Annotated in this window: 57 protein-coding genes, 3 tRNA genes and 2 pseudogenes (1 of these 62 cut by a window edge); 27 read left to right on the top strand and 35 right to left on the bottom strand. The window is 70.1% G+C overall.

Annotated features, from left to right (window positions below; genetic code table 11):
• Positions 1-50: 50 nt before the first annotated feature.
• The 7 genes from ABT186_RS15330 to ABT186_RS15360 form a co-directional block, all read right to left on the bottom strand.
• Entirely contained in the window at positions 51-1490 is a 1440-nt protein-coding gene (locus ABT186_RS15330; protein WP_351226771.1) for a DHA2 family efflux MFS transporter permease subunit, read from the bottom strand.
• Positions 1491-1590: 100 nt separating this feature from the next.
• Complete coding sequence (locus ABT186_RS15335; protein WP_351226769.1) at positions 1591-2160, bottom strand: TetR/AcrR family transcriptional regulator; 570 nt, start codon at positions 2158-2160, stop codon at positions 1591-1593.
• Between the two features lie 103 nt (positions 2161-2263).
• Positions 2264-2692, bottom strand: a complete 429-nt coding sequence (locus ABT186_RS15340; RefSeq protein WP_351226781.1) for a MaoC family dehydratase — start codon at positions 2690-2692, stop codon at positions 2264-2266.
• Positions 2693-2697: 5 nt separating this feature from the next.
• Positions 2698-3153 (bottom strand): FAS1-like dehydratase domain-containing protein, encoded by a 456-nt coding sequence (locus ABT186_RS15345; RefSeq protein WP_351226767.1) that lies wholly within the window; start codon positions 3151-3153, stop codon positions 2698-2700.
• Positions 3154-3596: 443 nt separating this feature from the next.
• Entirely contained in the window at positions 3597-3761 is a 165-nt protein-coding gene (gene rpmG / locus ABT186_RS15350) for a 50S ribosomal protein L33 (RefSeq protein WP_003948671.1), read from the bottom strand.
• A gap of 90 nt (positions 3762-3851) precedes the next feature.
• Positions 3852-3924 (bottom strand) — tRNA-Met (locus tag ABT186_RS15355).
• A 45-nt stretch (positions 3925-3969) separates the two neighbouring features.
• Positions 3970-4042, bottom strand: a tRNA-Thr gene (locus ABT186_RS15360).
• Positions 4043-4339: 297 nt separating this feature from the next.
• Between ABT186_RS15360 and ABT186_RS15365 the strand changes: the two genes are divergently transcribed.
• The 3 genes from ABT186_RS15365 to ABT186_RS15375 all read left to right on the top strand — a co-directional run bounded on the left by ABT186_RS15365 (position 4340) and on the right by ABT186_RS15375 (position 6773).
• Positions 4340-5587 (top strand): amidohydrolase family protein, encoded by a 1248-nt coding sequence (locus tag ABT186_RS15365; protein WP_351925386.1) that lies wholly within the window; start codon positions 4340-4342, stop codon positions 5585-5587.
• 143 nt (positions 5588-5730) lie between these two features.
• Positions 5731-6387 (top strand): SDR family oxidoreductase, encoded by a 657-nt coding sequence (locus ABT186_RS15370; RefSeq protein ID WP_351226763.1) that lies wholly within the window; start codon positions 5731-5733, stop codon positions 6385-6387.
• A 5-nt stretch (positions 6388-6392) separates the two neighbouring features.
• A complete protein-coding gene (locus ABT186_RS15375) occupies positions 6393-6773 on the top strand; it encodes a nuclear transport factor 2 family protein (protein WP_351226761.1) in 381 nt (126 codons plus the stop codon).
• 25 nt (positions 6774-6798) lie between these two features.
• On the opposite strand, the gene ABT186_RS15380 is transcribed toward ABT186_RS15375, so the two are convergent.
• Positions 6799-7011: a hypothetical protein gene (locus tag ABT186_RS15380; RefSeq protein ID WP_351226759.1), complete on the bottom strand. Its 213-nt coding sequence runs from the start codon at positions 7009-7011 to the stop codon at positions 6799-6801.
• Between the two features lie 182 nt (positions 7012-7193).
• On the opposite strand from ABT186_RS15380, the gene ABT186_RS15385 reads away from it, so the two are divergent.
• Positions 7194-7574, top strand: coding sequence for a DUF4328 domain-containing protein (locus ABT186_RS15385; RefSeq protein ID WP_351226757.1), 381 nt, complete (start codon positions 7194-7196; stop codon positions 7572-7574).
• A 210-nt stretch (positions 7575-7784) separates the two neighbouring features.
• On the opposite strand, the gene ABT186_RS15390 is transcribed toward ABT186_RS15385, so the two are convergent.
• The 3 genes from ABT186_RS15390 to ABT186_RS15400 all read right to left on the bottom strand — a co-directional run bounded on the left by ABT186_RS15390 (position 7785) and on the right by ABT186_RS15400 (position 9862).
• Positions 7785-7877 (bottom strand): LPXTG cell wall anchor domain-containing protein, encoded by a 93-nt coding sequence (locus ABT186_RS15390; RefSeq protein ID WP_351226779.1) that lies wholly within the window; start codon positions 7875-7877, stop codon positions 7785-7787.
• Positions 7878-7978: 101 nt separating this feature from the next.
• Complete coding sequence (locus tag ABT186_RS15395) at positions 7979-8749, bottom strand: hypothetical protein (protein WP_351925387.1); 771 nt, start codon at positions 8747-8749, stop codon at positions 7979-7981.
• Between the two features lie 27 nt (positions 8750-8776).
• The gene (locus ABT186_RS15400) at positions 8777-9862 is read right to left on the bottom strand and encodes an FAD-dependent oxidoreductase (protein WP_351226754.1); all 1086 of its coding nucleotides are present in this window, start codon (positions 9860-9862) and stop codon (positions 8777-8779) included.
• A 168-nt stretch (positions 9863-10030) separates the two neighbouring features.
• Here ABT186_RS15400 and ABT186_RS15405 point away from each other — a divergent pair, with 168 nt between their 5' ends.
• From ABT186_RS15405 to ABT186_RS15420, 4 genes and pseudogenes are all read left to right on the top strand, one after another.
• On the top strand, positions 10031-10273 hold the full coding sequence (locus ABT186_RS15405; RefSeq protein ID WP_351226752.1) for a helix-turn-helix domain-containing protein: 243 nt from the start codon (positions 10031-10033) through the stop codon (positions 10271-10273).
• Between the two features lie 15 nt (positions 10274-10288).
• Positions 10289-10486 (top strand): helix-turn-helix domain-containing protein, encoded by a 198-nt coding sequence (locus ABT186_RS15410; RefSeq protein ID WP_351925389.1) that lies wholly within the window; start codon positions 10289-10291, stop codon positions 10484-10486.
• A 133-nt stretch (positions 10487-10619) separates the two neighbouring features.
• Positions 10620-11012: pseudogene (locus tag ABT186_RS15415) on the top strand (sterol carrier protein domain-containing protein); the annotation flags it as partial.
• Between the two features lie 95 nt (positions 11013-11107).
• A pseudogene (locus tag ABT186_RS15420) lies at positions 11108-11747 on the top strand (IS5 family transposase); the annotation flags it as partial.
• A gap of 342 nt (positions 11748-12089) precedes the next feature.
• Here ABT186_RS15420 and ABT186_RS15425 read toward each other — a convergent pair.
• Positions 12090-12171: transfer RNA gene (locus tag ABT186_RS15425), tRNA-Tyr, on the bottom strand.
• Between the two features lie 225 nt (positions 12172-12396).
• On the opposite strand from ABT186_RS15425, the gene ABT186_RS15430 reads away from it, so the two are divergent.
• Positions 12397-12885, top strand: a complete 489-nt coding sequence (locus ABT186_RS15430; RefSeq protein ID WP_351226748.1) for a YajQ family cyclic di-GMP-binding protein — start codon at positions 12397-12399, stop codon at positions 12883-12885.
• A 110-nt stretch (positions 12886-12995) separates the two neighbouring features.
• Here the strand turns inward: ABT186_RS15430 and ABT186_RS15435 are convergent, their stop codons facing one another.
• From ABT186_RS15435 to ABT186_RS15505, 15 genes are all read right to left on the bottom strand, one after another.
• Positions 12996-13262 (bottom strand): GlsB/YeaQ/YmgE family stress response membrane protein, encoded by a 267-nt coding sequence (locus ABT186_RS15435; protein WP_351226746.1) that lies wholly within the window; start codon positions 13260-13262, stop codon positions 12996-12998.
• Positions 13263-13530: 268 nt separating this feature from the next.
• Positions 13531-14097, bottom strand: coding sequence for an SMI1/KNR4 family protein (locus ABT186_RS15440; RefSeq protein WP_351226744.1), 567 nt, complete (start codon positions 14095-14097; stop codon positions 13531-13533).
• A gap of 60 nt (positions 14098-14157) precedes the next feature.
• Entirely contained in the window at positions 14158-15315 is a 1158-nt protein-coding gene (locus tag ABT186_RS15445; RefSeq protein ID WP_351925391.1) for a barstar family protein, read from the bottom strand.
• Between the two features lie 19 nt (positions 15316-15334).
• Positions 15335-15727: a YccF domain-containing protein gene (locus ABT186_RS15450; protein ID WP_351226740.1), complete on the bottom strand. Its 393-nt coding sequence runs from the start codon at positions 15725-15727 to the stop codon at positions 15335-15337.
• Positions 15724-16587, bottom strand: coding sequence for a zinc metalloprotease HtpX (gene htpX / locus ABT186_RS15455; protein WP_351226738.1), 864 nt, complete (start codon positions 16585-16587; stop codon positions 15724-15726). Before htpX ends, ABT186_RS15450 begins: the two co-directional genes overlap by 4 nt.
• A gap of 211 nt (positions 16588-16798) precedes the next feature.
• The gene (locus tag ABT186_RS15460; RefSeq protein ID WP_351226736.1) at positions 16799-18298 is read right to left on the bottom strand and encodes an NADH-quinone oxidoreductase subunit N; all 1500 of its coding nucleotides are present in this window, start codon (positions 18296-18298) and stop codon (positions 16799-16801) included.
• Positions 18295-19869, bottom strand: coding sequence for an NADH-quinone oxidoreductase subunit M (locus tag ABT186_RS15465; RefSeq protein WP_351226734.1), 1575 nt, complete (start codon positions 19867-19869; stop codon positions 18295-18297). Before ABT186_RS15465 ends, ABT186_RS15460 begins: the two co-directional genes overlap by 4 nt.
• 6 nt (positions 19870-19875) lie before the next feature.
• On the bottom strand, positions 19876-21903 hold the full coding sequence (locus ABT186_RS15470; RefSeq protein ID WP_351925394.1) for an NADH-quinone oxidoreductase subunit 5 family protein: 2028 nt from the start codon (positions 21901-21903) through the stop codon (positions 19876-19878).
• Positions 21900-22265 carry an NADH-quinone oxidoreductase subunit NuoK gene (nuoK, locus tag ABT186_RS15475; protein WP_351226730.1) on the bottom strand — a complete coding sequence of 122 codons (366 nt, stop codon included), beginning with the start codon at positions 22263-22265 and terminating at the stop codon, positions 21900-21902. The genes ABT186_RS15470 and nuoK overlap by 4 nt, the downstream gene beginning before the upstream one ends.
• Positions 22265-22897, bottom strand: a complete 633-nt coding sequence (locus ABT186_RS15480) for an NADH-quinone oxidoreductase subunit J family protein (RefSeq protein WP_351226728.1) — start codon at positions 22895-22897, stop codon at positions 22265-22267. Before ABT186_RS15480 ends, nuoK begins: the two co-directional genes overlap by 1 nt.
• Positions 22894-23454, bottom strand: coding sequence for a NuoI/complex I 23 kDa subunit family protein (locus ABT186_RS15485; protein ID WP_351226726.1), 561 nt, complete (start codon positions 23452-23454; stop codon positions 22894-22896). Before ABT186_RS15485 ends, ABT186_RS15480 begins: the two co-directional genes overlap by 4 nt.
• 2 nt (positions 23455-23456) lie before the next feature.
• On the bottom strand, positions 23457-24425 hold the full coding sequence (locus ABT186_RS15490) for a complex I subunit 1/NuoH family protein (RefSeq protein WP_351226724.1): 969 nt from the start codon (positions 24423-24425) through the stop codon (positions 23457-23459).
• Positions 24422-25675 (bottom strand): NADH-quinone oxidoreductase subunit C, encoded by a 1254-nt coding sequence (locus ABT186_RS15495; protein WP_351925396.1) that lies wholly within the window; start codon positions 25673-25675, stop codon positions 24422-24424. The genes ABT186_RS15490 and ABT186_RS15495 overlap by 4 nt, the downstream gene beginning before the upstream one ends.
• Positions 25672-26337: an NADH-quinone oxidoreductase subunit B gene (locus ABT186_RS15500; RefSeq protein ID WP_351925398.1), complete on the bottom strand. Its 666-nt coding sequence runs from the start codon at positions 26335-26337 to the stop codon at positions 25672-25674. Before ABT186_RS15500 ends, ABT186_RS15495 begins: the two co-directional genes overlap by 4 nt.
• Positions 26328-26768, bottom strand: coding sequence for an NADH-quinone oxidoreductase subunit A (locus ABT186_RS15505; RefSeq protein ID WP_502973209.1), 441 nt, complete (start codon positions 26766-26768; stop codon positions 26328-26330). Before ABT186_RS15505 ends, ABT186_RS15500 begins: the two co-directional genes overlap by 10 nt.
• 262 nt (positions 26769-27030) lie before the next feature.
• Here ABT186_RS15505 and ABT186_RS15510 point away from each other — a divergent pair, with 262 nt between their 5' ends.
• The 5 genes from ABT186_RS15510 (at position 27031) to ABT186_RS15530 (ending at position 34338) form a co-directional block, all read left to right on the top strand.
• On the top strand, positions 27031-28260 hold the full coding sequence (locus ABT186_RS15510) for a sensor histidine kinase (RefSeq protein ID WP_351925400.1): 1230 nt from the start codon (positions 27031-27033) through the stop codon (positions 28258-28260).
• A gap of 266 nt (positions 28261-28526) precedes the next feature.
• Positions 28527-29876 carry a sensor histidine kinase gene (locus ABT186_RS15515; RefSeq protein WP_351925402.1) on the top strand — a complete coding sequence of 450 codons (1350 nt, stop codon included), beginning with the start codon at positions 28527-28529 and terminating at the stop codon, positions 29874-29876.
• A gap of 481 nt (positions 29877-30357) precedes the next feature.
• Entirely contained in the window at positions 30358-31017 is a 660-nt protein-coding gene (locus tag ABT186_RS15520) for a LuxR C-terminal-related transcriptional regulator (RefSeq protein WP_351925486.1), read from the top strand.
• A gap of 320 nt (positions 31018-31337) precedes the next feature.
• Entirely contained in the window at positions 31338-33266 is a 1929-nt protein-coding gene (locus ABT186_RS15525) for a 2-oxoacid:acceptor oxidoreductase subunit alpha (protein ID WP_351226714.1), read from the top strand.
• Complete coding sequence (locus ABT186_RS15530) at positions 33259-34338, top strand: 2-oxoacid:ferredoxin oxidoreductase subunit beta (RefSeq protein ID WP_351226713.1); 1080 nt, start codon at positions 33259-33261, stop codon at positions 34336-34338. Before ABT186_RS15525 ends, ABT186_RS15530 begins: the two co-directional genes overlap by 8 nt.
• Positions 34339-34354: 16 nt before the next feature.
• Here the strand turns inward: ABT186_RS15530 and ABT186_RS15535 are convergent, their stop codons facing one another.
• Entirely contained in the window at positions 34355-34756 is a 402-nt protein-coding gene (locus tag ABT186_RS15535; protein ID WP_351925404.1) for a winged helix-turn-helix transcriptional regulator, read from the bottom strand.
• A 90-nt stretch (positions 34757-34846) separates the two neighbouring features.
• Here ABT186_RS15535 and ABT186_RS15540 point away from each other — a divergent pair, with 90 nt between their 5' ends.
• The gene (locus ABT186_RS15540; protein ID WP_351925406.1) at positions 34847-35701 is read left to right on the top strand and encodes an SDR family oxidoreductase; all 855 of its coding nucleotides are present in this window, start codon (positions 34847-34849) and stop codon (positions 35699-35701) included.
• A gap of 199 nt (positions 35702-35900) precedes the next feature.
• The gene (gene rarD, locus ABT186_RS15545; protein WP_502973216.1) at positions 35901-36848 is read left to right on the top strand and encodes an EamA family transporter RarD; all 948 of its coding nucleotides are present in this window, start codon (positions 35901-35903) and stop codon (positions 36846-36848) included.
• A gap of 136 nt (positions 36849-36984) precedes the next feature.
• On the opposite strand, the gene ABT186_RS15550 is transcribed toward rarD, so the two are convergent.
• The 7 genes from ABT186_RS15550 to ABT186_RS15580 all read right to left on the bottom strand — a co-directional run bounded on the left by ABT186_RS15550 (position 36985) and on the right by ABT186_RS15580 (position 45705).
• The gene (locus ABT186_RS15550) at positions 36985-39120 is read right to left on the bottom strand and encodes a hypothetical protein (protein WP_351925410.1); all 2136 of its coding nucleotides are present in this window, start codon (positions 39118-39120) and stop codon (positions 36985-36987) included.
• A gap of 299 nt (positions 39121-39419) precedes the next feature.
• Entirely contained in the window at positions 39420-40916 is a 1497-nt protein-coding gene (locus tag ABT186_RS15555) for an ABC transporter permease (RefSeq protein ID WP_351925412.1), read from the bottom strand.
• The gene (locus ABT186_RS15560) at positions 40916-41977 is read right to left on the bottom strand and encodes a nucleoside hydrolase (RefSeq protein ID WP_351925414.1); all 1062 of its coding nucleotides are present in this window, start codon (positions 41975-41977) and stop codon (positions 40916-40918) included. Before ABT186_RS15560 ends, ABT186_RS15555 begins: the two co-directional genes overlap by 1 nt.
• Before the next feature lie 228 nt (positions 41978-42205).
• Positions 42206-42841, bottom strand: coding sequence for a hypothetical protein (locus tag ABT186_RS15565; RefSeq protein ID WP_351925416.1), 636 nt, complete (start codon positions 42839-42841; stop codon positions 42206-42208).
• The gene (locus tag ABT186_RS15570; protein WP_351226697.1) at positions 42831-43484 is read right to left on the bottom strand and encodes a hypothetical protein; all 654 of its coding nucleotides are present in this window, start codon (positions 43482-43484) and stop codon (positions 42831-42833) included. The genes ABT186_RS15565 and ABT186_RS15570 overlap by 11 nt, the downstream gene beginning before the upstream one ends.
• 449 nt (positions 43485-43933) lie before the next feature.
• Positions 43934-44638, bottom strand: coding sequence for a hypothetical protein (locus tag ABT186_RS15575; protein ID WP_351226695.1), 705 nt, complete (start codon positions 44636-44638; stop codon positions 43934-43936).
• A 23-nt stretch (positions 44639-44661) separates the two neighbouring features.
• Positions 44662-45705: a peptidoglycan DD-metalloendopeptidase family protein gene (locus ABT186_RS15580; protein ID WP_351226693.1), complete on the bottom strand. Its 1044-nt coding sequence runs from the start codon at positions 45703-45705 to the stop codon at positions 44662-44664.
• A gap of 295 nt (positions 45706-46000) precedes the next feature.
• On the opposite strand from ABT186_RS15580, the gene ABT186_RS15585 reads away from it, so the two are divergent.
• From ABT186_RS15585 to ABT186_RS15635, 11 genes are all read left to right on the top strand, one after another.
• Positions 46001-46456 carry a DUF6668 family protein gene (locus tag ABT186_RS15585; protein WP_502973212.1) on the top strand — a complete coding sequence of 152 codons (456 nt, stop codon included), beginning with the start codon at positions 46001-46003 and terminating at the stop codon, positions 46454-46456.
• Complete coding sequence (locus ABT186_RS15590) at positions 46453-46734, top strand: hypothetical protein (protein ID WP_351226691.1); 282 nt, start codon at positions 46453-46455, stop codon at positions 46732-46734. The genes ABT186_RS15585 and ABT186_RS15590 overlap by 4 nt, the downstream gene beginning before the upstream one ends.
• Before the next feature lie 186 nt (positions 46735-46920).
• The gene (locus ABT186_RS15595) at positions 46921-47220 is read left to right on the top strand and encodes a hypothetical protein (protein WP_351226689.1); all 300 of its coding nucleotides are present in this window, start codon (positions 46921-46923) and stop codon (positions 47218-47220) included.
• A gap of 35 nt (positions 47221-47255) precedes the next feature.
• The gene (locus ABT186_RS15600; RefSeq protein ID WP_351226687.1) at positions 47256-48017 is read left to right on the top strand and encodes a DUF8175 domain-containg protein; all 762 of its coding nucleotides are present in this window, start codon (positions 47256-47258) and stop codon (positions 48015-48017) included.
• Between the two features lies 1 nt (position 48018).
• Positions 48019-49215 carry a hypothetical protein gene (locus tag ABT186_RS15605; protein WP_351925420.1) on the top strand — a complete coding sequence of 399 codons (1197 nt, stop codon included), beginning with the start codon at positions 48019-48021 and terminating at the stop codon, positions 49213-49215.
• 118 nt (positions 49216-49333) lie between these two features.
• Positions 49334-50827 carry an SCO6880 family protein gene (locus ABT186_RS15610; protein WP_351223767.1) on the top strand — a complete coding sequence of 498 codons (1494 nt, stop codon included), beginning with the start codon at positions 49334-49336 and terminating at the stop codon, positions 50825-50827.
• Positions 50824-52320, top strand: coding sequence for a putative type IV secretion/conjugal transfer ATPase (locus tag ABT186_RS15615; RefSeq protein ID WP_351223769.1), 1497 nt, complete (start codon positions 50824-50826; stop codon positions 52318-52320). The genes ABT186_RS15610 and ABT186_RS15615 overlap by 4 nt, the downstream gene beginning before the upstream one ends.
• A complete protein-coding gene (locus ABT186_RS15620) occupies positions 52317-54074 on the top strand; it encodes a type IV secretory system conjugative DNA transfer family protein (RefSeq protein WP_351925422.1) in 1758 nt (585 codons plus the stop codon). The genes ABT186_RS15615 and ABT186_RS15620 overlap by 4 nt, the downstream gene beginning before the upstream one ends.
• Complete coding sequence (locus tag ABT186_RS15625) at positions 54071-54457, top strand: DUF4913 domain-containing protein (RefSeq protein ID WP_351223773.1); 387 nt, start codon at positions 54071-54073, stop codon at positions 54455-54457. The genes ABT186_RS15620 and ABT186_RS15625 overlap by 4 nt, the downstream gene beginning before the upstream one ends.
• Before the next feature lie 111 nt (positions 54458-54568).
• Complete coding sequence (locus ABT186_RS15630) at positions 54569-55021, top strand: hypothetical protein (protein ID WP_351223774.1); 453 nt, start codon at positions 54569-54571, stop codon at positions 55019-55021.
• An 8-nt stretch (positions 55022-55029) separates the two neighbouring features.
• A protein-coding gene (locus tag ABT186_RS15635) for a tetrahydrofolate dehydrogenase/cyclohydrolase catalytic domain-containing protein (protein ID WP_351925424.1) crosses the window boundary here: on the top strand, positions 55030-55396 show its 5' end (the start). It continues 767 nt past the right edge of the window; 367 of the gene's 1134 nt are visible here — the first part of the coding sequence; it begins with the start codon at positions 55030-55032; the stop codon falls past the right edge of the window.

The raw sequence follows: 55396 nt of genomic DNA on the forward strand, positions 1-55396 counted from the left end.
GGCCCCGTCCATGGCGGCGGGGCCGCACACGCGCGTGCCGGGCGAGTGGCTCAATGAGCGGCGGTCTCCAGGACCGGTGCGGGCCGGTCGGACGCGACGGTCCGGGCGGCGCGTCGCCGGGCGGGGATCAGCAGGGTCGCGACCCCGGCGAGGGCCACCACCGAGGAGCCGACCACAAGAGCGGGCCGCAGACCGTCCACGAAGGTCCGGGCGGTCTCGTAGCCGCCCTGTGCCGTGAAGATCGAGGACATGACGGCGATGCCGAGCGCGCCGCCCACCTCGCGCAGGGCGTTGTTGGCGCCCGAGGCGATGCCCTGCTCCTGCGGACGGACGCTGGACATGACCAGGTTGGAGGCGGGCGCGAAGAACAGGGCCATGCCGATGCCGCTGATGATCAGGGCGGGCAGCTGGGCCGTGTACGAGACGTCCGTCGTGACCACGGAGGCCATGTAGCCGAGGCCTACGGCCTGCAGGAACAGGCCGGCGGCGACGACCGGACGGCCGCCGATACGGTCCGAGAGGATGCCGGCGACGGGCGCGACGAGCATCGGCATGCCGGTCCAGGGCAGCATCCGCAGTCCCGCCTGGGTCGGCGAGTAGCCCAGCACGCCCTGCATGAACTGGCTGAGCAGGAAGATCGAGCCGAACATCCCGAGGAACATCAGCAGACTCGCGGCGTTGATCCCGGAGAAGGCGCGGGAGCGGAAGAGCCGCATGGGGAGCATGGGGTTCTTGCTGCGGATGCCGTGGTGGACGAAGCCGGCGAGCAGTGCGGTGCCCGCGATCAGACCGGTCAGCACGAGGGAGCTGGTCCAGCCGTCGGCCGGGCCACGGACCAGCCCGTACACGATCCCGAAGAGACCGCCGCTGACGAGCAGGGTGCCGGGGATGTCCAGCGGGGCGCCGGTGCCGTACGACTCGGCGAGGCGGAGACGGGCGAGCGGCATCACGGCGAGGCCCAGCGGGACGTTCAGCCAGAAGATCCAGTGCCAGGACACGTGTTCGGTGAGGCTGCCGCCGATGAGGGGCCCGGAGGCGACCGCGAGACCGTTGACGGCACCCCAGATCCCGTATGCCATCCCACGCTTCGCGGCCGGGACGGCGGCGGTCAGCAGGGTCAGGGTGAGCGGCATCATGACGGCCGCGCCGACGCCCTGCACGGCGCGGGCCGCGATCAGGGAGTCGATGCCGGGCGCCATGGCCGCGGCGGCGGACGCACCGGTGAAGACGCCGAGCCCGGCGAGGAAGAGCCGCCGGCGGCCGAACCGGTCGCCGAGGGCCGCGCCGAACATGAGCAGGACCGCGAAGGTGAGGGTGTACGCGCTCACGGTCCACTCCAGGTCGTCCAGCCCTCCCCCGAGGTCCTTGCGGATGGAGGGCAGGGCGGTGGTGACGACGAGGTTGTCGAGGGCCGCCATGAATCCGGCGACGCCGGTGATGACGAGGGCCCAGGCCGCTCCCCCGCGACGTGCTGACTGCTCCTGTGACATCGCTTCCCCCAGTGGGTGATTCACATTCCCGGTTGATTAGTTATTGCTGACTAACTTTCCTGGCCATGAAAAGGCCGTCGGCGCCTGTGCACCTACTGCCTCACTTCTCCAGCCGGCCCGTGAGCCGGGCCGAGGGGTACATCCCCTGCCAGACCCGGTGCCCGGGCGGGAACCCCATGACCGCAAGGGTGTTGACGAGCATTCCGTACGCCATGAAGGTCGTGGTCTCGTTCACGTCGGCCCCCAGCGGCAGATGCACCGTCTCCCAGAGCCTCATCCAGGCGGCGCGGACGGTCTCGCCGAACTCGTGGTCACCCTCCGCCTCCGCCGCCGCCACGGTGATGTACGTCTGCATCTGCATCTGGAGCTTTTCCGGGTGCTCCGTGATCAGCCGCAAGTACGCGCCGGCCATGGCATGCAGGGCCTCCTCGCCCTCCAGACCCTTGGCGGCCTCCTCGAAGACCGCGCACGTCTCCTCCACGCACCGGAGCGAGGCGGCCGCGAAGATCGCCTTCTTGCCCGTGAAGAGCCGGAAGAGGTACGGCTGCGAGACACCCACGCGCTTGGCGATCACCTCGGTGGAGGTGCCGTAGTAGCCCTTCCGGGCGAACTCGGAGATCGCCGCGCGGATGACGCTCTCGCGCCTCTCTTCTGCGCTCATCCTGACCATGCGAGAAAGTTAGTACTCAATCACTAACTACGTCAAGGGCTTGTGGGGCGCGCAGCGCGTAAGGGGCGCCCGCAATGACGGACGCCCCTTACCGATGCCGTACTCAGGCCAGCCGCACGACCGCCCGTGACATGCCCAGCACCTTCTGGCCTGCGCTCATCGCCGTGAGGTCGACGCGCACGGTCCCGTCGTCGAGCTTGGCCCCGACCTTGCCGCTGACCTCGATGACGGCGCCCTGGTCGTCGTTGGGGACGACGACGGGCCTGGTGAAGCGGACGCCGTACTCGACGACCGCACCCGGATCGCCCACCCAGTCGGTCACGACGCGAATCGCCTCGGCCATGGTGAACATGCCGTGCGCGATCACGTCGGGCAGGCCGACCTCCTTGGCGAACTTCTCGTTCCAGTGGATCGGGTTGAAGTCCCCGGAGGCGCCCGCGTACTGCACGAGCGTGGCACGGGTGACGGGGAAGGTCTGCGCCGGCAGTTCGGCGCCGACCTCGACGGTGTCGTACGCGATCTTCGCGGTCATCCTCGTCATGCCTCCTGTTCCGGAGCCCGGGCCACCAGCTTGGTCCAGGCGGTCACCACGTGCTCACCGGCCTCGTCGTGGACCTCGCCGCGGATGTCCAGGACGTCGTTGCCGGCCAGGGACTTGATCGACTCGATGGTCGAGACGACGCTCAGCCGGTCGCCGGCGCGGACGGGGCGGGTGAAGGCGAACTTCTGGTCGCCGTGCACCACCCGGCTGTAGTCCAGGCCGAGCTGGGGGTCCTCGATGACCTGGCCCGCGGCCTTGTAGGTGATCGCGAAGACGAAGGTCGGCGGGGCGATCACATCGGAGTGGCCGAGCGCCTTGGCGGCCTCCGGGTCCGTGTAGGCCGGGTTGGCGTCTCCGATCGCCTCCGCGAACTCGCGGATCTTCTCCCTGCCGACCTCGTAGGGGTCGGTGGGCGGGTAGGACCGCCCCACGAAGGACTGGTCGAGCGCCATGGGCTCGGCACCTCCTGGTTGTTCAGCGGATGTGGCCTCGTTGAGGCAGCCGACGCCCTTGCGACCGGCTCTTCGTTCGGCCGACATGACCGATCTGCGACCGGTCGTCGGCGTGACCGGTCTCTCATTCGGCCGGTCAGGGCCGTCCTGCCGTCCTACCGTCCTGCCGTCCTGTTTCGGACGTCCGTCCGGTCGCGGTGCGGCAGTTCGCGGTGCGGCCGGTACGGCGGAGCACAGGCCGGCCGATGTGGCAGGTCGCGGGTCGAAGCGGGCGGCAGGTCGCAGTCCGTCGGCGTGACCGGACACAGTCTGTCAGTGTGGCCGGACACAGTCTGTCAGTGTGGCCGCACGCGGCGCAGTCTGCCCACGGTCTGGCCGATGGCCGGGCCGTAACGCCGCGAGGCCGCCCCCTGGCTGGGGACGGCCTCGCGTACGAGCCTCAGTTATCGCGTCTCGCGGTGCGCGGTGTGCGCGTTGCAACGCGGGCAGTGCTTCTTCATCTCAAGACGGTCCGGGTTGTTGCGCCGGTTCTTCTTGGTGATGTAGTTCCGCTCCTTGCACTCCACGCAGGCCAGCGTGATCTTCGGGCGGACGTCGGTGGCAGCCACGTGAGTGCTCCTTGACGAACGGATGGAATGAATTTAACGCAACAAAGAGTAGCCGATCGAAGGACCGACCCCACAATCGGCTACTGTGTGTAGCGGTGACCGGACTTGAACCGGTGACACAGCGATTATGAGCCGCTTGCTCTACCGACTGAGCTACACCGCTGTGATGCGATCGGACCCCGCCTTGCGGCGGGAACCTACACACCAGAGCCCCAAAACGGAATCGAACCGTTGACCTTCTCCTTACCATGGAGACGCTCTGCCGACTGAGCTATTGGGGCGAGCGATGAAGACATTACACGGTCGCCCGCCGTTCGCCCAAATCCGTTCCGCGGCACCCGCCCGCCCTGTTCCTCACGGTTACCCGAACGTTTCCCGAGCCACTGGTACGCCACGGGCGACGGGGGCGGCACGCGCCACTTCGGCCCCGGATGCGGCGCTCGTCTCTTCGGCACCACACCACACCGGTACGACTATTGCGCTCCTCCCGGCCCCGGCCGGGTCGTCACCCTAGGCTCGACTCACTCTCCGTGATCTTGCCCCCTGGTGCGCAGCCGCCCCCGAGCCACAGGAGCGCGATGCCCGACAGCCGCCCTCAGCCACCCCATTCCTCGTCTTCGTCGTCGGGACCGGCCGACTCGACCGCCCTGCTGCTGTGCGGGGCGCGGCTCACCGACGGGCGAACGGTGGACGTGCGGCTGGGCGGCGGGCGCATCGAGGCCGTCGGGACGGCGGGCACCCTGGCGACGGGGACCGCAGGCGCCCGTGTCGACCTCCGCGGCCATCTGCTTCTGCCGGCCCCCGCCGAGCCGCATGCGCACAGCGACACGGCCCTGTCGGCGGACGGCGACGGACCGGTGTCGTACGACTCCGAGGGGGTCCAGCGCCGTACGACCGAGGCCGCGCTGCTGCAGCTGGGACACGGCGCGACGGCCGTGCGCTCGCACGTGCACATCGGTGACGTACAGGGGCTGGACGCGATGGCGGCGGTGCTGAGGGCACGGCGCTCGCTGTGCGGACTCGCCGAGCTGACGGCGGTGGCGATGCCACGGGTGCTGACCGGGCTCGCCGGGGCGGACGGGCTCGCGATGCTGCGGGACGCGGTGAAGATGGGCGCGACGGTGGTCGGCGGCTGCCCGGACACGGACCCCGATCCGACCGGGTACGTGGAGGCGGTCCTCGAACTTGCCTCCGAGCACGGCTGCCCGGTGGACCTGCACACGGACGCCGACGATCCGGCGCGCCTCGCCCGGCTCGCGGCGATGGCGGGCGGGCTGCGTTCCGGAGTGACGGTGGGGCCGTGCGGCGGCCTCGGGCGCGTTCCGGCGAGGAGGGCCGCGCACGCCGCCGACCGGCTCGCCGCCGCCGGCGTGACGGTGGTCTGCCTGCCGCAGGGCGGTTGCGGCGGCGTCGACCGGCGCGGCACGGCTCCGGTACGGCTGCTGCGCTCGGCCGGGGTACGGGTCGCCGCGGGCAGCGGGGCGCTCAGGGATGTGTCGAATCCCGTGGGGCGCGGGGATCCGCTGGAGGCGGCGTATCTGCTGGCGTCGCGCTACGGGCTGCGCCCCGAGGACGCGTACGACACGGTGAGCGCGTCGGCACGGGCGGCGCTCGGTCTGCCGGAGGTGCGCGTGGAGGCCGGCTTTCCGGCGGAACTGCTCGCCGTGCGCGGCGACCGGCTGGCGGGCGCGTTGTCGCTCGCGTACAGCCGCATCGTGGTGCACCGGGGGCGCGTGGTGGCTCGTACGAGCGCGGTACGGGAGTACTGCAACTCGGCGGCGGCGGCGCTGGACCTGCCCAGACAGGGGCGGGCCCGGCCGTCGTGACGGCCGGCCGGCGGCGGCCACCGCTCAGTGTTGCGTGGTGGGTGCGGTGTGCTGTGGTGCGTACCGGTGAGAACCGAGCCACGCGTGACGACGTGCGTGAAGTCGTGCGGCGAAGGCAACCGTTCGGGCGTACGGTCGGAAACATGCGCATTGTCATCGCTGGTGGTCATGGTCAGATCGCGCTGCGGCTGGAGCGACTGCTCGCCGCGCGCGGTGACGAGGTCGCGGGGGTCGTCCGCCGTGCGGAACAGGCCGCCGACCTGCGGGCGGCGGGTGCCGAGTCGATCGTGTGCGACCTCGAATCGGCATCGGTCGAGGAGATCGCCGCGCACCTGGAGGGGGCCGACGCGGCCGTGTTCGCGGCAGGAGCGGGCCCGGGCAGCGGCGCGGCCCGCAAGTACACGGTGGACCGGGACGCGGCGATCAAGTTCGCGGACGCGGCGGAACGCGCCGGCGTACGCCGTTTCATCGTCGTCTCGGCCATGGGCGCTGACCCGGAGCACCATGGCGACGAGGTCTTCGACGTGTATCTGCGCGCCAAGGGCGAGGCCGATGCCTACGTACGCGCCCACAAGTCCCTGGACTGGACGATCCTGCGCCCCGGCGCGCTGACCAGCGACGCCGGTAAGGGCCTCGTACGTCTCGAGGCGCACACCGGCCGCGGCGCAATCCAGCGCGACGACGTGGCAGCGGTCCTCGCGGAACTCGTCGACACGCCTGCGACGGCCGGGCTGGTCCTGGAACTGATCAACGGTTCGACCCCTGTCTCCGTCGCCGTGAAGTCGGTGGCGGGGAACTGAGCGGGATGCCTGTGCAGGAGGGAATTCCGGCGGCGCGGGAGGCACTGCTGCGGCAGATGTACGAGGTGTTCTCCACGGACGGCCGGGACGCGTTCATCCCGCGCTGTCTGTCCACGGACGTCGACTGGCCGAATGTCCTGGACGGCGTACGGCTGCACGGGCGCGAGGAGGTACGCGCGTACTGGGCACGCCAGTTCGCTTCGGGCCATCCGCTCGTACGCCTGGAGGGGCTGCGTCTGGATGCGGACGGCGAGGCTGTCGTCGCGACCGTACGCCCCGGGATGCGCACGGAGGCGGGCGACCAGTGGGCGGCCGAGACGGTGGAGCACGTGTACCGCTTCGACGCGGAGGGCTTGGTGAACCGGATGGACGTGCGGCACTCGTGACGGTGCGTCGGGAGCGAACGGGGTTTCAGAAGAGGGGCAGTTGACCGGGGAACTCCGGTACGACGTACCCGTCGAGGGTGGTCTGCGCGGCATCGGCCTGCGCGAGCCGACGGGATCCGGGGCACGAGACGAGTTGCCCGCTGCTGCGCGCCCCTGGCGGGTCGTGCCGCGCGAACCGCCCTGCGACGACGGCGATTTCCCGACGGCACTCGGGGCAGTTCCTGCGGCGCGACGACATGTTCTCAGCGTACGAGCAACCCGGTCTGTGGATACGGTGAGCGACAGCTCACCGCTCGATCATGCTCCTCGTCCGCCGTCGTCCCCTGCCGCCCTTTCACGCGGTGTGCCCGTAAGAAGTGGATCCGCCATCAGTACAAGACCCGGTTTCCAGGAACCCCGGATCCTGGCAGGAATTGCCCAGTGCGCAGTAGCGGCAGTCGCTCTCGTGAACGTCTTGGCTGGGCCATCGGCGCTTGGTTCACTCCAGTCATCAACTTGTGGCGACCCCGGCGCATCACGTTGGAGATGATGCGTGCGAGCAGTCCGGATGCGGCGTCCGGTGTCGGAACCGGTCTGATCAATGCCTGGTGGGCAGCATGGGTCGCACAGTGGGCCGCCCCGAGCATTGGGGTGATCACGGGGCAGACGTATTCGCTCGCTTTTCGTGTGCTGTCGGAAGCACTGCCCGTTCTCGCGGCAGTATTGGTCGTGATCGTCGTTCAGCGCCTCACGGCCCTGCAGAGGGCCAGGGTGGAGATCACTGCGCTCACGCCGGCCGGCCGGCGTGAGCGCATCCGGTAGGAGCGAACCGACCACTGTCAGGCCCCGGGCGGCAGGGAACGCGATGTTCAGGAGCGGTGTCGCTGCCCGGGTGACTGCTTGCCCAGGCCGAGCGGCGCACGGGCCGCGGCCCACGGGATCGACCGCAGAACGGTCGTGGACGGCCTGAGGGGGCGCCCCCGCCGGGTGGCGCCCCCTCAGGTTTCGGACTCCGGCTGCGGTCAGATGGTGTTACTCGGCACCGGCGGTCTTACGACGACGCCACCAGACGAGACCGGCACCGGCCGCGAGGAGCGCGAGCGCCGCGCCTGCGATTCCGGCGATCTGGTGCCGTCGCCACCCTCAAATCCTTGCGGCTGTCGGCGGCAGGGGCGCGGTGGGCGCGGACGGGCGGGTGACGAACCTTCGATTCCTCGCTTCGGCAGTCACGTTGAGTCGGCTTGATCGGGCTCCAACACGATCCTGATATTGCGTTGGAAAAGCTTCGCCCATACCTCGTTGATAACCGGGGCGTGTTCAGGCTGTATTCTGCCTTCCTCGACGGAATCGACGATCGGGGATTCGCTCAGTATGGCCTTTCCTATCAGGTGAGTTCCGTCCCAGGTCTCAACGCAGGCCACACCGGCATGGACCGACCGAAAGCCTCGCGGCATTGGATAGACTTCCACCCCGGCAGCCTCAGCACCGTCCTCTCGGGTTTCGAGCAGGACCAGGCGCTGCCCCCGCACCCCCATCTCGGTGACATAGGTGTGTGTGCGGCCGAGCGTGTCATGCAGCGCCGTCCGTTGCACGATCGACCCGATGACCGGGTTGTGATCGAACGAGCACTTTTCGTACCACCAGGTTAATTCTCGATCCACCTCAGTCAGGTAGTAGTGGTGCCAGTTCCTGCGATAGCTGGCGAGTTCGGCCTCGGTAGAGGTGAAACGGGCTTGCAGTGACTCAGCCAGGAGTACGGTGACCTCGGCGAGAACATCGCGCTCATACTTTTTGACGATCAAGCTGTTGATGCCCGCCCCGAGGATTCCGCCGCCGACGGCGAGGGCGACTCCGCTGACCAACTGGTCGGCGACCGAATGCGGATCGTCGGTGGCCGTCTGGAAGGAGATGGCAAAGCCGACGATGAATGTGCCCAACAGCAAGACCATGTACTCGGTGGTGTCGGACCGCGCAGATCGCCCCTCCGCTGGCGGCATCTTCCACTCCTCGCATCCTTGCAGCGACTAGATGAGGCTCGCGGCGATCTGGGCGGCCTGGTGCCCCGTGGTGATGCCGAACTTGAAGCCGTGCCCGGAACACGCGCTCAGCAGGACGATCCCGGGTTGATGGCGCTCCACAAGGAAGCTCTCGTCGGTCGTGTTGGTGTAGTGGCAGACGCGGTGTCGGACTGGGGTGATCTGGATGTCGGGGGCAAGGCGTTGGGCGAGGAAGTCCAGTTGGGCGCGTACAGCCTTTTCCTCCGCGTGCGGATCACGGGGGGCGTCGGCAGCGATGGGTGAGGCAGGGGCATGGGTGCCGATGACATGGCAGCCGTTGCTCAGGTTGCAGACGCCGTAAAAAGTGTCCTCGGGGACTTCGGCCCAGCTGAACAGACGGCCGTCCCCTATCGGCCTGCTGGTGGTGAACAGGGTCTGGACCTGACGGGTGACGGTCAGCCGGTCGGCGGAGTCAGGAAGCAGGCGTGGCGTCCATGGACCCGCGGCGACGATGGCACGGTCGGCGTGGAGACGTTCCGTGGCGGTGTCCACGCGGACTCCGGTGGTGGTGCCGGACGACAGCCGGAGGACGGGAGTGCGCTCGCGCAGCACGACCCCGCTGTCTTCGACAGCCTCGCGCAGGGCCATGAGCACGGTGGCCGGATCCATCACGCCGGCGCCCAGTTCCACAACCCCGACCTCGCCCTCGTACAGGAAACCGCCCATTGCGGCCTCCTGTTCGTCGCCCGGTTGCAGGAGAACATGTTTCCTTTGGGTGGCCTGGAGGGAGCGCAGCGCATTCTGAATTTTTGGAGATTCCTGCGACCCGAAGTTGAGGCTGGGGCAAGAGCGGATGAGTGGACGGCCAAAAGATCTTTCCAGACCCCTCCAGCGCGCGTCTGTCTCGATCATCAATCGGGAGTACCGGGCGTCGTCATAGGCATATCTGAAGATCTTCATCCACCCTGCGGAGCTGGCTGCTTCGGCTCCGACGACCCTGGCCTCCAGGCAGACCACATCGAATCCGATGCGAGCCGCCGCCAGCGCAGCGGAGAGCCCCGCCACTCCGGCACCAATGACGATCAGCTTCCCCTGCTGTTTGGCACCCGGCATTTCTCTCCCCGTGTCCACAAGTCATCGATATTACTCTGCCAGAACGCGCGGGTCGATTCCCGGAAGCATGATTCGGTCGCGTCGGGAGTGTCAACTGACCTTGCCGACGTGATGTCGCGGGGCTGACGAGCAGTGATTGTCTTAGTGGGCCAGTTGCATAAGGTGCCCATGGGTGGCGGGCTTACCGCGGAACGACGAGCGTTTCGCGAGGACATACGGATACAGGCGGCCGAGTTATTCACCCACGGGCACGACAACAGCGTGGTCGCCAAGCAGTTACGAGTCAGCGTGCCGTCGGTGCAGCGCCGGCGCCGGGCGTGGGAGGTCGGCGGCACGTCGGCCTTACGGTCGAAAGAACCGGCGTCGAAGCCCAAGTTGAGCGAGGCGTTGTTCTTGGTGTCGGAGCTGTAGCCGGCCAAGGGGCCGGTGGCGCACGGCTGGCCGGATCAGAGCTGGACGCGGGCGCGGATCAAGACACTGATCGGGCGCCGGTTCGACAAGAACATGACGCTGTCGGCCCTCGCGCAGATGCTGCACCGGCACGGCTTCAGCCACCAGGTCCCGGCTCGCCGCGCGGTGGAGCGCAACAAGGAAGCCGTCACCGGCTGGAGGAAGGAGACCTGACCGCAGGTGGAAACGCCGTGGCGGCGCTCGGGGCCAGGCTGTGCTTCGAAAACGAGGCCGGCTTCTCGATGACGCCGCCCACCGTCCGTACCCGGGCCAGGCGCGGACACACACCCGTCGTCCGGGTGCGGGGCTGAACCGGCAGTTTGCGGACTTCCGCGCCGGCCAGGTGAGCGGCGACACCGACTGGCTCTGGGTGCGGCTGCTGGACGTCCCGCGTACGCCGACCGCGCGCGGCTGGTTCATGGACGGCGAGCTCGTCCTCGACGTCGACGACCCATTCCTCGGCGAGCACGGCCGCTACCTGCTGACCGTCCGTGACAGCAAGGCCGACTGCATCCCGACGGACCGGGAGCCCGACCTGTCCCTGGACGTGAGCGACCTGGGCTCGGTCCACCTCGGCGGTACCGCCCCGAGCACGCTCGTGCGTGCCGGGCACATCCGGGCCCACCGCCCGGACGCGGCCATCCTCGCTGACGCCCTCTTCCGCTCCGAGCACTCCCCGCACTGCCTGCACTGGTTCTGACCGCGCGCTCGCCGACCCTGCACAAGTCTCGTTGGGCGCCGTTTTGTTCGGCTGGATGGCGCGTTGGGTTTGATGCGGAGGGTCTCGTTGAGCGTCTGGTGCCGGATGAACTGTGGGAGCTGTTCAGGCGGGTGGTTCCGGAGACACTCATCCGGCGCCCGCAAGGAGGCGGCCGACGTCGTGCCGGCGACCGGGAGACGTTGCCGGCGATCGTGTTCGTGGCCACGTCGGGCTGCACCTGGCGGCAGTTGCCGCCGGTGTTCGGGCCGTGCTGGCAGACCGTGTACCGCCGCTTCGCCCAGTGGAGCCGTGACCGTGTCCGGGCACGGCTCCACCGCGTGATCCTGAACGTGCTCGGCAGCTGTGGAGAGCCGGACTGGTCCCGGTGTGCGATCGGCTCGGCGAGCATCCGCGCGGCCAAAGGGCGAATGTGACCGGACCGAATCCGACCGACCGAGGCGAGAAGGGATCGAAGATCCATCTGATCTGCGACCGCAACGGTCTGCCGATCTCGCTCGGCGTCTCCGCCGCCAACGTGCACGACAGCCTGGCTTTGCGGCCTCTCGTCCGGGGCATCCCGCCCATCCGCTCCCGACCAGGGCCACGCCGCAGGCGACCGGGCAAACTGCACGCCGACAAGGGCTACGACTACGGCCACTGCGCGGACGGCTTCGAGGCCGAGGCATCCACCCCCGGATCGCCCGCCGCGGTATCGACCCCTCCGGCCGCCTGGGCTGCCCCTGAGGGAGCGGCAAGCGCCGACATCACGGCGCTGCTGTGACCACGCAAGCGCTCCTCGGCTTGGAACAGCAGAACCCCGACAAGATGCTGTGACGCCGCCCACACCCCTTGCTCTCATCGGCCAATCGACGAGGCGCTCACGGTGACCCAAGGCGCACGACCCCGCGCAACCTTGGCTCGCGTATGGCCCGTAAACCCGGATCAACCCCGGGATCCGTATGGGCACAGCGTGAGACAAGTCACCCTGTTTCGATTCCGGCCGAAAGATCCTCCCCGGACACGAAGAGACCCCCTCTGATCTGCGTTTCCGCAGTTCAGAGGGGGTCTTCCCCAGTGTGGCGGCGCCAGGATTCGAACCTGGGAAGGCTGAGCCGGCAGATTTACAGTCTGCTCCCTTTGGCCGCTCGGGCACACCGCCGGGGGTTGCTGCTGTGGAGGCCGCTTTTCTGCGGTGCTCCCCGGCAACGACGTAAACGATACCTGATGCACAGGGGTGCTTCGCCACCCAATAGATCGCCGCCCTGAGGGGAGGGGGTGGCTAGGCTTATGCGGATGCGGCCCGGGATCGACGCCGGGCCAGGCGGCCGCGCTCCCGCACGCCTGCACGCACCCCGATCCATCCCGATACAAGGAGCCACAGGACATGGCCGACTCCAGTTTCGACATCGTCTCGAAGGTCGAGCGGCAGGAGGTCGACAACGCCCTCAACCAGGCCGCCAAGGAGATCTCTCAGCGCTACGACTTCAAGAACGTCGGCGCCTCGATCGCCTGGTCCGGCGACAAGATCCTGATGCAGGCCAACTCCGAGGACCGGGTGAAGGCCATCCTCGACGTCTTCCAGTCGAAGCTGGTCAAGCGCGGCGTCTCCCTGAAGTCGCTCGACGCCGGTGAGCCGCAGCTCTCCGGCAAGGAGTACAAGATCTTCGCGTCGATCGAGGAAGGCATCTCCCAGGAGAACGCGAAGAAGGTGGCGAAGATCATCCGTGACGAGGGTCCAAAGGGTGTGAAGGCCCAGGTGCAGGGTGACGAGCTGCGGGTCAGCTCGAAGAGCCGCGACGACCTCCAGGCCGTGATCGCCCTCCTGAAGGGCCAGGACTTCGACTTCGCGTTGCAGTTTGTGAACTACCGGTAAGCCCCGGTCCGCAGTCGGCAAGCCGGTCGGACGGTCGTACGAGGATGGGTGGGCACCCCGAGCGTGGGGGCCCACCCATCTCTGCTGCTGGCTGCGGCTTGGGGAGGCGCTCAGCGGCGTGAGTCGCCGAACAGGACGCGGTAGATGATCAGCAGCACGAGCGAGCCGCCGATGGCGGCTGCCCAGGTGGGGCCGTCGTAGAAGTGCTTGGTGATGGGGTGGTGCAGCCAGCGGGCGGAAATCCAGCCACCGATGAAGGCACCCGCGATACCGATGAGGGTCGTACCGATGAAGCCGCCGGGGTCCTTGCCCGGCAGCAGGAACTTGGCGATGGCGCCCGCCAGCAGTCCCAGAATGATCCAGCCGACAATGCTCATGCCGTGACCTTGCCTCTCCGCGCTGTGCCTGTGCTGTACTCCTGCTCCGGCCAGGCTGTGTGCATGCGCTGACACTTTGTGGTGCTGCCGGCGCGTTCGTTTGCGTTCGCGCGGGCGCCTCGTTGTCGGGGAGGACGCTTCCACCGCGTCCGCCGGTTGCAGGGCCGAGAGGTCGTTCGTCATCGGGGAGACCGCTTCCTGTGCGGTGACAGGCTCACCGTGGCTGCGGACGCGGGCGGGGGCGCTGGGCGTAGGGGGACGTGCCGTCCTACGAAGCCGGCGCAGTGCCCGTGCGTATCGGGAAGTCCGGCCACGGCTGCAGGTCCGCGCCGTCGTTGGACTCCTCGTACCAGCCCGTGCCGTCGAGCCAGGTCTGCAGCCAGTCGGCGAGGCCGGGGGCGTCCAGGTACCAGGCGTGGCCGGCCTCGTCGGCGTTCGGCTCGTAGAGCAGGACCGTGCCCTGCGGGGTACTGCAGTCGACACAGGCGTACATTCCGCAGCCCCAGTGGGATATCGGCAGGACGCCCTCCGGCCAGGGCCACTCGGGGTCCTTGCGGCCGCTCTCACGGTTCGCGAGGTACTGCGGGACGACCGCAGGCTCGCCGGCCGGCGGGCTGTCGAGCAGGGGCAACAGGCCGTACTCCGGGCCGAATCCGCCGTCTCCTATCCGCAGGTACAGTGCGGCGAGCAGCGGCGGCAGGGCGAAGCCCAGGGCTGCCTCGGCGCGGGCGAGCGCGGCCTGCTCCAGGGGCTCGGGAAGCGAAGGCCAGCCCCATGGCCGGGTGCTGCGGGCCTGTTCCGCCACCCTGTCCAGCAACTGCTCGTTCTCGGTCATGGATTCATGATGCAGGGCGCCACTGACAATCGGGCGGCCTGTGGACAACCCCCGGCGCCCTCATGCGAGGCGGACATCGACGCGTCGTTCCGTGAGGAAGACGAGCAGTTCCTCGAAGGACGGCGGGCGGTAGCCGGTGTGCGGGGTGACGCCGAGGCTGGACCGTGCGACCTGCGCGTCGTGCCAGACGAGGGTGATGGGCGGTGCCGCCCCCCAGCGGCCGCGCAAGCAGTCGTCGAGCGCGTCCAGGCCCCACCCGAAGTAGCCGCCGGGTCCGTTCACGGCTTCGCCGAGCGCACAGAAGAAGCCGGGGTGGTCGATGATGTGGCGTCCGTACAGGTGATAGGTGGCGCCGGATGACTGGTCCGGTCGGCCGCGCGGGTGGTTCTCCCGGGCCGTGCGGAGCCAGAACTCCCGGCCTCCCGTACTGCATCCCGCCCATAGGCCGGTCTCCGCCGGGCGTCCTCTCCCCCACAGCTCCCACACCTCCAGGGCAGCACGCGGCGGCCGTTCCGACCACGGTTCGAGGGTGAGGTCGACCAGGCCCCGGCCACGCGCGGACGGTATCCATGCGGTGAGTTCACCCTCGGCGGCGCTCTGGACGGGCCTGCCGGACGCGTCGACGCGCAGGAGCTTCGCGTGGCCCAGGTCCTCCTCCCCCGCGTCCAGCGCCTCGCGCAGGGCGCCGTGGGGCGTGCAGCCGAGCAGGCGCACCGGCGGATCCACGGGCTCGGGCCGTTCCTCCCGCACGTGCGCCAAGTCGCGGCAGGCGCCCCACGTTTCGCCTTCCTCGCCCAGCAGCCGATAGCCCGGGGAAAGGGGTGGGCACTGCGGGTAGTCGAACGGGTTGTAGTCGGGCTCGGTCCCCTCAACAGTGACATCCCTGCGCGTCAGGTCACGGGCGCACGGGCGGTCGCCGAGGAGACGTACGTCCGTGAGGTACCACTCACCGACCCCTGTGCCGCGCTTGTCGAGGATCTCCAGGGTGAGGAAGCCCAGCGGTGCCGAACCCTCGGCACGCGCGCCTGCGAGGGCGACCGCCAGTTCGCCCTCGGCCGTGCAGCCGAGGAGTTCGTATGTCCCGCGCGCGGGAGGGCGCGGGTCGGCAAAGAGGCCCTCGGTGTCCTCGCAGAGGGCCCAGGTCTCCTCATAGCCCTCCTCGCCCTCGAATTCGGCCTGCTGGTCGTAGGACAGCAGGACGTACTTCGGTGCTCCCACCCCCACTCGGCCCTGCTCGTCAGCGGGTCGCGAACGGCTGGTCCGTGGGCACGATTTCGCGCCCCAGCGGGAGCAGCGAGACCGGGATGAGCTTGAAGTTGGCGATGCCGAACGGAATGCCGATGATCGTGAGACACAGGGCGATGCCCGTGACGATGTGGGCGAGGGCCAGCCACCAGCCCGCCAGGATCAGCCACAGGACGTTGCCGATACAGGAGGGCGCCCCCGCGTCGCGGCGCTCGACCGTCGTATAGCCGAAGGGCCACAGCGCGTACACACCGATTCGAAACGCGGCGATGCCGAACGGAATGCCGATGATCGTGAGGCACAGAAGCACGCCCGCGAACAGGTAGCCGAGGAACAGCCAGAAGCCGCTCAGGACGAGCCAAATGACGTTCAGGATTGTTTTCACTGGTGGCGACCTGCCATCTGCTCGAGCCGGGCGATGCGCTCCGCCATCGGCGGGTGCGTGGAGAACATCTTCGAGAGTCCCTGGCCCGGACGGAAGGGGTTCGCGATCATCATGTGGCTCGCCGTCTCGATGCGTGGCTCGGGCGGCAGCGGGAGCTGCCTGGTACCCATCTCCAGCTTGCGCAGGGCGCTCGCGAGCGCAAGCGGGTCACCGGTCAGCTGGGCGCCGGACGCGTCCGCCTCGTACTCCCTGGAGCGGCTGATGGCGAGCTGGATGAGACTCGCGGCGAGCGGGCCCAGGATCATGATCAGCAGGAGACCCAGGATGCCGGGGCCGTCGTCGTCGTCCGAGCGGCCGACCGGGATCAGCCAGGCGAAGTTCACCAGGAACATGATCACCGAGGCGAGGGCGCCGGCCACCGACGAGATCAGGATGTCGCGGTTGTAGACGTGGCTCAGTTCGTGCCCGATCACGCCGCGCAGCTCGCGCTCGTCGAGAAGGCGCAGGATGCCGTCGGTGCAGCAGACGGCCGCGTTGCGCGGGTTGCGCCCTGTGGCGAACGCGTTCGGCGCGTCCGTCGGCGAGATGTAGAGGCGGGGCATGGGCTGACGGGCCTGGTTGGAGAGCTCGCGGACCATGCGGTACAGCGCGGGGGCCTCGAACTCGCTCACCGGGCGTGCGCGCATCGCGCGTAGAGCCAGCTTGTCGCTGTTCCAGTACGCGAACGCATTCGTGCCGATCGCGACGAGGAGCGCGACGATCAGACCCGTACGCCCGAAGAAGCTGCCGATGACGATGATGAGTGCGGACAGTCCCCCGAGGAGTACTGCAGTCCTGAGCCCGTTGTGCCGGCGGTGCACGGTACGCCCTCCAAGTGGTGCGGCAGGGGAACCCTTTGTCTGCGAATGCTGTTGACTCCACTTCTCAGTGGACCCTCCCGCACTGGTCAACGCCAGGCGGGGAGCGCAAGTTCCCTTGTGCGCGCACTGGAGCCGGTGGGCCGTCCGGGTGAGGCAGCAGCACCCTGCACGCGCGTGCCGCTTTCGTGGCCGGCGCGCGTGCAGGCGTCCGTCAGAAGAGACCGGTGGCGGAGAAGCGGAGCACCAGCTCGGGCGCTCCGGACAGGGTGATGCCCAGGACGGCGGTCAGCGCGATGGCAGCCGTGAGCGGGGCCGGGACCGGGTGCTTCTCGGGTGCGCCCTCGGGGGCGCGGAAGAGCAGTGTCGTCCACTGGAGGTAGTAGAAGAGCGCGATCACCACGTTGACTGCCATCACCACGGCGAGCCAGCCGAGGCCCGCGTCGACGGCCGCGGAGAAGACGGTGACCTTCGCGAAGAGGCCGATGATGCCCGGTGGGAGGCCGGCCAGGCAGAGCAGGAAGAATGCCAGGAGCAGAGCGGCCAGGGGGTTGGACGCGTACAGGCCGCGGTAGTCGGAGATGCGGTTCAGGGCCCTTGTACGGCCCACGAGGGCGGCCACTCCGAAGGCGCCGAGGTTCACTGCCGCGTACATGAGGGCGTACGCCACGGTGGATCCGATCGACTTCTGGGCGTCCTTGGAGTAGGCGGCCGCGGCGATCGGCACCAGGAGGTAGCCGGCCTGGCCGACGGAGGACCAGGCGAGCAGGCGTACGGCGCTGTACGCGCGCGTGGCCTGCTGCCGGAGCGCGCCGACGTTGCCGACGGTCATGGTCAGGGCTGCCAGCGCGGCGAGTGCCGGGCCCCAGACGTCGGAGTACGACGGGAGGGCGACGACGGTGACGAGGATCAGGCCGGAGAAGCCGACCGCCTTGCCGACGACCGACAGGTAGGCGGCGACCGGCAGGGGCGCTCCCACGTAGGTGTCGGGCACCCAGAAGTGGAACGGGACGGCGGCCGTCTTGAAGGCGAAGCCCACGAGAGTGAGGACGACACCCGTCTGGGCGAGCGTGTGGAGCCGGCCGTCGACGTGCTGGATGCGGCCGGCGATCTGGGTGAGGTACAGGGTGCCCGTGGACGCGTACACGAAGCTGATGCCCATGAGGCTGACTGCGGTCGCGGTGACGGACGACAGGAAGAACTTCAGGGCCGCTTCGGAGGACTTCTTGTCGCCGTGCCGGATGCCGACGAGGGCGAACGCGGGCAGGGAGGCGACCTCCAGGGCCACGATGAGGGTTGCCAGATCGCGGGAGGCGGGCAGGAGGGCGGCGCCGGCCGCGGAGGACAGCAGCAGGAACCAGAACTCCCCTTCGGGGAGTTCCTTCCTGGCGTCCTTCAGGGCGGTGACCGACAGCAGGGCTGCGAGGAGGGCGCCGACGAGGACGAGGAACTGGATGACGAGCGTGAAACGGTCCGCCGTGTAGCTGCACACGTGCGGGGCGCCCGTCAGGCAGAAGGTGGCACGGTCGCCGTCCAGGAGAGGCAGCAGCATGAGCGTCGCGACGGCCAGCCCCGCGATGGAGACCCAGCCGAGGAGGGCTTTGCTCCGCTCGCCGACGAAGAGGTCGGCGACGAGGACGACGAGTCCGACGACCGCCGCGATGGTGGGCGGCGCGATGGCCAGCCAGTCGACGGACTGGACGAGGGAGCTCATCGGGTGCCTCCTGCGAGGAGCTGCTGCACGGCCGGGTCGGTCAGACCGAGGAGGGCCTTCGGCCAGAGGCCGGCGACGACGGTGAGGGCGACGAGCGGCGTCCAGGCCGCGAATTCGTACGTGTGGACGTCGGCGAGCTTCGGGGCCTCCTGCGGAACGGCGCCCATGCACACGCGGCGGACCACGGCGAGCATGTACGCGGCGGTGAGCAGGGTGCCGAACGCGGCGATCGCCATGAAGGTCAGGAACGCGGGGCGGCTGAGGTCGGCGGCGGGCTTGAACGCGCCGAACAGCGCCAGCATTTCGCCCCAGAACCCGGCCAGGCCCGGCAGCCCGAGGGAGGCGACGGCGCCGAAGGCGAGCAGGCCGCCGAGGCGGGGGGCCTTGCCGTACAGGGCCGCGCCGGTCTCCTCGGCAAGGGTGTCGAGATCGGTCGTGCCCGTGCGGTCCTTCAGCGCGCCGACCAGGAAGAAGAGAAGGCCGGTGATGAGGCCGTGGGCGATGTTGGCGAACAGCGCGCCGTTCACGCCGGTCGGGGTCATGGTCGCGATGCCGAGCAGGACGAATCCCATGTGGCCGACCGAGGAGTAGGCGATGAGCCGTTTGAGGTCGCCCTTCGTACCCCGCTTGGCGAGGGCGAGGCAGGCGAGGGATCCGTAGATGATCCCGACGACGGCGAAGGCGGCGAGGTAGGGCGCGAAGGTGTGGAACCCGGCGGGGGCGATCGGCAGGAGGATTCGGACGAACCCGTACGTACCCATCTTCAGCAGGACACCGGCCAGCAGGACCGAGCCGACGGTCGGCGCGGAGGTGTGGGCGTCGGGCAGCCAGCTGTGCAGCGGCCACATCGGCGCCTTGACCGCGAGCCCGATCCCGATCGCCAAAACGGCGATGACCTGCACGGATGTGGTGAGCGACCGGCCGTTGTCAGTGGCGAGTGCCACCATGTCGAACGTGCCCGCCTTGATTCCGATCAGCAGCAGGCCGAGCAGCATGACGACGGAGCCGAGCAGTGTGAAGAGGATGAACCTCCACGCGGCCTGGGTCCGCCCCTCACCGCCCCAGCGGGCGATGAGGAAGTACATCGGGATGAGGACCATCTCGAACGCGAGGAAGAACAGCAGCAGGTCGAGGACGGCGAAGGTTGCGAGGGTGCCGGACTCGAGGACGAGCAGCAGGGCGACGAAGGCCTTCGGGGACGGGCCCGCGGGCAGCTTGAAGTACGAGTAGAGCGCGCAGAGGAAGGTCAGCAGCGCGGTCAGGACCAGAAGGGGGAGGGAGATGCCGTCGATGCCGAGGTGGATCCGCACGTCGAGTGCGGGGATCCAGCTGATGTCGGTCGTGGCCTGCATCTTCGATGGGTGGTCGTGGTCGAAGCCGAGCGCGAGGACGATCGCCGCGATGAGCACAGCGCCGGTGACCGTCACGCCGTGCCGCAGCACGGCCTGCTCGGGCGACTTCCCCTTCAGCCCGGGCGGGGCCGGCAGGAGGGCGGCGAGCGCGCCGATGAGCGGCGCGACGACGATGAATGCCAGAAGGAACTGCATCACGGACTCGCTGATATCGATCACGCCTGCTCACGCTCCCGTGGCGACGAGGAGGGCGGCCACCACCAGGACGACGGTGCCGGCGAGCAACGCGCTCACATAGGTCTGCACATTGCCCGTCTGGGCGCGCCGTACGGCGGCCCCGAGCAGGCGGGGTAGGGCGCCGGCGCCGCGTACATAGGTCTCGACGACCTCGCGGTCCAGGAACCGGACGAGACTCGCTCCGGCCAGGACCGGGCGGACGAAGAGCGCGTCGTACACGGCGTCCAGGTGGAAGCCGACGGCGGCGTGGCGGTGCAGCGGACCGAGCAGGAGGCGGGCCGGGTCCGCCGGGTCGGGGGCGTAGGCCACGTCGCCGTATGCGGGCGCATGGCTCGCGATGGCCTCGGCCTCCACCAGGCCGGCGTCCGCCTCGGGGTGGGCCGCGACCGCACCGTGGGGGTGCCCCTGCTCGAGCGAAGCCGAGAGTGGGGGAGGTACGCGGGCCGCGAGCGCTGTGGTGTGCCGCCAGGCGCCGTACGTCACGAGTCCGCCGACCAGGGCCAGGCCCGTGCCCAGGACGGAAGTGGTGAGCGTCGGGGTCAGGTCGCTGCCGTCGAACCAGTCGGGCAGTACGCGGTAGGTGAGCCCGAACGCGAGCGACGGCAAGGCGAGCACCCACAGCACGGCATTCATGACCAGGGGCTGTCTGCCGTGATCGGGGGCCTCGGCTCCGTGACCACGGAAGGCGAGCAGCCATAGGCGAGTCGCGTACGCGGCGGTGAGCAGGGCCGTGACCAGGCCGAAGACGAGGACGATCCAGCCCGCTGCGCCGGGGGCGTGTTCGGTGTGGCCGGTGGCGACGTGCTCGGCGGCGCCGAGGACGGACTCCTTGGAGAAGAAGCCGGCGAACGGCGGGATCGCGGCGAGCGCGAGGAGCGCCACGGTCATCGTCCAGTAGGCGTCGGGGACGCGGGCCCGCAGGTCCTTCATACGGGACATGGCGGCCAGCGAGTTGGTGCCGGCGGCGTGGATGATCACGCCGGCGGCGAGGAACAGCAGCGCCTTGAAGGCGCCGTGCGACAGGAGGTGGAAGACGGCGGCATCACGCTCGCCGACGGCGAGGGCGCCGGTCATGTAGCCGAGTTGGCCGATCGTCGAGTACGCGAGGACGCGCTTGATGTCGTCCTGGGCGAGCGCGGCGAGCGCCGAGCCGGCCATCGTGACGGCGGCCATGACGGCGAGGACCACCATCGCGGCCGAGGAGGCCTCGAAGACCGGAAGGAGACGGGCGATGAAGTAGACACCAGCGGCGACCATCGTCGCGGCGTGGATCAGCGCGGAGACGGGCGTGGGGCCCGCCATCGCGTCGGGGAGCCAGGTGTGCAGCGGGAACTGCGCCGACTTGCCCGCCACGCCGGCCAGGAGAAGCAGGGCGATCAGGGTCGGGTGGTGCAGTCCGCCGCTCGCGACGGTGCCGAGGACCTTCGTGATGCGGAAGGACCCGGCGTCGGTGCCGAGCGCGAACAGTCCGATGAGGAAGGGGACGTCGCCGAGCTTGGTGACGAGGAAGGCCTTGATGGAGGCGGCGCGGGCCTCCGGGGTCTCCCAGTAGTGGCCGACCAGGAAGTAGGAGCAGATGCCCATGACTTCCCAGCCGACCAGCAGCACGATCAGGTCGCCCGAGTAGACGACCAGGAGCATGGCGGAGGTGAACAGGGAGATGAGAGCGGCGTACGAGGGGTAGCGCGGGTCGTCCCGGAGGTAGCCCGTCGAGTAGATCTGCACACAGGAGGCGACGACGCCGACGAGGATGGCGACGAGGGCGGCGAAGCCGTCGATGTGCAGGGCGAGTTCGATCGGGACCGAGCCGGTGGGCGTGAGCTCGGTGGCGGAGTCGATGGCCCGGCCGCCGCCCTGGCGCGCGGCGACCAGCACGGCCAGCACCAGCGAGGTGAGGGTCGGCAGGACGGCGAGCGGGCGGACGAAGCCGGGGGCCGTGCGGCCGAGCAGCAGGCCGGCCGCGGCTCCCAGGAACGGAAGGAGGGGGACGAGGACGGCGAAGGTGGTCGTGGTCACGCGGTGGCCTCAGCCTTCTCAGCCGCGGGGGTGTCGCCTTCGTGGCCTTCGGCGGCGTCACGGAGTCGGTCGATGTCCGAAGTGCCGCGATTGCGGTAGACGGCGAGGACGATCGCCAGGCCGATGCCGATCTCGGCGGCGGCGATGGCAATGGTGAACAGGGTCAGCGCCTGGCCGGAGTGCAGCGTCTCGCGGGCGGCCCTGCTCAGCCAGACGTCGAAGGCGACGAGGTTGAGGTTGACGGCGTTGAGCATCAGCTCGACCGACATCAGGACGAGGATCGCGTTGCGGCGGGCGAGGACGCCGTACAGGCCCGTGCAGAAGAGGAGGGCGGAGAGTACGGCGGGGTAGGCGAGGTGCATCAGCGGACACCTTCCTGCTCGCTCCGGGTCCCCGGGGCTGCCGGGGCGCTCGCGCTGGTGGTCGCCGCGTCGGCCTTCGCCTTGCGGGAGAGGACGATCGCGCCGACCAGGGCGGCGAGGAGGAGGACGGAGAGGGCCTCGAAGGGGAGGACCCAGTTCTGGAAGAGGCTTGCGCCGGTGACCTTGGTGGAGCCGGAGGCGGCGCCGCCGAGGTCGATCCAGGTGGTACGGAAGGCGTCGACGACCACCCAGACCAGGGCGGCCGCGGCGGCGACAGCCACGGTGAGGGCGGCCCAGCGGTTGCCGGAGTCGGCGTCCGGGGAGCGGCCGATGGGGGCCTTGGTGAGCATCAGACCGAACAGGAGGAGAACGACGACGGAACCGACGTAGATGAGGACCTGCACCCAGGCGATGAACTCGGCAGTGAGCAGGAGGTACTCGACGGCGAGGCCGCCGAGGGTCATCACGAGCCACAGGGCGGCGTGCACCAGCTGCCTGGTGGTGACGGTGACGAGCGCGGCACCGAAGGTGACCAGGCCGACGAGGAGGAAGGCGATCTCGACGCCGGTCGGGGAGAGGAAGCCGTGTGTTCCGGCGGCAGCCGTGGTCAGCGCGGCGGAGGCGGGGCTCACGACTCTCCCTCCAGTGGCTCGGTCGGCTCGGCCTGCGCGGCCGCCAGTTTCTCGGCGGTCTTGCGGGCGGCGGCGATCTCCTTCGGTTCTTCGGCGCCGGGGTCGAGGGCGGGCGGGGCCGGCACGGTCCACATCCACTCGCGGAGCTTGTCGCGCTCGTGGGTGAGGTCGCGGATGTCGGTCTCGGCGTACTCGAACTCCGGGGACCAGAACAGGGCGTCGAAGGGGCAGACCTCGATGCAGATGCCGCAGTACATGCAGAGGGAGAAGTCGATGGCGAAGCGGTCGAGGACGTTGCGGCTGCGCTCGCGCCCGCCGGGGGCGGCGGGCGGCACCGTCTCCTTGTGGGAGTCGATGTAGATGCACCAGTCCGGGCACTCCCGGGCGCACAGCATGCAGACCGTGCAGTTCTCCTCGAAGAGGCCGATGACACCGCGGGTGCGGGGCGGGAGGGCGGGCAGGGCGTCCGGGTACTGCTCGGTGACGGACTTCTTCGTCATCGTGCGGAGGGTGACGGCCAAGCCCTTGGCGAGGCCGGAGCCAGGAATGGGGGGCATGGTTAGGAGATCACCACCTTGACGATGCCGGTGAGGGCGATCTGAGCGAGGGAGAGAGGGACGAGGAGAGTCCAGGAGAGCTTCTGGAGCTGGTCCTCGCGCAGGCGGGGGTAGGTGACGCGCAGCCAGATGACGACGAAGGCGAGGACCGCGGTCTTCAGGAGCGTCCACAGCCAGCCGAGGCCCTCGGCGCCCCAGGGTCCGTGCCAGCCGCCCAGGAAGAGGACGGTGGTCAGGCCGCACAGGACGATGATCCCGGCGTACTCGGCGAGCAGGAACAGGGCGAAGCGCAGGCCGGTGTACTCGGTGTACGCGCCGAAGATGATCTCGGAGTCGGCGACGGGCATGTCGAAGGGCGGGCGCTGCAGTTCGGCGAGGCCGGCGACGAAGAAGACGATCGCGCCGACGATCTGCCAGGGCAGCCACCACCAGCGGAACGCGTCGACGATGCCGGGCAGCGAGACGGTGCCCGCCGCCATGGCCACCGAGGCGGCGGCGAGCAGCATCGGGAGTTCGTAGGCAAGGAGCTGAGCGGCGGTACGGAGGCCGCCGAGGAGGGAGAACTTGTTGGCGGAGGCCCAGCCGGCCATGAGGGAGCCGAGTACGCCGACGCCCATGACGGCCAGGACGAAGAAGATGCCCGCGTCGACGATCTGGCCGACGGCGCCCTGGCTCGGGCCGATCGGGATGGCGAGGAGGACGAGGAGGTACGGGAGGAGCGCAACGGCCGGGGCCATCTGGAAGATGCGGCGGTCCGCGCCCGCCGGGACGACATCCTCCTTCTGCGCGAACTTCACCCCGTCGGCGACGAGTTGGGCCCAGCCGTGGAAGCCGCCGGCGTACATCGGGCCGAGGCGGCCCTGCATATGGGCCATGACCTTGTGTTCGGTCTGGCCGATGATCAGGGGGAAGGTGAGGAAGACGACGAACACGACGAGGAGTCGCAGGCCGACGTCGAGAGCGCCGTTCACCGCGTGCCTCCGGAGGGGTCGTCGGGGGTGGGGGTTTCGTCAGGGTTCGGGGATTTGGGGGGTTGGGTGCGGCCAGGGTGGGCTGCGCCGTCTGCGCCGTCGGCCTTGGTCTCGCCGACGGCCTCACCCTGGGGCTTGGACTCGGGTCCTGCCTCCGGCTTCGGCTCAGGCCCTACCTCCGGCTTGGACTCGGACCCTGCCTCCGGCTTCGGCTCGGGCCCTGCCTCCGGCTTCGGCTCGGGCCCTGCCTCGGGCTCCGTTGCGGGCTCCGCCTTCGCTGATGGCTCGGGAGCGGGCTCGGGCTCGTCGAAGGCCGGGCGGGCGTGGTGCCAGGGGGCGTCCGAGGTGCGCGGAGCGACGGACGGCTTGGGGGCCGTGTCCTCGGTTGCCGAGGCGCCCGCCCGTTGCGAGGCGGAGCCTTCGGACGCGCTGCGCGCACGACGGGGGCCGGCCGGAGCCGCAGTCTCAGCCGCGGCCTCAGCGCCGCCCTCCGCACCACGCTGCGACGCGGAGCCCTCGGACGCGCTGCGCGCTCGGCGCTGTGGAACCGGGGTCTCCGTCGCCTCGGACCCGGCCGGGGTCTGGCTTGCCGAGCCCTCCGCCGTCGTACGGGTGCGGCGTACCGGGCGGTCGCCCGCCGTGCGGCCCGCGGCTCGGGCCGGGCGGGCGGGAGCCGGGGGAAGCTGGCCCTTCAACGGGCCCCACTCGTTCGGGTCGGGGACGCCCGGCGGCAGCATCTGCCGGCGCTTGGGGCCGCCGTGCTCGGACTCGCCCGGTTCCTTCGCACCCGGCCAGGCCTTGGCGACCCGGGCCGCCAGGACGAAGTCCTTGCGCAGGGGGTGGCCCTCGAAGCCCTCGGGCAGGAGCAGGTGGTCCAGTGCCGGGTGGCCCTCGAAGGTGACGCCGAACATTTCGTGGGTCTCACGTTCGTGCCAGGCGGCGCCCGCGTAGATCTCCACTGCGGAGGGGAGGGCGGGGGCGTCGTGCGGGACCGTCGTGCGGACGAGAAGGCGGCGGACCGCGGACAGGGCCACCACGTGGGCCGAGATGCGCATGCCCGTGCCCGGTTCGTCGACGGCGCTCAGCCAGTCGAAGTACGTGCAGCCCAGGTCGTCGCGCGCAACCCGCAGCGCCGCGGTCCAGCCTGTCGGCGGCACGTCGACCGTCAGGACGTCGTACGACTCCTCGGCCGTGGCCTCGGGGCCGAAGAGGTCCTCGGCGGATGCGGGCAGCCAGCCGACCGCGGTCATCGCCCCACCCCCGAGCCGGAACCCGCCTCCGGACCCGCACCCGCACCCGCACCCGGCACGGAACCCGCGACCACGGGCGGCGGCTGGACAAGCCCGCTCTGCAGGGCGGCGGTGGACGGGCGCGAGGAGCCGTAGCGCTCTCCGAGGGACTCGCGCGCGATCTTCTCCTGGAGCTTGAGGATGCCCTGGAGCAGCGCCTCGGGGCGCGGGGGGCAGCCGGGGACGTACACGTCCACCGGAATGATCTGGTCGACGCCCTTCGTGACGGAGTAGGAGTCCCAGTACGGGCCGCCGCAGTTCGAGCACGCGCCGAAGGAGATGACGTACTTCGGCTCGGGCATCTGCTCGTACAGGCGTTTGACGGCGGGGGCCATCTTGTCCGTGACCGTGCCGGAGACGACCATCAGGTCGGCCTGACGCGGGCCGGGCGCGAACGGGATCACGCCGAGGCGGATGAAGTCGTGCCGGGCCATCGACGCGGCGATGAATTCGATCGCGCAGCAGGCGAGCCCGAAGTTGAAGACCCACAGCGAGTAGCGGCGGCCCCAGTTCAGGACCACCTTCATCGGTTCGGGGGCCAGACGGGCGAGCGCACCGAGCCGCTTCGGCTCCGGCAGAAGCACCGGCTCGGGAGCCGACGGAGTCGAGGGGTTCACGTCCATGTCAGGACGCCCTTCTTGTATGCGTACAGCAGTCCCACGGCCAGGAAGCCGAGGAAGACGAACATCTCCACGAGCGTGGTCGCGCCGTAACGGGGATCGGCGAAGACCGTCGCCCACGGGAAGAGGAAGATCGAGTCGACCGCGAAGATCACGTACAGGAACGCATAGACGTAGTAGCGGACCTGTGTGTGGGCCCAGCCCTCGCCGACGGGATCGACGCCGCACTCGTATGTCAGGAGTTTCTCGGGGGTGGGCACGACGGGGCGCAGCAGGCGGCCCGCGCCGAAGGCGACGGCGACGAAGAGCACGCCGACGACGGCGAGCAGCCCGACGACGGAGTAGGACTGGAAGTAGCCCGCTGCCACGACGTTCCCGGCACCCCCGGTGCTCCCGGTTTCCGCCACGACGGCGACGGCGGTCGGATCCGGCACGTCAGCCCCTCGCTCCCTGACCTCGTGACCCTGGTGAACCTTGTGTTCGACGATCTGTACGCACGGGAGTCTAGGCCCTGCTAAAGAGAGCGTAAGCAGCCTGTCCACAGAGAGCGTAAGCAGCCTGTCCACGCCTGGAGGTGTCCGGGGAGGGTGGGGTTTCCCTCAGGGGACCTCGGCGGCCCGCCTCATGGTGTCGAGGAGCGCCGCACGGCAGGCTGGCGGACATGACCGAACGAGGCCGACAGATTTGCCGACAGATATGACCGAACCCATCACCAGCCTCAGGGCCCGGAACGGCCGGCATCACGGGTCCCCGCGCTTCACCCTGGACGACGAGCACCCGCCGCCCCTGCGCTTCGCCCTGGACGGCTGTACCTGGCGCGAGATCACACATCTCCTGGCGAATCTGCCGATGTCGCTGGTCGGGTTCACCTACGTCGTGACGGTGCTGTTCACGGGTGCCGGGCTGACGATGACCGTGATCGGTTTCCCGCTGCTCGCTGCCGGGCTTCTGGGCGCGCGGCAGCTGGGCAAGCTGGAGCGGTTGCGGGCCAGGGCGCTGCTCGGGGTGCGGGTGGAGGAGCCGACTCCGCTGCCGTTGCGCAAGGGCGGCGGGGTGTTCCAGCGGCTGTGGTTGGCGCTGAAGGACCCGGTGGGCTGGCGGACGGTCCTGTACGACTTCGTCCGGCTGCCCTGGGGGATCCTGACGTTCACGGTGACGCTGGTGTCGCTGTTCGTCCTGTGGCCGGTGCTGCCGTTCATCGCGCGCGGGCTGACCAACGTGGACCGGGCGATGGTCCGCTGGCTGCTGTCCCCCTCCGACGAGCTCGAGCGGCGTATCGCCGAGCTGGAGTCCGACCGCGGGGTGGTCGTGGACACGGCCGCGGCCGATCTGCGGCGCATCGAGCGCGATCTGCACGACGGGGCGCAGGCCCGGTTGGTGAACCTCGCGATGGGGCTCGGACTGGCCAAGGAGAAGCTGCTCGAGGACCCCGACTCGGCGGCGGCGATGGTCGAGGAGGCGCACGGTGAGGTGAAGCTGGCGCTGCAGGAGCTGCGGGACCTCGCGCGGGGTATCCATCCGGCGGTCCTCACGGACCGCGGCCTGGACGCCGCACTGTCGGCGGTGGCCACGCGGTGCACCGTGCCGGTGAGGGTGACCGTGGATCTGGACGCGAGACCGGCCGCGGCGATCGAGGGCATCGCCTACTTCACGGTCTCCGAACTGCTGCAGAACATCAGCAAGCACAGCGGCGCGAAGTCCGCCTCCGTCGACGTGTGGAGGACGGACGAACGGCTGCTCATGCAGGTATGGGACGACGGCCGCGGCGGCGCCCGCCTGGACGGCGGCACCGGCATGGCGGGGCTCGCGGACCGGCTGGACGCGGTCGACGGCCTGTTCGTCATCGACTCGCCGGTGGGCGGCCCGACGACGATCACGGCGGAGCTGCCGTGGCGGGACCGGGGGGACGAGGCGCGGCGGAGGTAGCGCTTCGCGAAGAGGGGGCATGGGGGTAGATCCGGGTGTTCGGGGAGTGGGGGTAGATCCGGGTGTTCGGGGAGTGGGGGTAGATCCGGGTGTTCGGGAGGTGGGGAAAACCCCCGGTTCAAGACGCCGACCCGCTCCATGGCCCGGCGGGCACGGGGACAGCAGGGTGGAGTTACGAACCGGCGAACCGGCCGAGCGGGCCGACCGCGCCGGGGTGGAGGAGCCGACCGCGCCGGGTCGGCCGACGAGGAGAACGGACGACGCCGATGGCCACGCAGTACGGGCAGAGGTACGGAGACTGCGGCGGCCCTGGATCCCAGGGCGCCGGGGGGCGGCCGCACCGGCTTCCGGTCGCGCTGCGGGCGCCGATCGAGGGGCGCAGCTGGGCCGAGTTCTGCTATCTGGTGCTGAGCCTGCCGATCGGGATCATGACGTTCACGTACAGCGTCACGATGTTCTCGATCGGGGCCGGGCTACTGGTGACGTTCCTGGGGATCCCGGTGCTCGCGGTGGCCCTCGCGGGGTGCCGCGGGTTCGGGGCCCTGGAGCGGGCACGGGCGCGGGGGCTGCTGGGGCTGGAGGTGGCCGACCCGGAGCCGCTGCCGATGAAGCGGCGCGGGCCGATGGCGTGGATCGGGGCGATGCTCAAGAGCGGGACGTCCTGGCGGCACATGCTCTACACGGTGCTGCAGTTCCCGTGGGCCGTGTTCTCGTTCGTCGTGGGGGTGACCCTGTGGACCTGCGGATGGGCGCTGCTGACGTATCCGCTGTGGTTCTGGGTGTTTCCGATGTACGTCGGGCAGGGCGGGCTTCAGCTCTATGCCGACGAGACGCATCACGTGTACCTCGACAACCCGTTCGAAATCACGGTGACGGCGCTGGTGGGACTGCTGTTCACGCTGGCCACGCCGTGGATCGTCCGGGGGCTGACCACGGTGGACCGGCTGCTGGTGCACGGCCTGCTCGGTCCGTCGCGGCTGGCGACGCGGGTGGTCGAGCTGGAGTCGGACCGGGGCGTGGTGGTCGACACGGCTGCGGCGGATCTGCGGCGCATCGAGCGGGATCTGCACGACGGGGCACAGGCCCGGCTGGTGGCGTTGGCCATGGATCTGGGGCTGGCGAAGGAGAAGCTGGCGGAGGATCCGCGCGCGGCCGCACGGATGGTGGACGAGGCGCACGGCGAGGTGAAGACGGCGCTGCAGGAGCTGCGGGACCTGGCGCGCGGCATCCATCCGGCGGTCCTCACCGACCGCGGTCTGGACGCCGCACTGTCGGCGGTGGCGTCGCGGTGCACCGTGCCGGTGCAGGTGGAGGTGGATCTGCCGTCGCGGCCGGCGCCGGCGATCGAGGGGATCGCGTACTTCACGGTCTCGGAGCTGCTGCAGAACATCAGCAAGCACGCGCGGGCCTCGCGGGCCACGGTGGATGTGTGGCGCGTGGATGACCGACTGCTGCTCCAGGTCGTGGACGACGGAGCGGGCGGCGCGGATGCCTCGGGCGGATCGGGGCTGGCCGGGCTGGCGGGGCGGCTCGATGCGGTGGACGGGATCCTGGTGGTGGATTCACCGGCCGGGGGGCCCACGCGGATCACTGCGGAATTGCCGTGGCGGGCGTGAGCACGTGATGAACGCCAACGCCGGATGAACGCCAAGGACTGAGCCTCCCCACCCCGGAACCGACCTCCTCCGCCCCCTCCCGGGCCCCGAACGACCTCCTCCGCCCCCGTCCCAGGCCCCGAACGACCTCCTCCGCCCCCGTCCCAGGCCCCGAACGACCTCCTCCGCCCCCGTCCCAGGCCCCGAACGACCTCCTCCGCCCCCTCGCCCGCCCCGAATAGCCTCCCCCGCCCCCCTCCCGGGCCCCGAACGACCTCCCCCACCCCCTCGCCGCCCCGAACGACCTCCCCCACTCCCGTCTCCGCCCGAGCTAGGGGGTCCCCTGAATTCCCGGTCCCCGGCGTCCGATTCCCGGCGCCGGGCTCCACACCGGTCCGGATGCTGGAATGCTGGGGCTGTCGTACGGACGGCAACCATCCCGGGCCGACGCCGGTGCGGGCCGGGAACAGGCTGTGGGGGGCCGAGGATCGTGGAGGACAGGGTGCGGGTGGTCATCGCCGAGGATTCAGTGCTGCTCAGGGAGGGCCTGACCCGGCTGCTGACCGACCGCGGGCACGACGTGGTCGCCGGTGTCGGCGACGGGGACGCGCTGATCAAGACCATCACCGAACTGGCGGACCGCGGCGAGCTGCCCGATGTCGTCGTCGCGGACGTGCGGATGCCACCCACCCATACGGACGAGGGAGTCCGGGCCGCCGTACAGCTGCGCAAGGCGCATCCCGGGCTCGGCGTGCTGGTGCTGTCGCAGTACGTCGAGGAGCGGTACGCCACCGAACTGCTGGCCGGTTCCAGTCACGGCGTCGGCTATCTGCTCAAGGACCGGGTGGCCGAGGTCCGCGAGTTCGTGGACGCCGTGGTGCGGGTGGCCCAGGGGGGCACCGCGCTGGACCCGGAGGTCGTCGCACAGCTGCTCGGGCGCAGCCGCAAGCAGGACGTGCTCGCCGCGCTCACCCCGCGTGAGCGGGAGGTCCTAGGGCTGATGGCCGAGGGACGGACGAACTCCGCGATCGCCCGGCAGCTCGTCGTGAGCGACGGAGCCGTCGAGAAGCACGTCAGCAACATCTTCCTGAAACTCGGCCTGTCGCAGAGCGACGGGGATCACCGGCGTGTTCTGGCCGTCCTCACCTACCTCAACACATGATCGGCTGACACTGTGTCAGGAAACGTGACGAGGCGTGAGCGGGCCGAGCGGCGCGTCCGGTCCGCGCCGGGCACCACAACGACTCCAGCGCCGTCGAGTACCTCTGAAGCACCAGAACCAAAGGATGAGCAGGGAGCGTCTTCAAAAGCAGCGCCGGGAGCCGAGTAAATCATGACAAGTCAGGGCGTCGGACCGTCTCACCGTGGTGTCCATCATGCGAACGGCCGAGGGAAGGCGACCCTAACCGACGTAGGGTTGATCCTGGGAAGGCCGGTGGGACGGCCACTCCCGGACAGCCGCCTCGAGGGAGGTCCAGTTCAGTGACCAGCCAGGTCAGCAGGACAGCGGAGCAGGCCGACGGAGCCGTCGTGGGAGAACAGCGCAAAGCGGCGGGCACCAAGGACGTGCGCAAGCTCGACCGGGTGATCATCCGGTTCGCGGGAGACTCCGGTGACGGTATGCAGCTCACCGGTGATCGCTTCACCTCGGAGACGGCGTCCTTCGGCAACGACCTGTCCACCCTGCCCAACTTCCCCGCCGAGATCCGTGCCCCCGCAGGGACCCTGCCGGGTGTCTCGTCGTTCCAGCTGCACTTCGCCGACCACGACATCCTCACCCCCGGTGATGCGCCCAACGTCCTGGTGGCCATGAACCCGGCCGCACTGAAGGCCAACGTCGGCGATCTGCCGCGCGGCGCGGAGATCATCGTCAACACGGACGAGTTCACCAAGCGCGCGATGCAGAAGGTCGGCTACGACGCCAGTCCCCTGGAGGACGGGTCGCTGGACGGGTACAACGTCCACCCCGTGCCGCTGACGACGCTCACCGTCGAGGCGCTCAAGGAGTTCGACCTCACCCGCAAGGAGGCCGAGCGCAGCAAGAACATGTTCGCGCTGGGCCTGCTGTCGTGGATGTACCACCGGCCGACCGAGGGCACCGAGAAGTTCCTGAAGTCGAAGTTCGCCAAGAAGCCGGACATCATGCAGGCGAACATCGCCGCGTTCCGGGCCGGCTGGAACTTCGGCGAGACGACTGAGGAGTTCGCGGTCTCGTACGAGGTGGCGCCGGCGGTCAAGGCGTTCCCGGTGGGCACGTACCGCAACATCTCCGGGAACCTGGCCCTGGCGTACGGGCTGATCGCCGCCTCGCGCCAGGCCGACCTGCCGCTGTTCCTGGGCTCGTACCCGATCACCCCGGCCTCGGACATCCTGCACGAGCTGTCCAAGCACAAGAACTTCGGGGTGCGGACCTTCCAGGCCGAGGACGAGATCGCCGGCATCGGCGCCGCGCTCGGCGCGGCCTTCGGCGGCTCGCTGGCCGTGACCACGACCTCCGGGCCGGGTGTGGCCCTCAAGAGCGAGACCATCGGCCTCGCGGTCTCCCTGGAGCTGCCGCTGCTGGTCGTGGACATCCAGCGCGGCGGGCCCTCGACCGGTCTGCCGACCAAGACCGAGCAGGCCGATCTGCTCCAGGCGATGTTCGGACGCAACGGCGAGGCCCCGGTCCCGGTGATCGCCCCGCGCACCCCCGCCGACTGCTTCGAGGCGGCCCTGGAGGCGGCCCGCATCGCGCTCACCTACCGTACGCCGGTCTTCCTCCTCTCCGACGGCTATCTGGCCAACGGCTCCGAGCCCTGGCGGATCCCGGAGCTGGACGAGCTGCCGGACCTGCGGGTGCAGTTCGCCCAGGGCCCGAACCACACGCTGGACGACGGAACCGAGGTGTTCTGGCCCTACAAGCGCGACCCGGGGACCCTCGCCCGACCGTGGGCGATCCCCGGCACCCCGGGCCTGGAGCACCGCATCGGCGGCATCGAGAAGCAGGACGGCACGGGCAACATCTCCTACGACCCGGCCAACCACGACTTCATGGTGCGTACGCGCCAGGCGAAGGTGGACGGCATCGAGGTCCCGGACATCGAGGTCGACGATCCCCACGAGGCGAAGACCCTGGTGCTGGGCTGGGGCTCGACATACGGGCCGGTCACCGCGGCGGTACGGCGACTGCGCGCGGCCGGCGAGTCCATCGCGCAGGCCCATCTGCGTCATCTGAACCCGTTCCCGGGGAATCTCGGCACGGTCCTGAAGCGTTACGAGAAGGTGGTGATCCCCGAGATGAACCTCGGACAGCTCGCCACGCTCATCCGGGCGAAGTACCTGGTCGACGCACACTCGTACAACCAGGTCAACGGCATGCCGTTCAAGGCCGAACAGCTCGCCGCGGCTCTCAAGGAGGCCATCGATGGCTGAGACGTCCACGGAAGGCACGGGCACGATCGAGGCGCTTTCCCTCGTTCCCAAGGCCGTGGCCAGGCAGTCCATGAAGGACTTCAAGTCCGATCAGGAAGTGCGCTGGTGCCCCGGCTGCGGTGACTACGCGATTCTCGCCGCCGTCCAGGGCTTCATGCCGGAGCTGGGCCTGGCACGGGAGAACATCGTCTTCGTCTCGGGCATCGGCTGCTCGTCCCGCTTCCCGTACTACATGAACACGTACGGCATGCACTCCATCCACGGCCGTGCGCCCGCGATTGCGACCGGCCTCGCCAGCTCGCGCCGTGATCTGTCCGTATGGGTGGTCACCGGTGACGGCGACGCGCTGTCCATCGGCGGCAACCACCTGATCCACGCGCTGCGCCGCAACGTCAACCTGAAGATCCTGCTGTTCAACAACCGGATCTACGGTCTGACCAAGGGCCAGTACTCGCCCACCTCCGAGGTAGGCAAGATCACCAAGTCGACGCCGATGGGCTCGCTGGACGCGCCCTTCAACCCGGTGTCGCTGGCGATCGGCGCCGAGGCGTCCTTCGTTGCCCGTACCGTCGACTCCGACCGCAAGCATCTGACCGAGGTGCTGCGCCAGGCCGCCGCTCACCCGGGCACCGCGCTGGTGGAGATCTACCAGAACTGCAACATCTTCAACGACGGCGCCTTCGACGCCCTCAAGGACAAGGACACCGCCGAGGAGGCCGTGATCCGCCTGGAGCACGGTCAGCCGATCCGCTTCGGTCCGGACGGATCGCGCGGTGTCGTACGGGACGGGCGGACCGGTGATCTGAAGGTGGTCACGGTCAGCGCGGAGAACGAGGCGGACATCCTCGTGCACGACGCCCACACCGCGTCGCCCACCACGGCGTTCGCGCTCTCCCGGCTGGCCGACCCGGACACCCTCTACAACACCCCGATCGGGGTCTTCCGCTCCGTCGAGCGGCCCGTCTACGACACCCAGATGGCCGACCAGCTCGAAACGGCCATCGAGCAGAACGGCAAGGGCGACCTGGCCGCGCTGCTCGCGGGCGGCGACACCTGGACGGTCGTCGGCTAGGGGACGACCACTGGATTCACGAGGCCCGGGCGCTCGCCGCCCGGGCCTCGTCGTATGCCTGGCGGGCCTTCTCCACGTCGTCCATCCGCTCCGCGGTCCAGGTCGCCAGCGCCTTCACCTGCATGGCGGCCTCGTGACCCAGTTCGGTGAGCGAGTAGTCGACGCGCGGCGGGATCACGGGCTTGGCGTCCCGGTGGACCAGACCGTCACGCTCCAGGGTCTGCAGCGTCTGCGTGAGCATCTTCTCGCTGACCCGGCCGATCGCGCGGCGCAGCTCACTGAAGCGGTGGGGGCGTTCCATCAGCTCGATCAGGACGAGGACGCCCCAGCGGCTGGTGACGTGCTCCAGGACGAGGCGGTAGGGGCACATCGCCTCACCGGTGTCGTACTTGCCGGTCACTGTGGTACTTACGGCCATGCCAGTACCTTACTTCAAAGTGGGTACTTTCGGAGAGTTAGCGCATGTCCTAGGGTTAGCGACAGAGCCCCCTACGAGGAGATTTCCATCATGAGCATCGTCGTCACCGGAGCCACCGGGCACCTCGGCCGTCACGTCGTGGAGCAGCTGCTGGAGAAGGTTCCGGCCGACCAGATCACCGCGGTCGTCCGCACCCCGGAGAAGGCGGCCGACTTCGCGGACCGCGGCGTGAAGATCGCGGTCGCCGACTACAACACCCCGGAGACCTTCGACAGCCTCTTCTCCGCGGGCGACAAGGTGCTGCTGATCTCCGGCAACGAGTTCGACAAGGGCCGGGTCCAGCAGCACAAGGTCGTCCTGGACGCCGCCAAGGCCGCCGGTGTGGCGCTCTTCGCCTACACCAGCGCCCCGGGCAGCCTGACGGCCGCTCTCGCCGACGACCACCGGGGCACCGAAGAGGCGATCCTGGCCTCGGGCGTGCCGTACGTGCTGCTGCGCAACGGCTGGTACAACGAGAACTTCACCGAGCAGCTCGCGCCCGTGCTGCAGTACAACGCCGTCACCCAGGCCGCCGGTGACGGGCGGGTCAGCTCGGCCTCCCGTGCCGACTACGCGGCCGCCGCGGTCGCCGTACTGACCGGCGAGGGCCATGAGAACAAGACGTACGAGCTGGGCGGCGACGAGGCCTGGAGCTTCGCCGAGTACGCGGCCGAGCTGAGCAAGCAGACCGGCAAGGAGATCGCGTACAACGCCGTCTCCGTCGAGGCCTACACCGGCATCCTGACCGGCGCCGGTCTGCCCGAGCCGTTCGCCGCGATTCTCGCGGGCGTGGACGCCTCCATCGAGAAGGGCGAGCTGGTCGTCGCCACCGGCGACCTCTCGCGCCTGGCCGGCCGCCCGACCACCCCGATCGCCGAGTCGATCACGGCCGCGCTCAAGGGCTGAACTCCCCCGTCGGGTCCTTGAGCCTCCCGACCCCCGCCTGTCATGACCGTATGCCGATACGGGCATGACAGGCGGGGGTGCTCGCGCTACCTTCATGGATGCTGCACCGGGGCAGTCGCGCGAGTAGGAGGGGCCCGTGGTCGAGAAGTCGAAGGGTGAGCGGCGGACAGGTCTGCTGAACGGCTTCGCGGCGTATGGGATGTGGGGGCTCGTACCCCTGTTCTGGCCGCTGCTGAAGCCCGCAGGGGCGGTGGAGATCCTCGCCCACCGGATGGTCTGGTCCCTGGTCCTGGTCGCCGGCGCGCTGCTGGTGATGCGACGCTGGTCCTGGGCGGGCGAGCTGCTGCGGCAGCCGCGCAGGCTGGGGCTGATCACGGTCGCCGCGGCCGTCATCACCGTGAACTGGGGCGTCTACATCTGGGCCGTGAACAGCGGCCACGTGGTGGAGGCCTCGCTCGGCTACTTCATCAACCCGCTCGTCACCATCGCGATGGGTGTGCTGATCCTGAAGGAGCGGCTCCGGCCCGTCCAGTGGGCGGCGGTCGGGGTCGGCTTCGCCGCCGTGCTCGTCCTGACCATCGGCTACGGCCGTCCGCCGTGGGTCTCCCTCTGCCTCGCCTTCTCCTTCGCCACCTACGGCCTGGTGAAGAAGAAGGTCAACCTGGGCGGCATCGAATCGCTGGCCGCGGAGACGGCCGTGCAGTTCCTGCCCGCGCTGGTGTATCTGCTGTGGCTGACGGCGCACGGCGACTCGACCTTCACGACGGACGGCCCGGGACACGCGGCGCTGCTCGCCGCCACCGGTGTCGTCACCGCGCTGCCCCTCGTGTGCTTCGGCGCCGCCGCGATCCGCGTGCCGCTGTCCACGCTCGGTCTGCTTCAGTACCTGGCGCCGGTTTTCCAGTTCCTGCTGGGCATCCTCTACTTCCACGAGGCCATGCCGCCCGAGCGCTGGGCGGGCTTCGCACTGGTCTGGCTCGCACTGGCGCTGCTGACCGGCGACGCACTGCGCACGGCGCGCCGAGCGGCCCGTGTGCTGGGCAGCGGGATGGGCGTGCCGGGCGCCGCCGTCGGAAACGGAGCGGTGAGCGCGCCGCGCACGGCGGCGGACAGTGTGGCTGCGGGGCCCGATCCGGTGGACGCGTAGTCGGTGGCCCGCCCAGATGCCTCCGTGCCCGTCCTCAACTACGGGACGGGCCGGGGGCGCCCTTGCTCGAAGAGCCCAGGCATGCCCGGGGAGAACGACGCTCCAGTCGGCTTGGGGAGCCCCACGTTGTGAACGGTCACCGTGCGTTCGAGTGCTCGCCGCCGGTGGACGCGCGGGCCCGTTCGGCCAGGCGGCCCATGCGGCTGCGGGCCTTCTCCAGCTGGTCGAGGTCGTCGGCGGCGGGGCCCTCGTCGGCGGCGAGTTCCGTCCATACGGCGATCAGGTCGCGGCCGAGGTGCATGCCCTGCATCGGGTCGCGGACCGCACGCCAGGCTGCTGCCGCGCTCTGCACGTTGCCGTACGCGCCGCGCGGGTCGCGCAGCCGGTGGCGAATCCGGGCGAGGTCGAGCGACAGATGGAAGGAACGCAGCGGGTCGCCGGCCAGGTAGGCGATGTACGCGGTGAGTTCGTGCAGGCGCAGGACGTCGGGGTGGTCGGAGCCGAGGGTCGCGGCGGCCTCGGCCACGGTCTGCTCCGCGAGGCCGGCGGCCTCCTCGATACGGCCCTGTTTCACGGCCTCGTTGATCCGGGCCATGGGCTCGGCGATGGGCCCGCGCGTACCCACGGCCGACGCGGTCCCGGACTCGACCCCGAGTACGAGCTCCGCGACGGAGTCAAACTCGCGCACAGGAGGTTCCTTGACCTCGTCGTCCCTGTCGGCGGCGACCGGGACGGCTTTCGGAGCCGGCGTGGTTTTCCAGCCGGGAACCGAGTAAGGGCCGGCCTGGGGACCGGGACCGAGGTCGGGGGCCGCTTCCGTGATGGGAGGCATGACGACTTCGGGTGCTTCCACGGAAGAAGGCGCGGGGGTGGGCCAGATGGGGGGCTTGGCCGTCACCGGAAGCGGGGAAGAGGCATCGGGCGTTGACGGCGTACGGGGCGCGGTCTGCGGCTCCGGGGATGTGACGGGGGATACCGGCGGGGCGGGCGGCCGGGCAGGGATGGCCGGGGGCGGACCGAAGGTTCCCGTCGGCGGGGAGACCGTGCCGGGGGCGTGCGGTCGGGGCGCCGGCGGACTGCTGTCGTCGGAGGCGCCGGGCAGGACCTGGGCCGGCCCGGACGTCGCAGTGATCAGCGCACTCTGCTCGGGCACGGCCCGCAGCACGAAGGTGGCGACGGTGCCACCGGGGCGCCCAGGAGCACCGTCGGGAGCGTGAGCACCGTCGGGAGCGTACGCATCGGGTTCCGGACAGGTCTCGGAGGCCGACGGCGAGGCCGGGGCGGGCTGCGGTGCGGACGCGGATGACTGGTCTGCTGCCGCCTCCGGTACGGCGCGCAGCACGTGGGTACGAACCTCGACGCCGGTCGGCGGGGACGTCGGAGGTGTCGATGGTGCGTTCGGGTCCTGTACCGCCCTCAGGGGGACCGTGGGGGCCGTTGTGCCGGGCGTGGGCTGCTGGGCCGACGAGGGCTCGTGGACCGGCGTCGGCGGCTGAACCGGCGCGGGGCGGTGGGGCACTGCCGGCCTGTCGGGCGACTCAGGGGACTGCTCGGGCCGCCGGTCCGCCGCGGCGTGCATCGCGGGCTCCGGCGTCGGCCAGGGCGCTCCCCGTTGTCCGGAGGTACTCGTCGGCCGCTCGGGGCGCTGCGCCGCCGCCTCCGGCACCGCCCGTAGAACGTACGTCGACGCCGTGCCGCCGTGCGGCGTGGCTGTCGGAGGCTGCTCCTCCGGAAGGGGCGACAGCTGCGGGCCGGCCTCCGACTCCGGTACCGCCCGCAGGGGCAGCGTCGAAGCCGTGGTTCCGCCCGCCGGCTTCTGCGTCTCCATCGCGCGCAGGAGGTATGTCGGCTTGTCCGAGCGCGGCCGCTCCGGCTCATGGGGCGGCGTGGCCTCCGCAGGGCGCTGTCCAAGGCCCACCGCCGCCGGCCCGGCGGAGGGCGGCGCCTCGGGCGCGGCCACCTGCACCGGTTCCCCCGCGAGCTCGCTCGACCCGTCCACCGAGACCCGGATCGGCACCACGAACCCGATGCGCTCGTCCCGGACCGTGGCCCGGAGGGAGTGGCCGGTGGCGAGGGCGACGCGGTGGAGGTAGCTCAGGACGGCTTGCTGGATCTCCTCGCCGTCGGCCGCGACGACCGGTACACCGTCGATCGACGCAGCGCCCGCGCCCGGGCCGGCCGCGGGGACCCGGACCTCGATCGGCGCCGCCGGGGTGGCCGAGGACGCCGAGCGCTTCTGTTCCCGCTTCTTGTCGCGACTGCGTCGAGGCATTTGTTCCCTCACTCTGATGTGCCGGGGAACCGGTCACAGGCTTACTGCCGAGTCTCTCGGCCCGCTCACGGTTTCACGTCACTATGGCGTCACAGGCTCGTTCCAGAAGCCCGGCTCGCGTCTTACAGCTCATCTCGGTCGGTTTGTTCGAAGGCTCCCGGCGAGGGGACGGTGGAGCTGCTGGTGCCGGATGAGCTGACTTCGTCCGGATGACGGCCCGGTTCTCCTCCGAGCCGCCCCGGAGAGACACATACTCGCCGGTTCCGACCAGGAACGTCTCTGCCCGTGGTGCGAGTGGTTCAGCGCTTCGGCCCGCCGTTGTTGTTCCCCGGCGGTGGCTTCCCGGGCTGCGGCGGTACCCGCCAGGACCCGGTACCGAGGGTCTTGCCGGTCTGCTGGTTCGAGGAGGTCTGGGGGCCAGGGGTCCCCGGCGTCTTTCCCCTCAGGTGGAGGCCCGCTGCCTTGGCTATCGACGTTCCCGCGCCGCCGGCCTGCGGTGAGAGAGACGTACCCGACGCGGCCACGACCCCGCGCAGGTGCTCCTGCGGTGTCCTGCCGCTGCCAGGCGCCGGCGTGATGGCGTCCTTCAGAAACTGCTTCTTCTCGTCCAGGCTCTTCAACTCGCCGAATCGTTTCCAGAGCGGTTCGGCCGCCCGCTGGTCCACCCCCGCGTGCTTCAGTGCCCTGTCGAGGTCCTTGACGACGTTCTTGTCGACGCGTCGGACGAAACTGTCCAGGACGGCGGTGAGTCTGCCGTCGGTCCGGCCGTCCCGGGACACCCAGGACCGCACCTGGTCGGTGAACCTCTCCCGAGCCTGCCGGAGTTCGCCTCTCCAGTCGCGCCCCAGGTCCCGGCTACGGGCTGTCTCCACCGCGCTGTCGTGAACGGCGAGTACGGCGGCCGCCTTGACGGCTTCGCGTACCTTCGGATCACGGTACTGCTCCGCGACCACCACCGGATTGATGCCCACCAGCGGCTGCTGGTCGAACTGTTGAGGTAACTGCTGAGGGCCCTGCGCCGTGACGTTCAGCGGGCTGCCCATCGGCCCGTGCAACGTCTCCTCGATGACACCGAGCGCGTCCTGGTTGCCGAAGGTCTGCGAACTCTGCTCCGGCAGGTACGGCTGGGGAAGCCCCTGCCAGACGGCGTCCGGTTCCTGATGGAAGACGTAGCCCTTTTTGGCCTCCGGGTGGGGGTCGTCCGGGGAGAGCGCCAGGAACGCGTATCTGCCCTGGATCTCCGTCTGCGGGTAGGCCGCGGACATCAGTTCCTGGACCGTGCCCTTGAAGCTGGTATCCACCACGGTGACCGAACTGCCCGGAAGCCCCATGGGGACTCCTGAGGCGCGGAGGTAGTCCGTGAGGTGCCTGTAGGAACCGTCGACGTCCGCGGGGTCCACCTTCTTGCGGGCGCCACGGAAGGCCTCGGCCTGCGGAAAGCTTGCTCCGGCGTTCTTCTCCAGGTCCTGGAGGGCCGCATCGACCACGGCCCTGGACACCACCACCTCGCGGCAGTGGTGGTCGAAGAACTCCGGATCAAGCCCGCGCACGGCCGCGGCCAGGCTGTGGCCGTCCCGGCCGAGGAAAGCGATCACCCTGTCGGGGTTCTGCTGGACGTCGGACCGCAGGTCGTCGAGCATCTCCGCGGCGACGGACACCATGAACGGACCGCTGTGCTCGCGGAAGGCCGCATACGCCTCCTCCACCGCCAGCCGCTGTGCAGGGTCGGTGAGGCCGTAGGCCGCGTGAACGTCGGACACATGGCCGTACAGTTCGTCCACCGGGCGCGCAGTCATCAGGCGCCCTCTTCGGCCGGCTTCCAGCCCGGATCCAACCGTTGTGAGAGCCACCGCATGAAGGCGGGGTAACGGGCGGACAGGCTCAGCCAGACCGGCACGCCCGCCTCGGAGCGCGTGGTGCGTCCGATGCCGTCCACCGCCACTGGCATCTTGTCGAAGTCGACGAAGGGAAGTTGGAGCGCGGCCGACAGCGTCAGTGCGTCGTGCTGGATGGTGCCCGGGTGGAAGCGTTCGAACCACTGCTGCATGTGTGCCACCAGCAGGGCGGCCCAGGCCGGTGAATCCGGTGCGGCGAGGACCCTGTGGACCGGGTGGTCGGCCGTGATCTCGATGGCCGAGGTGAAGGTGACCTCAGAGGTGACGAAGTACGGCGTCGGCAGCAGGCCCTTGTGGACCGCGTCGAAGACCCTGTGCACGGACGGCACGTCCAGTCGGAAGTTGTGCTCGGCCCGGCTGGGGTCGCGGTAGTTCAGGGCCCCGCCCATCTGGGTGACGTGGAGCCGGGAGGCCAGTTCGGGAGCGGCTTCCAAAACCAGTGCGAGATTGCTGAGAGGGCCCATGCCGACCCACTGCACGGGCCCCGGCACGGCCGCACACACGGCGCGCACCGCGCCTACCACGTCAGCCGGCTGGGGAGGGAGTTCGTCGGGCACCAGGCCGTCTGCGCAGAAGTACCGGGTGTCCCCGAGGGACACACCCGAAGCGACCGCAACATCCGTACGGCCGGTCAGGTCCAGCAGGTACCTGACGAACCTCGCCCTCGCCCCGTAGCCGACAGCCGGTCCGGTCTCGTCGCTGGTGAGCACCAGGGCCAGCCGCGGCAGAGAACGGGCCGCCGCCGCGACCGCCAGTGCGTCGTCGGCGTCACCGCCGATGTCCGTGTCGATGATCACCGGCGCCGAGCGGAGGTCCTCCGGCCAGTTCCCGGTGGCCCGCATTCGGGCGCTCAGTGCGGCCAGGCCCGATCCCGGAAGGGCTTCGCCGGACTCGACGATGGCACGCCACTCGGCTCGGATGTCCTCCCTCGAAACAGGTTCGTCGTCACGGCTCTCGCCCATGTCTACCTTCTCTCCGACTCGGCACATTCGCTGCCCACCCCGGACCGGCGGGCGGCGGAGACTGCAGTCTAGAAAACGGCGGGGTCTCGACTCCCCGTTGTCGTCCGTGACTTGCTCCAGGTTCGGCGCGGCGTCGTCCTCGGCTGGATCGGAGTGATCCGGGCCGGTCGGCGCCCCAAGCCCGTCCCGGACGGGATGCGGACCGGTGTTGCGACAAGGCTGCCCCCGCTACCTCCGTGGGCCGGGCGCCGGTGCCGCGCCGGTGGCAGGCGCGGCAGGGCGGTTGGCGCGCCCGGCACGGTGGCCCGATGCGCGTACGGACGCCGCGTGTGCGGCCGACAGCGCGTGTACGTTGGCGGGTGAGGCGGCCGAGCGCAGCCGGGCCGCCACGGCCGAAGGCATGCGCGCGCCGCGACCCAGGTCACCGGCAAGCTGTGAGCGGAGCTTGCCGATCCGTGCCAAGAGGCTGTTCATCTGGTCCGGCGAGAGGGAATCCACCGGGGTGCTCACAGCGGCCCGGACGGCCGCGGGGTGCGTGGGGATCGGGGCGGCGCCGCGGGCACGGGAGCCTGCAGGGTCGAGGCCGGCCGAGCGGAGTGCGGCGGCCTGTGGGCGGCGCGACAGCGTCGCATCCGGCCGTTCGCTCCGCTGGGCGTCCGCGCCCTTGCCGCGCCCCCGGGTGCCGATGGGGGTCCCGGGCCTGATGGTGCGCCAGCTGACCGTGCCGGTCAGCTCGTTGACGTTCACCTCGACGCGAACCCGTGGCGAGCGGCGTCGGGCCGATGCCGTGCGGCCACCCCCACCACCGTCCGGTCGCGCCGACGTGTTGTCCCCACGGCGGTGGGGGTCGTGGTCACTGGCCATGGGCGTGGGGGCTCCGTGTGTAGGGGGTGTCCGCGGGGACCCGGGCGCGTTCGGCGAGACGGTCCATACGGGCGCGGGCTGCCTCGAGCTGACGGGTGTCGGCCGCTGCCGGGCCGCCGTCGACGGCCAGCTCGCTCCACAGGCCGATCAGTTCACGTCCGAGGGCCAGCCCCTGCGACGGGTCCCGCACGGCTCGCCACGCGGCGGCCGCGCTCTGCACGTTGACATTGGCCCGCGCGTCCTTCTGGCGACTGCGCACCCTCGCAAGCTCCATGGACAGAGTGAAGGAGCGCAGTGCATCGCCCGCCAAATATGCGATGTACGCGGCGAGTTCACGTAGCTGCAGCACCTCGGGATGCTCCGCTCCCAACGTCTGCGACGCCGACGCGATGCTCTGCTCGGCCATGGCCGCCGCCGACTCGATCCGGCCCATCTGCACGGCCTCGTTGATCCGCAGGACGGGCTCCGCGAGCAGTGACGGGACAGTGGCCCCTGCGGGCGTCGATGCCGGCGCGGCCTCCCCGGTCGCAGCCGGCGCGGGCGTCGGCCCGGGCACCTCGCCGGGCGCCTGGTCCGGCACCGCCCTCAGCGCCCGCGTAGCCCGGTCGCGGCGCGGCTGCGGCATCGTCGCGGCGACCGGCACGTCCGGAACCTGCGGAAGAGAAGCATTCGCACCTGCAGACACAGCGGCATTCGCACCCTCACCATGAGCCGGCGCGTTCGCATTCGCAGCCGCAGCCACTGGCGCAGGCGCAGGCGCAGGCGCAGCGAACGGAACCGGCTCTCCCGCGAATTGGCTTGAGCCGTCCGCCGCGACCTGGATAGGCGTGCTGAAGCCGATCCGCTCGTCATGGACGGTGGCGGCAACCGGGTGTCCGGTGGCGAGCACCAGGCGGTGGAGGTAGTTCAGCACCGCGTCCTGAACGCTCTCCCCGGGGCCCGCGACGACCGGCAGTCCCCCCACCGTTGCGCTCCCGTCGGCCGGGACGTGCACCTCGATGGGTCGCAGCCCGGGTGCGGACGGCTGCTCCTGCCCAGGGATGCTCTTCTGTCGCCTGTGGACGCTGCGACTGAATCTGGACATCGGTTCCCTCACTGGGCGGAGTGGTCGGAGGAGGAGCCGTCGGACGCCGATGAGGGGTTGGCGCTCGGCGGCGTCGCGGCCTCGACGACCGTCGCGTCGTCCACGCGCCATGGCTCGCCGACGCCTGAACGTACCAGCTTGACATAGGCGTTGAGTCGGGGTCCGGTGCCCGTCCAGCCGTCCCGGCCGTGCGCCGTTCCGGTCACGACCAGGTCCCGGTAGGCGATCGTCTCGCTGTCCCGCGGCGCGTCGTCCTCCAGTTCGCTGCTCACGGTCACCGTGGTCCAGGCATGGTGTCGGGCCCAGGTGTTCCACTCGTACCCGGGACCGCTCGCGGGCTGGTACTCGCGCTCGGCGGCCGCCTTGCGCTCCGTGAGCCAGCGGGCGGCACGCAGCACCGCGTCATGGGAGCTCGTGTCGTACTTGGTGTCGTAGCTGTACGCCGTCTCGGCCCAGGCCTTGGAGACCGCGCCGGCGTCGTTGGCGTCCACCACGCCCGGCGTCGCGACATGCGCGTCGGGTCCGAGCGGCTTCCCGGACGGGATGGGGGCCTTGGGGGTGAAGGAGGTCTTCCCCGACGCAGATCCGCCCTTCCCGTCGCCCTGCACGCGGTGGTCCGGCAGTCCGCACCCCGACAGCAGGGTCAGGCCGGCGACCGCCGTGAGCAGGACGGTCGCGGACCGGTGCCCGGTCCGTACGAAGCGTGTCCTCATCGTGTCCCCGTTTTCCTGTCCCGTCACTTCAGCCCCAGCCAGGGTGCGGGGTCCACGTATTGTCCGTCCACCATGACCTCGAAGTGGGCGTGCGGACCGGTCGAGAAGCCGGTGGAGCCCACCGCTCCGACCTGCTGTCCGACCTTGACCTCCTGTCCCACGGAGACGTCGATGGCGGACATGTGGTTGTACGTCGTGGAGATCTGCTTGCCGTCGATGGTGCCGTGCGAGATGACCACGCGGTTGCCGTAGCCGTTGGCCCAGCCCGCGGACGTCACCTTGCCGTCCCGGGCCGCGAGGAAGGGCGTTCCGGCCGGAACGCCGAAGTCGATGCCGGTGTGCAGCTTCCAGACGTGCAGGATCGGGTGCATCCGCATGCCGAACGGCGAGGTGACCGGCGGGTTGCCGCTAAGCGGCATGGCCATCTGCTGCCCTGGGGGGACCGTGCCCGGCGCCTGGTCGATGGATTCGTACTTGGGTATCAGCGACTTGATGCGGGCGACGTAGTTCTGCGTTTCGGCGTACGGCGGCATGCCGTGGTACTGCTCGATGGCTCCCGGGCCCGCGTTGTACGCGGCCAGCGCCAGATCGAGGGTCTCGCCGGATGCCACTCCCCGGCTCTTGTAGCCCTCGACGTCCTTGGCGAGGGAGCAGTCGTAGCGTCCCTGCGCCATGATCGCGTCAGGCGGGTCGAAGGGCGAGGCACTCCCGTTGCCGTCCTCGTCCCGGCCCCAGGACGGCCAGGTGCCGGGCATGAACTGGGACAGGCCCTCGGCACCCACCGGTGACACGGCTTTGGGGTTCCATCCTGACTCGGCCTCGATCTGTGCCGCGATGACAGCCGGTTTGATCACGTCGCACTGGGCGCCGGACTTGAGGACCCAGGGGACGTACTCCGGATTGACTGAACCGTTCTTCAGACCTCCCCCCACGCCGCCCTGTTCGTCGGCTTGGGCCTTGGAGGACTCGTTGCCGCTGACCGCGACCATCATGATCACTGGCAGCAGCACCGCAGCAAGTCCACCGCCGACCACCCAGCCGACGGCCCCTCCCCCGTTCTTCGACATCCGCTCCCCTCAGTGTCAAGTGATGATGCCCTGCGCCCTGTTGAGTCTCACCGGCAACTGACGGCACGTGAATAACCACCGGGTCACAAACTTGTCCCAGAGCCTCACTGGGTGCTACCCATCACTCTTTCATCAGCGAAGATTGCCACTGCAAGACTGCCAATCGCACCTCGGGGGAGATGAGTTGCCGGTGCAAGGGAGCCCGCCGGGCGGCCCAGAGATCTGGATCCGTGGGCCCGTCGTCACACCAGAGCAACCAGCGCAATCCGCGCAGACGGCTGGAGCAGCATCCGAAATGGCCGTCGGCCACCGGAAGTTGGCCTGGGTCGCCGCGCACGGCGGCGCCGGCACCTCCACGCTGGCAGCGGTCTTCGGCGGAGTCGACGCGGGCCGTTCCTGGCCCCGGTCCGACCAGGGCGAGCCGGACGGCGTCCTGCTGGTGGCCCGCACCCACGCAGCCGGACTGCAGGCGGTGTCGCACACACTCGACCTCTTCCGGCGCGGCGAGCAGCCGCCCGGGCTGGAATTGGTCGCCGTCGCGCTGGTCGCGGACGCACCCGGGCGACTGCCCCGGCCGCTGCAGCAGCGGATCAAGGTGATCGGCTCGGTGGTGAAGGTTCACCGGGTGCCTTGGATGCCCGCCTGGCGCACGGGGGACCTCACCGCACCCCCGCCGCGGGAAACCTCCGAGCTGGCGGCCCTGATCGCCGCACCGCCTGCACGAGACACACACATGAGGAGCAACCGATGAACGCGGGCCCGCTGATGGCCGAGCTGGCGTACACCCCGCCGTCTGACGTCACCAGCAAACTGGACCAGGTCCTCGGTTACATCGCCTGGCTGGTGACCGCGGCAGCAGTGGCCGGTCTGATGATCGTCGGCACCCGCATGGCCATCGCGCTGAAGACGGGCGACGCCGAGGAGCATCTGCGCGAGTACCTCATGGTGATGGGCGCGTGCGTCATCGGGGCCTGCGCGGGACCTCTCGTCCAGTTCGTGGGCTTGGACTTCTGGAACACTTTCGGCTGATCACAGCGAGGCGATCTTCCAAAGAGCCGCTTCTGTCACGGACACGTCACCGAGTGGCGGCGGATCACTACGGCTGTTGCCCGTGACCCACTTCGCTCGTCAGGCTCACACGGCGCGTACAACACAAGCCATTTGACGCTCAAGCACAATCTCGGCCCGTTCGGCCGACCCAATCGGGGAGAACTCATGATCAAGGCACTTGCCGCCAAGGCCCACACGTACTTCGTTCTCGCGGACGGATCGGTGCCCAACCCCACCCGGAACGCCCCGGGGGCCCTCACCGGCAAGGTCAACACGGTCCTCGGCATCCTGGCCTGGGCCGGTACCGCGGCAGGCGTGGCGGGCGTGCTGATCACCGGCGCGATGATGGCGATCTCGATGCGCCGTGGCGAGGGCTCGGAGCACATGGGCCGGCTCGGCATGGTCCTCGGCGGCTGCGTCCTGGTGGCCACCGCGGGCCCGGTCGTCACGTTCGTCTTCGGCTGATCCGAGCAGGGCCTCGACAGAAGGGAAGCAGCGACATGGTGAACTCCGGCCGACCCCGCGGGGGCAGCGGAGAGTGGGAGCAGCCGTTCTGGCAGCAGCGAGGCTGGATCCTGTCGGCCGGGTTCGTGCTGGTGCTGATCGTCCTCGCCGGCTTCACCCTGATGACCCGCGGCGAGAACGGGACTCCGGACGCCTCCTCGTCTCCGACCCCGAGCCAGAGCGGTTCCCATGGCGGCGGGGGCGGGGAGGCGCGACCCGCCGGTTGCCGTACCGACGACAGCGATCAGGCGAAGCCGACAGCGCCGCCGAAGGACTTCTCGTGGAAGGCCGACGGAACGGGACTGGTTCCCGTCTCGAAGACCGCGGGCCCACTGAAGTTCGACGGACCCGTCTGGTCCTGCTACGCGCACACGCCCATGGGCGCGGTACTTGCCGCCCAGGCCATCACGGATCACTTCAACTATCCGGGGTGGCGCAAAGTCGTGGACCGGCAGGTCCTGCCGGGTGCCGGCCGGGATGCACTGATCGCGAGCCGCTCCAAGGAGGAGGACAAGCCCACCTCCGGCGAGGCTGATGCCGGTGGCTACGCCGGGTTCACAGTCCTGTCGTACAGCAAACAGGCGGCGACAGTGATGATCCTGGTTCGCGGGCCCAACGCGGGTATGTACGGCGCCACTTCGATGAACGTGCGTTGGCAGGACGGCGACTGGAAGGTCGCACCCGACCCGGACGGCACGGTCTACTCCGGGACATCGCAGGTGAGCGGCACCAACGGCTTCGTCACTTGGGGGAAGTGAAATGTCCTGCACCTGGAAGGTGTACGACTGCGTCGGCGACGGCCTGAAGTGGACCCTCTCCAAAGGGGGTGAGCAACTCGCCAACGGTGGCGTCGAGGCCTTCGCCAAGGCGATCGGCGACGCGACGTCGGAGACGCTGAAGGCGCTCAACGGCGTCTGGATGAACATCAACGTCTCTAACCCGGCCCAGCCCACCACGGACATCCACAGCGTCACCAGCTGGCTGGTCGGCTATGTAGCCGTGGCGAGCCTGCTCTTCGCCGCGTTCAAAATGGCCCTCGACCGCAGAGGCCAGTCCATGAAGCTGGCGTTCATGGGGATGTGGAAGGTCCTCCTGGTCGGCGGCCTTGCGGTGCCCGTGGTGCAGGCGCTCACCACCGCCTCCGACTCGTACGCCAAGGACATCTACAGCAAGTCCAATCTCGGCGACACGGCAGACAAGATCCTCGGCGTCATGACCCTTGACTCGCCCGGCCTCGTTCTCATCTTCGGCCTGCTGGTCATGCTGTCGTCCTTCGTACAGATATGCCTCATGTACATCCGCATCGGTGTACTGATCATGCTGGTGGGCACGCTGCCGCTCGCCGCCGTCTCGTCCATGACCGGATGGGGGGAGGGCTGGTGGAAGAAACACACGGGCTGGCTCGCGGCTTGGCTGCTGTACAAGCCGGCGGCGGCCCTGATCATCTATTCGGCCACCGCCATGACCCAGGACACGAAGGACCTGAACCAGACCATCGCAGGCATGGGCATGCTCATCCTCTCGGTCTTCGCCCTTCCCGCCCTGCTGAAGCTGATCGTTCCGGCCACCGCCGCGCTGGGCAGCACCTCCGGCGGCACGGTCGCGCTCAACGCCGTCAACAACCTGGCCAGCGGCGCAGTCAGCATCGCCGGCGGTGGCATGGGCGGCGGCGGTGGTGGCGGGGGCGGCGGCGGTGGTAGCGCCGGTGAGTCCGGCCCCAAGGGCTCCCCGTCCGCCGGAGCCGGTGCACCTGCTCCGACGGCAGGCGGAGGCGCGGGCGGAGCCGGTGGCGCCGGTGCCGGCGCCGCGGGCACAGCGGCCGCCGGTGCCGCCACCGGTGGTGCGGCCGTGGCCGTGCAGGCCGCCGCGGTCGTGGCGCAGACCACGGTCGCCGCAGCCAGCGAGGTGGTCAACTCCCTTGATGACAACGACGGGATGAAGGGCCACAACCAGTAACTCCTCCTTCGGCGGCCGGGTCCGCATCCCGGGCCCGGCCGCCTCCCGTCACCGCCCCGCCCCTACCACCCCCACCGCTGAAGCCGGAAGAACCGCAGAAGCCGGAAGAAGGGAACCCATGTCCACCGACGCCCTGACGCGTCCCACCTACGGGAACTGGCGGCGCCCCCGCCGCCCAGGTCTCGGCCCCCTGGGGCTGCTCGGAACCGTCGTCGCCTTCGGCGGTCTCCTCGTGGCGCTGCTGGCTTCGCTGGTCTCCCTGGCGCTGGCGATCCTGGTACTCGTCCCCACGGCCCTCTTCCTGGCCCCGCTGGCGCTCCGCACGGCGGACGGCCGTAACGTCTATCAGGTCCTCGCCCTCCGCATCGGCTGGATGAAGCGGAAGGCGAACGGCTCCACCACCTACGTCTCCGGGCCCCTCTCCCGGCGCCCGGGCGGCCGGTTCCAGCCGCCCGGACTGCTCGCCCGTACCAAGATGTACGAAGGCCGGGACGCGTACGACCGCCCGTTCGGCGTGATCCACCACCCGGGCCGCAACCTGTACACGCTGGTCCTCGCCTGCGAGCCCGACGGCGGCTCGCTCGTCGACCCGGAGCAGGTGGACATCTGGGTGGCGTGCTGGGGCGACTGGCTGTCCCGGCTCGCCCATGAGCCCGGTCTGCGCGGCGCCCAGGTCGTCGTCGAGACCGCCCCCGACACCGGCACCCGGCTCGCCGCCGAGGTCCTGCCCCGTATCTCCCCCGACGCCCCCGCCGCGGCCCGCGCCGTGATGGAGGAGGTCGTCGAGCGCTACCCGACCGCCTCCTCGGAGATGCACACGTACATCGCCCTCACCTACGGCCCCACCGGCGGCCCCAAGCGGGACGTCGACGACGTCATCACCGACCTGTCCATGCGGCTTCCCGGACTGCTGTCCGGGCTGATCGCCGCGGGTGGCGGGTCCGCGTACCCGCTCTCGGCCGAACGCATCGCCGAGGTCGTGCGGGTGGCGTACGACCCGGCCGTCGCACCGGACGTGCTCAGCGCCCGCGCCGAGCACGCCACCACCGGTCTGGAGTGGGAGGACTCCGGCCCGGCAGCCGCGGTCGAGACCGTCAACGCCTACAAGCACGACTCCGGTGTCTCCCGCACCTGGATGCTGACGCTCGCCCCGCGTGGCACCGTCCGCTCCAGCGTGCTCCGTGGCCTGCTGGAGCCTGTCCCGGGCACACGCCGCAAGCGCGTCTCGCTGATCTACCGGCCGATCGACCCCGCGACCTCCGCCCGCATCGTGGAGTCCGACCGCCGTGCGGCCCACTTCATGGCGAGCTCTCGGGGCGGCCTGGTCCAGGCGCGCGCCACCTCCGAGATCCGGGCGGCCGAGCAGACCGCGGCCGAAGAAGCCTCCGGCGCCGGACTCGTGGAGTTCTCGCTGATGGTGACCGTCACCGTGGACAGCGAGCAGGAACTCCAGGACGCGGCGATCACCGTGCGCAACCTCCAGGCTTCCTCCCGCATCCTGATGCGCCCGGCCGACCGTATGCAGGCCTCCGCCTTCACCTGCACGCTGCCCGTCGGCCTGCTGCCGTGGGAACACACGCTCGTTCCGTACCAGGTCAGGGAGGCGCTGTGAGCAAGCAGCAACGCGCACCGCGCCCGACGACGGCCCCGCCGCGCGGCTGGTACGGGGCCGGTGGCGGCCAGGTCGGGTATCTCGATCCGCCCACGATGTGGCGTGCGACGACCGTGCAGGCGTGCGGCCTGTGGCCCTTCGCCGCCGGATCGGGCGCGCCCATGACCGGCGTTCCGCTCGGCCAGCACCTGCACACCGGCGCGACCGTGTGCGGCGACCCCATCTCCTGGTTCACCCGGGCCCGGTACATCTCCAACCCCTCGCTGTTCATGCTCGGCATGCCGGGTCTGGGCAAGTCGACGCTGGTCAACCGGATGCTGATCGGCTTGGTGGCGACCGGCGTCACCCCGCTGGTGCTCGGTGACCTGAAGCCCGACTACGCGGACACCGTGCGTGCCCTCGGCGGCCAGGTGATCTCCATCGGGCGCGGCGTCGGCGGCATCAACGTGCTCGACCCCGGTGCGATGGGCCAGGCCGCGGCGCGGGTCGGCGGCGAGGCCGGACGGGTCCTGGCCGCGGAGGCGCACGGCCGTGTCCTCAACATGGTCGCCGCGCTGATCACGATCGTCCGCGGGCGGCCGATGGACGACCACGAGCAGTCCGTGCTCTCCGCGTGTCTGCACCACCTGACCGAACGGACGAAGCCGGGCCGCGCGCCGCTCCTGCCCGATCTGCTGCGGGTGCTGGACGAGGGCCCCGACCGGGTCCGCGCGGTGACCCTGGACCGCGGTGACGTCGCCCGCTACCAGGAGGCCGTCGACCCGCTGCACCGTTCGCTGCTCGGCGTCCTCGACGGTCCCCTGGGCGACACATTCGCGGCCGAGACGTCGACCAGGATCGACCCGGCGTCGCCCGCGGTGTGCGTGGACATCTCGCGGATCGGCGAGGCCGACACCCAGCTGACCGCGGCCGCGATGCTCGCCGCCTGGTCCGACGGGCTCGGCACGGTGGCCGCGGCGCACGCCCTCGCGGATGCCGGACTCGCCCCGCAGCGCTGGTTCTTCACCGTCCTGGACGAGCTGTGGCGGCCGCTGCGCGCCGCGTCCGGCATCGTCGAGAGGATCGACGCCCTGACCCGGCTCAACCGGTCGCTCGGCCTCGGCGACGCCAAGATCACGCACACCCTCAAGGACGCGGAGGCGCTGGGCAGCGAGGCCGACCGGGCCAAGGCCCGCGGTTTCGTCGAGCGCGCCGGCATGGTCGTGTGCGCGGGGCTGCCGCGCACCGAGATGCGGGAACTGGGCGAGATCGTCGGCATGTCGGAGCGTGAGATCGAGCTGGTCTCGTCCTGGTCGTCGCCGCCCGGCTGGGCCAGCACCGGCGGCAACGAGGAGCCGCCCGGCCGAGGCCGCTTCCTGATCAAGGTGGGTGGCCGTCCCGGTATCCCGATCAAGGTGTCGATCACGGAGACCGAGCGCAACCTGCACAACACGAACACCCGTTGGACCGGGAACGCTCTGAACCTCACGAAGGAGACGGAGGCGTCGAGATGAGCACGCGCCCCGCGCGCAAGAGCCACTCCTCCGGGGACGACCTGCTGCCCTGGATCATTCCCGGCGTGGCCGTCCTCGTCGGCGGCTCCTTCACCGGCGCCTGGCTGGGCGGCACGGTCGGCGCGGCGGTGTCCGGCGCGGGCTGGAACCCGCCGCCGTTCTCGTTGCAGACGCTGGCGACCCTGGTCAAGGAGGGCCCGCAGCCGCTGTGGCCGACCGCGTCGAGCGGCGCGGTGACGGCCGGCATGGCCACGGTCTTCGGCGTGTTCGTCGCCCTCGTGGTCGTGCTGATCATCCTGGTACGCGGCCGGGTGTCCCGCCCCAGCGGTCTCGCCGGCCGCAAGGAACTGGCCGGGATGCTCCCCAAGGGAGCGGCCGCCCGGGCCCGTGCACTGCGCCCGTCGCTGTCCAAGGCGACCAAGCTGGAACCGGACGAGACGGGCAACCTCCTGGGCAACCTGGAGCCGAACGGGCCCGAGCTGCGCTCCAGTTACGAGGACGTGGAACTGGACCTGATGGCCCCGCGCGCCGGCAAGTCCACCGGCATCGCCGTGCCACGCGTCCTGCGCGCCCAGGGCAGCGTGCTGCTGACCTCCAACAAGGCGGACGTCTACAGCGTCACCCGCGGCGAACGCGAACGCACCGGCAGGGTCTGGGTGTTCGATCCGCAGGGCATCGCGCACACCACGCGCGACATGTGGTGGGACATGCTCGCCGACGCCGCCACCATCGAGGGCGCACGGCGCCTCGCCGGCCACTTCGTCGGCGCGGTCAACGACGACGCCTCCAAGCGGGACTTCTGGATCTCGGCGGCCCAGAACACGCTCACCGCGCTCTTCCACGCCGCCAACCGGGGCAATCGCGGGGTCGGCGAGGTGCTGGCGTGGCTCGCCGACCCGGCCGACCGCACCCCCATCGACCTGCTGCGCGACGCGGCCATGCCGGCCCTCGCCGACCAGCTGCAGGGCACCATCCAGGGCGCCGTCGAAACCCGGGACGGCATCTATGAGACGGCCCGCCAGTGCGCGGCCTGCCTCCTCGACCCGGCCATCGCCGCCTGGGTGACTCCGGACCCGCAGAAGCCGCAGTTCCGGCCGGAACAGCACGTCCTGTCCAAGGACACGCTGTACCTGCTCTCCAAGGACGGCGGCGGTTCGGCCGCGGGCGTCATCGCCGCGGCCGCGGACTCGGTGCTGCGCGCGGGCGTGGTCGCCGCCGAGCGGATGGGCGGCCGCCTCGACCCGCCGATGACGGCGGTACTGGACGAGGCCGCCAACGTCTGCCGCATCTCCGACCTGCCCGACCTGTACTCCCACCTCGGCTCACGGGGCATCAACATCGTGACCCTCCTGCAGAGTTACCGGCAGGGTGTACGCGTCTGGGGCGAGGCCGGGATGGACGCCCTGTGGGGCGCGGCCACCATCAAGCTGCTGGGCGCGGGCCTCGACGACGCGGACTTCGTCGAGAAGGTCTCCCGGCTGGTCGGCGAGCACGACGTGTCGACGGTCAGCTACTCCAAGAGCAAGGACGGCCGCTCCCGCTCCACCTCGTACCGCCTGGAGCGCATCCTGCCCGCCGACCGCATCCGCGCCCTGCCCAAGGGCACCGCACTGCTCCTGGCCACCGGCATCAAGCCCGCCATGATCAGACTGCGCCCCTGGTACGCCGAGCCCGGCGCCGACCGCATCCAGGCCGCCGCCCAGGCCGAAGTCCAAGCCATCACCGCCCGTGCCGTAGAGAAAGCCGTCCAATGACCACCGTCCAGGAACAGCCCGCAGCACCGCCGTTCATCCTCTACCTGGACGGCGCGGAGTACGCCGAGGAGATGCGCAACCTGGCCCTCTGGGTCTCCGACCTCCTTCTGCCCGTCTACGGCCGCGAGGTCTCCTCGCAGCAGCCCTGGTGCCCCCGCTGGTGGGAGCATCTGGAGGCCGTCGCCCGGCTGCACGGGCTGTGGCTCGCCTGGCAGGAGTACACCGACCCGGCGGCGGGCTCCTCCGGCCCGGCGATGTGGCACCGGGACCACCTGGGGCCCGTACTCGGGGAGCTCCGCTCCCCCACCGGCCCGTTCGCGGGGTGCAAGGAGGGGAACCATCGGCCGAAGGCGGCGCCGGTCGTTGAGGCATACGACGGTTGATCCCTGACGGGATCCGGTCCATGCACATCCGACTTCTGGTGGACGAGGCCACCAACTGGAAGAGAATCCAGGTGCCGCACGGCTGATCCACCGCTTGAAGGAGCATCACGCATGAGCAACGAGAGCAGTCAGTACTGGGAAGACGTGGTCGACTGGCGTCACCACCGGGCGGGCAGGGCGCACACGCTGGTCCGCGCGGTCTACGACCCCGCCACCCACCGGGCGGTCGCGGTCGTGTCCGAGTTGGCGAGCAATCCCGACGACCGGGGCATCACGGACGACTTCGCCGGCGTGGCGAACGCCGTGCTGCCGGTGCTGCGCCAGGCCTTCGGAAGGGACCTGAACGAGGTCGAGTGGATCGCCCACTTCGGGGAGTTCTCGTACCACGACCCGTCAGGGCCCGAGACCTTCACCCGGATCGCCCTCATGGCGGACGAGACCGGCTACCGGGACGAGTTGAGCGGTGATCAGGCGCTCACGTCGGCGGACGTGGAAAAGCTGCTGCAGGGGTTGCGGCTGGCCCCCGTCGCCGAGGTGCTGGCCCGCATCGGCCACGGCGGGTAAGGCGACACATGACCGAGCATGTGTCGGGTCGCGACGTCCTACGGCAGGCCAAGGAGCTCTATCAGCGCTATCGCGATGCCGTGGAGCCGACGGGACGGCGAGTGGCGATCATCCGCTTCGAGCCGGCCGCCACCGATCCGCCCGACTGGCAGATACGACTCCAGGCCTCGAAGGTCTCCGCCGAGCAGAAGGTGAAGAGCTTCGAGCACCTGGGTTTCCGGGCCGACCACATCGTCCTGCCGCCCGGGACGACGCGTGCGCAGTTCGCCGAGGTCCTCGACCGTGCCAACCAGGACCCCGAGACCCGCGCGATCATCGTCCAGTTCCCGCCGCCGGCCCATCTGCGACCGCTCGTGCAGCGGATGGACCCGCAGA

It is taken from the genome of Streptomyces sp. NPDC001634, from assembly GCF_040298185.1.
In the GTDB taxonomy this organism is placed as follows: domain Bacteria; phylum Actinomycetota; class Actinomycetes; order Streptomycetales; family Streptomycetaceae; genus Streptomyces.

Bases quoted from the DNA above. Each gene is read 5' to 3' on its own strand.
- ABT186_RS15630 (WP_351223774.1), top strand. From the start codon at position 54,569: ATGAGCAACGAGAGCAGTCAGTACTGGGAAGACGTGGTCGACTGGCGT.
- ABT186_RS15345 (WP_351226767.1), bottom strand. From the start codon at position 3,153: ATGGCGCTCGACCAGTCCTTCGTGGGGCGGTCCTACCCGCCCACCGAC.
- ABT186_RS15535 (WP_351925404.1), bottom strand. From the start codon at position 34,756: ATGGCCGTAAGTACCACAGTGACCGGCAAGTACGACACCGGTGAGGCG.
- ABT186_RS15395 (WP_351925387.1), bottom strand. From the start codon at position 8,749: ATGCCGCCAGCGGAGGGGCGATCTGCGCGGTCCGACACCACCGAGTAC.
- ABT186_RS15575 (WP_351226695.1), bottom strand. From the start codon at position 44,638: ATGAGGACACGCTTCGTACGGACCGGGCACCGGTCCGCGACCGTCCTG.
- ABT186_RS15515 (WP_351925402.1), top strand. From the start codon at position 28,527: ATGGCCACGCAGTACGGGCAGAGGTACGGAGACTGCGGCGGCCCTGGA.
- ABT186_RS15460 (WP_351226736.1), bottom strand. From the start codon at position 18,298: ATGAGCTCCCTCGTCCAGTCCGTCGACTGGCTGGCCATCGCGCCGCCC.
- ABT186_RS15335 (WP_351226769.1), bottom strand. From the start codon at position 2,160: ATGGTCAGGATGAGCGCAGAAGAGAGGCGCGAGAGCGTCATCCGCGCG.
- ABT186_RS15495 (WP_351925396.1), bottom strand. From the start codon at position 25,675: ATGACCGCGGTCGGCTGGCTGCCCGCATCCGCCGAGGACCTCTTCGGC.
- rarD (WP_502973216.1), top strand. From the start codon at position 35,901: ATGTGGGGGCTCGTACCCCTGTTCTGGCCGCTGCTGAAGCCCGCAGGG.
- ABT186_RS15330 (WP_351226771.1), bottom strand. From the start codon at position 1,490: ATGTCACAGGAGCAGTCAGCACGTCGCGGGGGAGCGGCCTGGGCCCTC.
- ABT186_RS15365 (WP_351925386.1), top strand. From the start codon at position 4,340: ATGCCCGACAGCCGCCCTCAGCCACCCCATTCCTCGTCTTCGTCGTCG.
- ABT186_RS15530 (WP_351226713.1), top strand. From the start codon at position 33,259: ATGGCTGAGACGTCCACGGAAGGCACGGGCACGATCGAGGCGCTTTCC.
- ABT186_RS15610 (WP_351223767.1), top strand. From the start codon at position 49,334: ATGTCCACCGACGCCCTGACGCGTCCCACCTACGGGAACTGGCGGCGC.
- ABT186_RS15580 (WP_351226693.1), bottom strand. From the start codon at position 45,705: ATGTCGAAGAACGGGGGAGGGGCCGTCGGCTGGGTGGTCGGCGGTGGA.
- ABT186_RS15500 (WP_351925398.1), bottom strand. From the start codon at position 26,337: ATGGACGTGAACCCCTCGACTCCGTCGGCTCCCGAGCCGGTGCTTCTG.
- ABT186_RS15590 (WP_351226691.1), top strand. From the start codon at position 46,453: ATGAACGCGGGCCCGCTGATGGCCGAGCTGGCGTACACCCCGCCGTCT.
- ABT186_RS15435 (WP_351226746.1), bottom strand. From the start codon at position 13,262: ATGAGCATTGTCGGCTGGATCATTCTGGGACTGCTGGCGGGCGCCATC.
- ABT186_RS15400 (WP_351226754.1), bottom strand. From the start codon at position 9,862: ATGCCGGGTGCCAAACAGCAGGGGAAGCTGATCGTCATTGGTGCCGGA.
- ABT186_RS15595 (WP_351226689.1), top strand. From the start codon at position 46,921: ATGATCAAGGCACTTGCCGCCAAGGCCCACACGTACTTCGTTCTCGCG.
- ABT186_RS15565 (WP_351925416.1), bottom strand. From the start codon at position 42,841: ATGGCCAGTGACCACGACCCCCACCGCCGTGGGGACAACACGTCGGCG.
- ABT186_RS15600 (WP_351226687.1), top strand. From the start codon at position 47,256: ATGGTGAACTCCGGCCGACCCCGCGGGGGCAGCGGAGAGTGGGAGCAG.
- ABT186_RS15555 (WP_351925412.1), bottom strand. From the start codon at position 40,916: ATGACTGCGCGCCCGGTGGACGAACTGTACGGCCATGTGTCCGACGTT.
- ABT186_RS15340 (WP_351226781.1), bottom strand. From the start codon at position 2,692: ATGACCGCGAAGATCGCGTACGACACCGTCGAGGTCGGCGCCGAACTG.
- ABT186_RS15605 (WP_351925420.1), top strand. From the start codon at position 48,019: ATGTCCTGCACCTGGAAGGTGTACGACTGCGTCGGCGACGGCCTGAAG.
- ABT186_RS15485 (WP_351226726.1), bottom strand. From the start codon at position 23,454: ATGCCCCCCATTCCTGGCTCCGGCCTCGCCAAGGGCTTGGCCGTCACC.
- ABT186_RS15625 (WP_351223773.1), top strand. From the start codon at position 54,071: ATGACCACCGTCCAGGAACAGCCCGCAGCACCGCCGTTCATCCTCTAC.
- ABT186_RS15375 (WP_351226761.1), top strand. From the start codon at position 6,393: ATGCCTGTGCAGGAGGGAATTCCGGCGGCGCGGGAGGCACTGCTGCGG.
- ABT186_RS15510 (WP_351925400.1), top strand. From the start codon at position 27,031: ATGACCGAACCCATCACCAGCCTCAGGGCCCGGAACGGCCGGCATCAC.
- ABT186_RS15585 (WP_502973212.1), top strand. From the start codon at position 46,001: ATGGCCGTCGGCCACCGGAAGTTGGCCTGGGTCGCCGCGCACGGCGGC.
- ABT186_RS15440 (WP_351226744.1), bottom strand. From the start codon at position 14,097: ATGACCGAGAACGAGCAGTTGCTGGACAGGGTGGCGGAACAGGCCCGC.
- ABT186_RS15620 (WP_351925422.1), top strand. From the start codon at position 52,317: ATGAGCACGCGCCCCGCGCGCAAGAGCCACTCCTCCGGGGACGACCTG.
- nuoK (WP_351226730.1), bottom strand. From the start codon at position 22,265: ATGCACCTCGCCTACCCCGCCGTACTCTCCGCCCTCCTCTTCTGCACG.
- ABT186_RS15380 (WP_351226759.1), bottom strand. From the start codon at position 7,011: ATGTCGTCGCGCCGCAGGAACTGCCCCGAGTGCCGTCGGGAAATCGCC.
- ABT186_RS15405 (WP_351226752.1), top strand. From the start codon at position 10,031: ATGGGTGGCGGGCTTACCGCGGAACGACGAGCGTTTCGCGAGGACATA.
- ABT186_RS15370 (WP_351226763.1), top strand. From the start codon at position 5,731: ATGCGCATTGTCATCGCTGGTGGTCATGGTCAGATCGCGCTGCGGCTG.
- ABT186_RS15540 (WP_351925406.1), top strand. From the start codon at position 34,847: ATGAGCATCGTCGTCACCGGAGCCACCGGGCACCTCGGCCGTCACGTC.
- ABT186_RS15430 (WP_351226748.1), top strand. From the start codon at position 12,397: ATGGCCGACTCCAGTTTCGACATCGTCTCGAAGGTCGAGCGGCAGGAG.
- ABT186_RS15560 (WP_351925414.1), bottom strand. From the start codon at position 41,977: ATGGGCGAGAGCCGTGACGACGAACCTGTTTCGAGGGAGGACATCCGA.
- ABT186_RS15550 (WP_351925410.1), bottom strand. From the start codon at position 39,120: ATGCCTCGACGCAGTCGCGACAAGAAGCGGGAACAGAAGCGCTCGGCG.